The organism is Ruegeria sp. AM4, assembly GCF_056540665.1.
Window position 1 is genome coordinate 1 of the sequence record NZ_JBQFXD010000005.1, and the last position, 54,342, is coordinate 54,342.

General features: G+C 55.2%; 61 protein-coding genes and 2 pseudogenes (1 of these 63 only partly in view). 42 read left to right on the plus strand and 21 right to left on the minus strand.

The features are described from left to right. From ACR0JA_RS11200 to ACR0JA_RS11270, 15 genes and pseudogenes are all read left to right on the plus strand, one after another. A pseudogene (locus ACR0JA_RS11200) lies at positions 1-87 on the plus strand (IS5/IS1182 family transposase); the annotation flags it as partial. Positions 88-619: 532 nt separating this feature from the next. Beyond that, a pseudogene (locus ACR0JA_RS11205) lies at positions 620-904 on the plus strand (DDE-type integrase/transposase/recombinase); the annotation flags it as partial. A gap of 48 nt (positions 905-952) precedes the next feature. Further along, positions 953-1,879 carry a hypothetical protein gene (locus ACR0JA_RS11210; protein WP_480574230.1) on the plus strand — a complete coding sequence of 309 codons (927 nt, stop codon included), beginning with the start codon at positions 953-955 and terminating at the stop codon, positions 1,877-1,879. Between the two features lie 84 nt (positions 1,880-1,963). Next, positions 1,964-2,920, plus strand: coding sequence for an AAA family ATPase (locus ACR0JA_RS11215; protein ID WP_480574233.1), 957 nt, complete (start codon positions 1,964-1,966; stop codon positions 2,918-2,920). A gap of 23 nt (positions 2,921-2,943) precedes the next feature. After that, on the plus strand, positions 2,944-3,822 hold the full coding sequence (locus ACR0JA_RS11220; protein WP_480574236.1) for a DUF58 domain-containing protein: 879 nt from the start codon (positions 2,944-2,946) through the stop codon (positions 3,820-3,822). Continuing rightward, positions 3,819-4,190, plus strand: coding sequence for a hypothetical protein (locus ACR0JA_RS11225; protein WP_480574239.1), 372 nt, complete (start codon positions 3,819-3,821; stop codon positions 4,188-4,190). The genes ACR0JA_RS11220 and ACR0JA_RS11225 overlap by 4 nt, the downstream gene beginning before the upstream one ends. Further along, complete coding sequence (locus ACR0JA_RS11230) at positions 4,183-5,145, plus strand: VWA domain-containing protein (protein WP_480574242.1); 963 nt, start codon at positions 4,183-4,185, stop codon at positions 5,143-5,145. Before ACR0JA_RS11225 ends, ACR0JA_RS11230 begins: the two co-directional genes overlap by 8 nt. After that, positions 5,142-6,041, plus strand: coding sequence for a vWA domain-containing protein (locus tag ACR0JA_RS11235; RefSeq protein WP_480574245.1), 900 nt, complete (start codon positions 5,142-5,144; stop codon positions 6,039-6,041). The genes ACR0JA_RS11230 and ACR0JA_RS11235 overlap by 4 nt, the downstream gene beginning before the upstream one ends. Then, the gene (locus ACR0JA_RS11240; protein ID WP_480574248.1) at positions 6,038-6,712 is read left to right on the plus strand and encodes a hypothetical protein; all 675 of its coding nucleotides are present in this window, start codon (positions 6,038-6,040) and stop codon (positions 6,710-6,712) included. Before ACR0JA_RS11235 ends, ACR0JA_RS11240 begins: the two co-directional genes overlap by 4 nt. Beyond that, positions 6,709-7,890: a hypothetical protein gene (locus ACR0JA_RS11245; RefSeq protein WP_480574251.1), complete on the plus strand. Its 1,182-nt coding sequence runs from the start codon at positions 6,709-6,711 to the stop codon at positions 7,888-7,890. Before ACR0JA_RS11240 ends, ACR0JA_RS11245 begins: the two co-directional genes overlap by 4 nt. A 110-nt stretch (positions 7,891-8,000) precedes the next feature. Next, entirely contained in the window at positions 8,001-8,720 is a 720-nt protein-coding gene (locus tag ACR0JA_RS11250) for a response regulator (RefSeq protein ID WP_480574253.1), read from the plus strand. Positions 8,721-8,729: 9 nt separating this feature from the next. Next, positions 8,730-9,887, plus strand: a complete 1,158-nt coding sequence (locus ACR0JA_RS11255; RefSeq protein WP_480574256.1) for an FIST N-terminal domain-containing protein — start codon at positions 8,730-8,732, stop codon at positions 9,885-9,887. A 2-nt stretch (positions 9,888-9,889) separates the two neighbouring features. After that, a complete protein-coding gene (locus ACR0JA_RS11260) occupies positions 9,890-12,145 on the plus strand; it encodes a hybrid sensor histidine kinase/response regulator (protein ID WP_480574259.1) in 2,256 nt (751 codons plus the stop codon). Between the two features lie 45 nt (positions 12,146-12,190). Next, positions 12,191-12,865, plus strand: a complete 675-nt coding sequence (locus ACR0JA_RS11265) for a hypothetical protein (protein ID WP_480574262.1) — start codon at positions 12,191-12,193, stop codon at positions 12,863-12,865. A 32-nt stretch (positions 12,866-12,897) separates the two neighbouring features. Beyond that, entirely contained in the window at positions 12,898-13,248 is a 351-nt protein-coding gene (locus tag ACR0JA_RS11270; RefSeq protein WP_480575141.1) for a hypothetical protein, read from the plus strand. A gap of 20 nt (positions 13,249-13,268) precedes the next feature. On the opposite strand, the gene ACR0JA_RS11275 is transcribed toward ACR0JA_RS11270, so the two are convergent. Then, the gene (locus tag ACR0JA_RS11275; protein ID WP_480574265.1) at positions 13,269-14,081 is read right to left on the minus strand and encodes a quinoprotein dehydrogenase-associated SoxYZ-like carrier; all 813 of its coding nucleotides are present in this window, start codon (positions 14,079-14,081) and stop codon (positions 13,269-13,271) included. 122 nt (positions 14,082-14,203) lie between these two features. Here ACR0JA_RS11275 and ACR0JA_RS11280 point away from each other — a divergent pair, with 122 nt between their 5' ends. After that, on the plus strand, positions 14,204-15,235 hold the full coding sequence (locus ACR0JA_RS11280) for a quinoprotein relay system zinc metallohydrolase 2 (RefSeq protein ID WP_480574268.1): 1,032 nt from the start codon (positions 14,204-14,206) through the stop codon (positions 15,233-15,235). A gap of 4 nt (positions 15,236-15,239) precedes the next feature. On the opposite strand, the gene ACR0JA_RS11285 is transcribed toward ACR0JA_RS11280, so the two are convergent. Beyond that, positions 15,240-16,019, minus strand: coding sequence for a pentapeptide repeat-containing protein (locus ACR0JA_RS11285; protein WP_480574270.1), 780 nt, complete (start codon positions 16,017-16,019; stop codon positions 15,240-15,242). A 29-nt stretch (positions 16,020-16,048) separates the two neighbouring features. After that, positions 16,049-16,663, minus strand: coding sequence for a hypothetical protein (locus ACR0JA_RS11290; protein WP_480574273.1), 615 nt, complete (start codon positions 16,661-16,663; stop codon positions 16,049-16,051). Positions 16,664-16,827: 164 nt separating this feature from the next. Between ACR0JA_RS11290 and ACR0JA_RS11295 the strand changes: the two genes are divergently transcribed. The 7 genes from ACR0JA_RS11295 (at position 16,828) to ACR0JA_RS11325 (ending at position 23,072) form a co-directional block, all read left to right on the plus strand. Continuing rightward, positions 16,828-17,940, plus strand: a complete 1,113-nt coding sequence (locus tag ACR0JA_RS11295; protein WP_480574276.1) for an S-(hydroxymethyl)glutathione dehydrogenase/class III alcohol dehydrogenase — start codon at positions 16,828-16,830, stop codon at positions 17,938-17,940. A 1-nt stretch (position 17,941) separates the two neighbouring features. Further along, entirely contained in the window at positions 17,942-18,775 is an 834-nt protein-coding gene (fghA, locus tag ACR0JA_RS11300; protein WP_480574279.1) for an S-formylglutathione hydrolase, read from the plus strand. Between the two features lie 16 nt (positions 18,776-18,791). After that, positions 18,792-19,187: a c-type cytochrome gene (locus tag ACR0JA_RS11305; protein ID WP_480574282.1), complete on the plus strand. Its 396-nt coding sequence runs from the start codon at positions 18,792-18,794 to the stop codon at positions 19,185-19,187. A 132-nt stretch (positions 19,188-19,319) separates the two neighbouring features. Then, entirely contained in the window at positions 19,320-21,122 is a 1,803-nt protein-coding gene (gene xoxF5 / locus ACR0JA_RS11310; RefSeq protein WP_480574285.1) for a lanthanide-dependent methanol dehydrogenase XoxF5, read from the plus strand. A 69-nt stretch (positions 21,123-21,191) separates the two neighbouring features. Then, positions 21,192-21,695 (plus strand): c-type cytochrome, methanol metabolism-related, encoded by a 504-nt coding sequence (locus ACR0JA_RS11315; RefSeq protein WP_480574288.1) that lies wholly within the window; start codon positions 21,192-21,194, stop codon positions 21,693-21,695. Continuing rightward, a complete protein-coding gene (locus ACR0JA_RS11320; protein WP_480574290.1) occupies positions 21,679-22,521 on the plus strand; it encodes a substrate-binding domain-containing protein in 843 nt (280 codons plus the stop codon). The genes ACR0JA_RS11315 and ACR0JA_RS11320 overlap by 17 nt, the downstream gene beginning before the upstream one ends. Continuing rightward, complete coding sequence (locus tag ACR0JA_RS11325) at positions 22,518-23,072, plus strand: PQQ-dependent catabolism-associated CXXCW motif protein (RefSeq protein ID WP_480574293.1); 555 nt, start codon at positions 22,518-22,520, stop codon at positions 23,070-23,072. Before ACR0JA_RS11320 ends, ACR0JA_RS11325 begins: the two co-directional genes overlap by 4 nt. Before the next feature lies 1 nt (position 23,073). Here ACR0JA_RS11325 and ACR0JA_RS11330 read toward each other — a convergent pair whose 3' ends face one another. From ACR0JA_RS11330 to ACR0JA_RS11340, 3 genes are read right to left on the minus strand one after another with little or no spacing between them, the layout of a single operon-like run. After that, positions 23,074-23,892 carry a quinoprotein dehydrogenase-associated SoxYZ-like carrier gene (locus ACR0JA_RS11330; protein ID WP_480574296.1) on the minus strand — a complete coding sequence of 273 codons (819 nt, stop codon included), beginning with the start codon at positions 23,890-23,892 and terminating at the stop codon, positions 23,074-23,076. Continuing rightward, the gene (locus tag ACR0JA_RS11335; RefSeq protein WP_480574299.1) at positions 23,889-24,854 is read right to left on the minus strand and encodes a YncE family protein; all 966 of its coding nucleotides are present in this window, start codon (positions 24,852-24,854) and stop codon (positions 23,889-23,891) included. The genes ACR0JA_RS11330 and ACR0JA_RS11335 overlap by 4 nt, the downstream gene beginning before the upstream one ends. Beyond that, positions 24,820-25,359, minus strand: coding sequence for an SRPBCC family protein (locus ACR0JA_RS11340; protein WP_480574302.1), 540 nt, complete (start codon positions 25,357-25,359; stop codon positions 24,820-24,822). Before ACR0JA_RS11340 ends, ACR0JA_RS11335 begins: the two co-directional genes overlap by 35 nt. A gap of 312 nt (positions 25,360-25,671) precedes the next feature. Between ACR0JA_RS11340 and ACR0JA_RS11345 the strand changes: the two genes are divergently transcribed. Genes ACR0JA_RS11345 through ACR0JA_RS11375 form a run of 7 tightly spaced genes read left to right on the plus strand, consistent with a single transcriptional unit; the run spans position 25,672 to position 30,885 of the window. Then, the gene (locus tag ACR0JA_RS11345; RefSeq protein WP_480575144.1) at positions 25,672-26,853 is read left to right on the plus strand and encodes an ABC transporter substrate-binding protein; all 1,182 of its coding nucleotides are present in this window, start codon (positions 25,672-25,674) and stop codon (positions 26,851-26,853) included. Between the two features lie 12 nt (positions 26,854-26,865). Continuing rightward, positions 26,866-27,837, plus strand: a complete 972-nt coding sequence (locus ACR0JA_RS11350; RefSeq protein WP_480574305.1) for a YVTN family beta-propeller repeat protein — start codon at positions 26,866-26,868, stop codon at positions 27,835-27,837. Positions 27,838-27,856: 19 nt separating this feature from the next. Continuing rightward, complete coding sequence (locus ACR0JA_RS11355; protein WP_480574308.1) at positions 27,857-28,294, plus strand: cupredoxin domain-containing protein; 438 nt, start codon at positions 27,857-27,859, stop codon at positions 28,292-28,294. Between the two features lie 15 nt (positions 28,295-28,309). Beyond that, entirely contained in the window at positions 28,310-28,558 is a 249-nt protein-coding gene (locus tag ACR0JA_RS11360) for a PepSY domain-containing protein (protein ID WP_480574311.1), read from the plus strand. 15 nt (positions 28,559-28,573) lie between these two features. Next, positions 28,574-29,536, plus strand: a complete 963-nt coding sequence (locus ACR0JA_RS11365; protein ID WP_480574314.1) for an ABC transporter substrate-binding protein — start codon at positions 28,574-28,576, stop codon at positions 29,534-29,536. 6 nt (positions 29,537-29,542) lie between these two features. After that, positions 29,543-30,292 carry an ABC transporter permease gene (locus ACR0JA_RS11370; RefSeq protein WP_480574317.1) on the plus strand — a complete coding sequence of 250 codons (750 nt, stop codon included), beginning with the start codon at positions 29,543-29,545 and terminating at the stop codon, positions 30,290-30,292. Continuing rightward, positions 30,289-30,885: an ABC transporter ATP-binding protein gene (locus ACR0JA_RS11375; protein ID WP_480574320.1), complete on the plus strand. Its 597-nt coding sequence runs from the start codon at positions 30,289-30,291 to the stop codon at positions 30,883-30,885. The genes ACR0JA_RS11370 and ACR0JA_RS11375 overlap by 4 nt, the downstream gene beginning before the upstream one ends. Before the next feature lie 3 nt (positions 30,886-30,888). Here ACR0JA_RS11375 and pqqE read toward each other — a convergent pair whose 3' ends face one another. From pqqE to ACR0JA_RS11420, 9 genes are all read right to left on the minus strand, one after another. Continuing rightward, positions 30,889-32,001, minus strand: coding sequence for a pyrroloquinoline quinone biosynthesis protein PqqE (gene pqqE, locus ACR0JA_RS11380; protein WP_480574323.1), 1,113 nt, complete (start codon positions 31,999-32,001; stop codon positions 30,889-30,891). Continuing rightward, positions 32,001-32,273 carry a pyrroloquinoline quinone biosynthesis peptide chaperone PqqD gene (gene pqqD, locus ACR0JA_RS11385; protein ID WP_480574326.1) on the minus strand — a complete coding sequence of 91 codons (273 nt, stop codon included), beginning with the start codon at positions 32,271-32,273 and terminating at the stop codon, positions 32,001-32,003. The genes pqqE and pqqD overlap by 1 nt, the downstream gene beginning before the upstream one ends. Further along, the gene (pqqC, locus tag ACR0JA_RS11390; protein ID WP_480574329.1) at positions 32,273-33,022 is read right to left on the minus strand and encodes a pyrroloquinoline-quinone synthase PqqC; all 750 of its coding nucleotides are present in this window, start codon (positions 33,020-33,022) and stop codon (positions 32,273-32,275) included. Before pqqC ends, pqqD begins: the two co-directional genes overlap by 1 nt. Further along, the gene (pqqB, locus tag ACR0JA_RS11395; RefSeq protein WP_480574332.1) at positions 33,019-33,915 is read right to left on the minus strand and encodes a pyrroloquinoline quinone biosynthesis protein PqqB; all 897 of its coding nucleotides are present in this window, start codon (positions 33,913-33,915) and stop codon (positions 33,019-33,021) included. The genes pqqC and pqqB overlap by 4 nt, the downstream gene beginning before the upstream one ends. A 23-nt stretch (positions 33,916-33,938) precedes the next feature. Further along, the gene (gene pqqA / locus ACR0JA_RS11400; protein ID WP_085823998.1) at positions 33,939-34,040 is read right to left on the minus strand and encodes a pyrroloquinoline quinone precursor peptide PqqA; all 102 of its coding nucleotides are present in this window, start codon (positions 34,038-34,040) and stop codon (positions 33,939-33,941) included. Between the two features lie 102 nt (positions 34,041-34,142). Beyond that, positions 34,143-34,826 (minus strand): response regulator transcription factor, encoded by a 684-nt coding sequence (locus tag ACR0JA_RS11405; protein WP_480574335.1) that lies wholly within the window; start codon positions 34,824-34,826, stop codon positions 34,143-34,145. A gap of 9 nt (positions 34,827-34,835) precedes the next feature. Beyond that, on the minus strand, positions 34,836-36,437 hold the full coding sequence (locus ACR0JA_RS11410) for a sensor histidine kinase (RefSeq protein WP_480574338.1): 1,602 nt from the start codon (positions 36,435-36,437) through the stop codon (positions 34,836-34,838). Beyond that, a complete protein-coding gene (locus ACR0JA_RS11415) occupies positions 36,434-37,225 on the minus strand; it encodes an ABC transporter permease (protein WP_480574340.1) in 792 nt (263 codons plus the stop codon). The genes ACR0JA_RS11410 and ACR0JA_RS11415 overlap by 4 nt, the downstream gene beginning before the upstream one ends. Continuing rightward, positions 37,222-37,968, minus strand: coding sequence for an ABC transporter ATP-binding protein (locus ACR0JA_RS11420; protein ID WP_480574343.1), 747 nt, complete (start codon positions 37,966-37,968; stop codon positions 37,222-37,224). The genes ACR0JA_RS11415 and ACR0JA_RS11420 overlap by 4 nt, the downstream gene beginning before the upstream one ends. 178 nt (positions 37,969-38,146) lie before the next feature. On the opposite strand from ACR0JA_RS11420, the gene ACR0JA_RS11425 reads away from it, so the two are divergent. The 4 genes from ACR0JA_RS11425 (at position 38,147) to ACR0JA_RS11440 (ending at position 40,602) form a co-directional block, all read left to right on the plus strand. Continuing rightward, a complete protein-coding gene (locus ACR0JA_RS11425; RefSeq protein WP_480574346.1) occupies positions 38,147-38,584 on the plus strand; it encodes a thiosulfate oxidation carrier protein SoxY in 438 nt (145 codons plus the stop codon). Between the two features lie 15 nt (positions 38,585-38,599). Further along, positions 38,600-38,932: a thiosulfate oxidation carrier complex protein SoxZ gene (gene soxZ, locus ACR0JA_RS11430; RefSeq protein WP_480574349.1), complete on the plus strand. Its 333-nt coding sequence runs from the start codon at positions 38,600-38,602 to the stop codon at positions 38,930-38,932. Positions 38,933-39,006: 74 nt separating this feature from the next. Beyond that, entirely contained in the window at positions 39,007-39,318 is a 312-nt protein-coding gene (locus tag ACR0JA_RS11435; protein WP_480574352.1) for a c-type cytochrome, read from the plus strand. Positions 39,319-39,342: 24 nt separating this feature from the next. Beyond that, entirely contained in the window at positions 39,343-40,602 is a 1,260-nt protein-coding gene (locus ACR0JA_RS11440; protein ID WP_480574355.1) for an FCSD flavin-binding domain-containing protein, read from the plus strand. A gap of 156 nt (positions 40,603-40,758) precedes the next feature. On the opposite strand, the gene ACR0JA_RS11445 is transcribed toward ACR0JA_RS11440, so the two are convergent. Further along, entirely contained in the window at positions 40,759-41,031 is a 273-nt protein-coding gene (locus ACR0JA_RS11445; RefSeq protein ID WP_480574358.1) for a hypothetical protein, read from the minus strand. A gap of 565 nt (positions 41,032-41,596) precedes the next feature. Between ACR0JA_RS11445 and ACR0JA_RS11450 the strand changes: the two genes are divergently transcribed. After that, a complete protein-coding gene (locus ACR0JA_RS11450; protein ID WP_480574361.1) occupies positions 41,597-42,961 on the plus strand; it encodes an alpha/beta fold hydrolase in 1,365 nt (454 codons plus the stop codon). A 364-nt stretch (positions 42,962-43,325) separates the two neighbouring features. Here the strand turns inward: ACR0JA_RS11450 and ACR0JA_RS11455 are convergent, their stop codons facing one another. The 3 genes from ACR0JA_RS11455 to ACR0JA_RS11465 form a co-directional block, all read right to left on the minus strand. Continuing rightward, positions 43,326-43,727 carry a hypothetical protein gene (locus tag ACR0JA_RS11455; protein WP_480574364.1) on the minus strand — a complete coding sequence of 134 codons (402 nt, stop codon included), beginning with the start codon at positions 43,725-43,727 and terminating at the stop codon, positions 43,326-43,328. A gap of 413 nt (positions 43,728-44,140) precedes the next feature. Next, positions 44,141-45,157 (minus strand): PLP-dependent cysteine synthase family protein, encoded by a 1,017-nt coding sequence (locus ACR0JA_RS11460; RefSeq protein WP_480574367.1) that lies wholly within the window; start codon positions 45,155-45,157, stop codon positions 44,141-44,143. Between the two features lie 86 nt (positions 45,158-45,243). Next, a complete protein-coding gene (locus ACR0JA_RS11465; RefSeq protein WP_480574370.1) occupies positions 45,244-45,954 on the minus strand; it encodes a glutathione S-transferase family protein in 711 nt (236 codons plus the stop codon). Between the two features lie 125 nt (positions 45,955-46,079). Between ACR0JA_RS11465 and sigZ the strand changes: the two genes are divergently transcribed. From sigZ to ACR0JA_RS11500, 7 genes are all read left to right on the plus strand, one after another. Further along, positions 46,080-46,637 (plus strand): RNA polymerase sigma factor SigZ, encoded by a 558-nt coding sequence (sigZ, locus tag ACR0JA_RS11470; protein ID WP_480574373.1) that lies wholly within the window; start codon positions 46,080-46,082, stop codon positions 46,635-46,637. A gap of 13 nt (positions 46,638-46,650) precedes the next feature. Continuing rightward, complete coding sequence (locus tag ACR0JA_RS11475) at positions 46,651-47,721, plus strand: agmatine deiminase family protein (protein WP_480575147.1); 1,071 nt, start codon at positions 46,651-46,653, stop codon at positions 47,719-47,721. 571 nt (positions 47,722-48,292) lie between these two features. After that, positions 48,293-49,204, plus strand: coding sequence for a hypothetical protein (locus ACR0JA_RS11480; RefSeq protein WP_480574375.1), 912 nt, complete (start codon positions 48,293-48,295; stop codon positions 49,202-49,204). Further along, entirely contained in the window at positions 49,201-50,076 is an 876-nt protein-coding gene (locus tag ACR0JA_RS11485) for a ThiF family adenylyltransferase (protein WP_480574378.1), read from the plus strand. Before ACR0JA_RS11480 ends, ACR0JA_RS11485 begins: the two co-directional genes overlap by 4 nt. After that, the gene (locus tag ACR0JA_RS11490; RefSeq protein WP_480574380.1) at positions 50,073-51,257 is read left to right on the plus strand and encodes a hypothetical protein; all 1,185 of its coding nucleotides are present in this window, start codon (positions 50,073-50,075) and stop codon (positions 51,255-51,257) included. The genes ACR0JA_RS11485 and ACR0JA_RS11490 overlap by 4 nt, the downstream gene beginning before the upstream one ends. Continuing rightward, positions 51,254-52,360 (plus strand): hypothetical protein, encoded by a 1,107-nt coding sequence (locus ACR0JA_RS11495; RefSeq protein WP_480574383.1) that lies wholly within the window; start codon positions 51,254-51,256, stop codon positions 52,358-52,360. The genes ACR0JA_RS11490 and ACR0JA_RS11495 overlap by 4 nt, the downstream gene beginning before the upstream one ends. Continuing rightward, the gene (locus tag ACR0JA_RS11500) at positions 52,360-53,334 is read left to right on the plus strand and encodes a hypothetical protein (RefSeq protein WP_480574385.1); all 975 of its coding nucleotides are present in this window, start codon (positions 52,360-52,362) and stop codon (positions 53,332-53,334) included. Before ACR0JA_RS11495 ends, ACR0JA_RS11500 begins: the two co-directional genes overlap by 1 nt. Here the strand turns inward: ACR0JA_RS11500 and ACR0JA_RS11505 are convergent. Then, positions 53,331-53,621: a YiaA/YiaB family inner membrane protein gene (locus ACR0JA_RS11505; RefSeq protein ID WP_480574388.1), complete on the minus strand. Its 291-nt coding sequence runs from the start codon at positions 53,619-53,621 to the stop codon at positions 53,331-53,333. The genes ACR0JA_RS11500 and ACR0JA_RS11505 overlap by 4 nt on opposite strands. Positions 53,622-53,669: 48 nt before the next feature. Beyond that, positions 53,670-54,342, minus strand: the 3' portion of a protein-coding gene (locus ACR0JA_RS11510; RefSeq protein ID WP_480574391.1) for a PspA/IM30 family protein. The gene runs 29 nt beyond the window's last position; the window shows 673 of its 702 coding nt (coding positions 30-702); its start codon lies beyond the right edge, outside the window; its stop codon occupies positions 53,670-53,672.

Genomic DNA, 54,342 nt, shown 5'->3' on the forward strand with positions numbered 1-54,342 from the left:
ACACGTTACGACAAAACTGCTGAAAGCTTCCTCGGCTTCGTCGACATCACGTCAATCCGCATATGGCTCCGCTATTTGTCAACATGACCTAAGTCAGTCTGAACGCTATAGCCAGGAATTGTCAGCCGCCGGCCTGCGTAATGATCTGATTATCTTCCCCGGCATCAACCATTATACGATGACGCGCCTGTTAGCTCATCGACACAATCCTGTAATGAACTGGATCACCCGCAAGGATCTGATCTGAACGGTCAATCGCAGGTTCTGTTCTAGTTTGAATGTATACTACTGAGCCACTCGTCGTTGGCTGGCAGCTACTGCGAGCACTGATGTCACTGTGCCCTTAAATGCTGGACGCTGGCTTCAGAAATTTGAGCAAAATCAGTCCTAAATTGTGCCCTTAATTTCCGGACTGTGCCCTTAATTCCAAGACCACGTATTCTGGGGATAAGTTGTGTGTCAGACAGAGGTAAACAGGTATAGCGGCTCATTGGACCCTTGACCGAATGTATGTGAGGTCGCTGGTTGGTGACCTGTGGATATCCGAGAATTAAGGGCACAAAAACGAGGCAAAAACACCGCAATTTGTCAGCGTCCAGCAATTAAGGGCACAATGACAGCCGACGTCGCGCGCAGGCGAAAGGGACCGTGCGACCGATCCTGGAGAATGGACGAGACTTACATCAAGGTAAAAGGAGCGCGGGTTTATCTCTATCGCGCTGTCGACAAGTGCGGTAAGACGCTTGATTTCATGCTTTCGCAGCGTCGAAACAAGCCCGCCGACACCAAATTCTTCGCCCGGATGCTGGAAGTCAACGGCCTTCCACGAAAGATCGTCATCGATAAAAGCGGTGCGAACACATCCGGCATCAAAGTCATCAACAAGATGCTGAAAGGCTTTGGCTAGTGTGGGTATTCTGGATACGATGCGTTTTATCTCATGAGGGATTGAATGCGCTATATTCTGTTGCAAATAGTACTGCTTGTTGCTTTTGCGGGCGCGCTTCATGCGGATAAGCGCGATTATATCCAGCTTGCCCAGCAAGGATGGGGATATGAATTGCGCTCAGCCATGTTGGGGCGCGACTTGGCAATACCGGTTCATATAAACGGGCGCGATCTGGTCGGCGCAGCGCTATGCGTGGTTGGCGAAAAGCCGCATCCTCAGACTCTGGCGGTTTTGAATACCTTTCGAGAGTTGCTGAAACACAGTTTCGGGCACCCGACGCCCATGCGGTATGCTGGTCCTTCGGCACGGGACTGTGGAACTGGCAGAACCGTGGTCTTGCGGCTGTATTCCGGATACCCTCCCAACCGCGATCTGTCAGCGGATATCAACTGGCTCAGTGAAGTACATCAGCTTGGGCTGCCGGAGGGTCGCGCCTATTTGGTAACGTCTCCGGCGATGGCGCAGACATTCTTTGGTCGTCGGGGGCAGGGGACCCATATTGTGGTCAAGCAACCAGCCCATGATCGCCCTGGAAAGCTTGAGAAAGACTTTCACAAATCGATCCTGTTGGAAGAGCTGTTTCAGTCCTTCACATTTGGTATGGACATCTTGCTTATCGACAAGTCAGCAGGGTTCTTGTCCAAGCTGCAGGAAACACCGGTGAACCTGCAACGACTGCCGTGGAGCTCGCACGATTTTATGCGCGCTCTGTTGAATTCGAACCCGAGCGGCCTTTGCGCGTTTGATATCTTCATGATGCATGCTGTTGCGCAATCTCCTGTGGATCAAACCATTGATCCAGGCTTTATCGACTACATCGATCGCCAATATGATCGGCTTTGGGCCCAGACCGATGAAACATTGGCTGATCCACAATTTGCGGCCCTGATCGACGAAGGCTGCACAACATCAGTCAGCGTGCCCAGGTAATACCATCTGCTGTGTTTTGCTAGCTGGGTGACTCCGGGTAGCCTGATCGCAGGGATTGCGCCCTCGGGGTCTATGGGAGGACATATGGACACAAGGCCTAAAAATCCGCCGCGCGCGATTGCTGGATTGACGGGATATTTGTCGCAGGGGCTTGTTGGGCACGAGCATCTGGTGGAATCCCTTCTGATCGCATTGCTTGAGGGCGGTCATCTTCTTGTCGAAGGCCCGCCCGGGCTGGCAAAAACGCGCGCGGTCAAATGGCTGTCGAACGCTGTCGAGGGCAGTTTTGCCCGAATTCAGTGCACGCCCGATTTGATGCCTTCTGACGTGACAGGAACGCCGGTGTACCAGCCGCAGGAAGGGCGCTTTGAATTTGTTCCGGGGCCTGTGTTTCACACACTGGTGCTGGTTGATGAGATCAACCGTGCGCCACCGAAGGTGCAGTCTGCCCTGCTGGAATCCATGGCAGAGCATCAGGTAACGGTTGGCAACGAAACGCACGTTCTGCCTGATCCTTTTTTGGTAATTGCCACCCAGAATCCGATTGAACATGACGGAACGTTCCCTTTGCCCGAAGCACAGCTGGACAGGTTTTTGTTGCACGTCGTGCTGACCCTGCCGGATCTGGAAACCGAGCGTCAGATCCTTGATCTGGTCATTGCCGAAACGCAGGATGGGCCGCCAGAAGTTCAGCAGATGACGCTTGCGGAATTGCAGTCTGCGCGCGCCGAAGCGCAAGCTGTGCACGTAGCACCGGAATTACGGGACTACATCGTGCGTCTCGTGACCGCGACTCGCGAAGGTCCGTTTGCCGAGCAAATTGAACACGCGGTCTCACCCCGCGGATCGTTGGCCCTAGCCTCGGCATCGCGTGCGCGCGCCTATTTGCGCGGTCGCGATTTCGCCTTGCCCGAGGATGTGGCCGCTGTTGCGCCCGATGCGCTGGCTCATCGAATGGTGCTGACATGGAGGGCCATCGCAGACGGAAAAAAGCCACGCGAACTGGTGGCGGACATTCTGAATGCTGTCGAGCCGCTGTGACGGGTGTGTTGGATCATGCGGGTGTGAGGCTGACAACGGATGCCTTGATCGCCTTGCGACAAATCGCTTTGAGCGAACACAAGAACCCCGCAGTGGCGGCTTTGCCGGGTGGTTTCCTGACCCGAAAGCGTGGGCAGGGTATCGAGGTTGCGGATATGCGCGAATATGTGGCGGGGGATGACATTCGTCATCTGGATCGCGGAACAACCGCCCGCACCGGGTGCCTGCATATCCGTCAGTTTCAAGAGGAACGGGATCGTGTCGCCCTGTTGGTTGCCGATTTCCGCGCACCGATGTTTTGGGGGTTGCAGCGGGCGTTTCTCTCTGTTGCTGCCGCCGAGGCTCTGGCCTTGATCGGATGGCATATGGTTGAAAGCGGCGGGCGTGTGGGCTTGCTGGCGATTTCGATCGATACATCTGTGATAGTCCCGCCGCGGGGCAAGACACGCGGGATGCTGGATGTGATCGGCGGTTTGGTTCAGGCCCATTCGCGCAGTCTGAACGCCTTGCAGAACGGTGAGGATGAGGGGTGGACGCTGAAGCAGTCGCTTACTGGTATTGAAAAGCTGACGCCCACAGGGTCCGAGATCATTATCGCGTCTGGCTTTGATCATCAGGGTGATGGGTATTCTGATCTGCTGGATCGGCTTGATCATCGTCGAAACCCGCGCCTGGTCCTTGTGACTGAAAGCAAAACACATGAGATGCCAAGCGGCTGTTATCCGATCCGCCTGTCAGATGGGCAACAAAGGCGCGTTTATCTTGGTAAGACAGCGACTGATGATGCGCTGATTTATCAGAAGGTTGCTGCGCATACAGCGCTTGTTGTGAACGCCAGCGACCCGGTTGAGGCAACCTCTCGCCGCATTTCGTCGGCCTTTGCGGCAAGATACGTCCCATGAGTGAGAAGGCCCTCACTGAGGCCACAATGCTGGCGAGTCTGCGGGACATCCACTTACCCGCCGAGGCTGTGGGCGGGGTGTTTGCCGAATATGCAGTTGTCTTCGGGATCGCAGCGTTGGCGTCGGTAGGTTGCGTTGCCATCCTGCGGTTTCTGAGTATCAAGGTCACCGCAAACAAACCGTTGGAAACGCCCGAACAATTTTCAGATCAACCCGGTTGGTCTGCGGGTCGGCGCAAGGTGGCGCTTTTACATAGGCTGCGCGCTCAGAACCCGACGCGTTATGCTGAACTCAGGGGTGAGCTTTACAAACCTGGCGGAGGACCCGATCTGGAGACTCTTCAAGATGAGGTAGCAGGCGGTGTTTGAGCTTGCTGATCCCTGGGCTTTGCTTCTGTTGCTGTTGCCTCTGGTGATGGTTCGTCTGATCAAACCACGGCCAGTATTTGAACGCGGGTTTCCCGTTCCGGATCGCATTGGCGGGATGCTGTTAGCGGCAAGTCCTCAGGTTGACGCCGCGAACCATCGCTTGGCGGATCGCCTCATCTTGTGGGCCATTTGGGCGCTGACTGTCTTTGCCTTGTCCGGTCCGCGTGAGCTGCAGCCAGTCAGTGCGTTGAAAGTTTCCGGGCGGGATCTTGCGATTGTTTTGGATCTTTCTGGTTCGATGGTGCGGGATGATTTTCATCTCGATGGGCGCCAGATCACCCGGCTGGAGGCAGTGACAAGCGTTGGGTCCGAGTTCGCCCGACGCCGCGCTGGCGACCGGGTGGCTTTGATTGTGTTCGGCTCTGAAGCCTATTTCGCCACGCCTTTCACATTCGACACCGAGGCTGTTGCGCGACGGATCGAAGAGGCCACGATAGGCATATCGGGTCGTGCAACCAACATATCCGATGGCCTGGGCCTCGCGTTGAAGCGGCTCGCTGACAGTCAGGCAGCATCGCGCGTTGTGATCCTGTTATCGGACGGGGTGAACAACGCGGGGGCCACGAACCCCCGGGGCGTCGCAGAACTGGCTGCTGAAATGGGCGTGCGGGTTCACACAATTGCGCTTGGCCCGAAAGACCTGAAAAGCGCTGAGGTCGGTGAACGCGGAGTGGTTGATGCGGCGACTTTGCGCGCGATTGCCGAGGTATCGGGCGGTGAGCCTTTTCGCGTCAAAACCACCGATGATCTGATCGACGTGACGCAAGCGCTAGATCGGTTGGAAGCGACGGACAGCGCGGGCCTAACGGCTGAGGTCCACAAATCCTTTTGGATATGGCCCGCAGCAATGGCAGCGGCACTCGCCCTGATCGCGGCATGGAGGCAGGCGGAATGAGTGAATTTGACGTCACTCTGCTCAGGCCGTTTTGGGGGCTTTCCGTGTTCTTCCTATGCGCGATGGGCTGGTGGGTAATATCCCGCACCGGTGGGTTTGGTGCTTGGGACAGAGTTACCGACCCTCAGCTTATGAAAGCGATGGCGGCGATTGGCAGGATCGAAGGCGGTTCGTTCCCGCTCACGCCGTTCGCTTTATTGCTGACCAGCGGGATCGTTGCCATTGCGCTTACGGGCCCGGCGATCGAACGGCGCGACGCGCAAACCTATCGCAATCTGGATGGCGTGCTGTTCCTTGTAGATGCTTCAGACAGCGTTGTGGATGACAGCCGCTGGCCACAAATGCTGAGTATGGGGCGTTTTGGCATCAGCGCACTTGGATCCCGGCCCGGCGGTATCATTGTATTTGCAGGTGATGCCTATGTCGCAACGGACATGACGACGGATCACCGCCAATTGGGACAAACATTCTCTCTCATCGACAGAGAAACCGTTCCCGACAAAGGGTCTCGTCCTGAACGGGCACTCGCACTGGCGCTCCGACGGATTGAAGAAGCCGGGATTTTGGCCGGGGACGTGGTGATATTCACGGACGGAGCCGGATTGGGCTCACTCTCGCTGCAACAGGTCGCGTCTCTTGTGTCACGCGGTGCGCGCGTGTCTTTGGTGTCGCTACAGTCTCCGACGGCGCAAACGCAAACGCATGCCGGTGTCGGCGGTGGTGCCGTGTTTACGTTGGATCAGACGGATGATCTGGCCCTTTGGTTGGCCGATGATGCCGCAACTCGGTTGGAACGCGCAGACTATCCGGTGTTGTTCTGGCACGATCTGGGGCGGTATCTGTTGATATTCGCATTGCTCCCGCTCTTGTTGTTGTTTTGGAGGGAACGCGCATGAGATGGCTTGCGGTCGCGGGTGTTGCATGTATCGTTCTTGCCCTTGCTTTGGGCGGTGCCGCCCCCTTTGGGCGCGTTGCCTTGGCGATTGGCCTATATCCGTTGGCGGCAAACCTGTTATCTGACCCCAACTGGCAAGGTGTCGCCCTATACCGTTCCGGAGACTTCGACGAAGCCGCCGAAGCGTTCAAAAGCGCCGGAAACAACTACAATCTCGGCAATGCCGAGGCCCGGAACGGTAAATTGGCCGCAGCGTTAGAGGCTTACGATCAGGCCATTGCCAAAGGTAACCCGGATGCTCAGGCAAATTTCGATGTGCTGGCCGCCTATTATGCGGGGCAGCAGATCGAGCCAGAGGCGCTGGGCCTTTTCCCGAAACGCAAGTCTGGTCCCAAAGCTGAAAGCTTTGTGGCCCGTGGAAATGCGCGCGCGGCGGGAACGGGCAGTGAGGTCACGAATTCGAACACGATGCTGGGACTGGCGGAATTGGACAGCCGCGGGCGACTGGGCGTGCGGCGCATCTTTGATGACAAGTTTATGGTTGCTGACCAACGATGGCTCAAACAGCTTTCCGATGTTCCGGGTGAGTTCATGGCGGCCCGTATCGCGCAGGAACATAAGCGCAGGTTGAAGCTGGGTCTTTCCCCTCCTGAAGCGGAGAGCCCGGAATGAAGTGGTTGGTTTTACTACTCATCGCTCTCCCAGTTCCAGCGCTGGCGCAGTCAAAGACCGTGCTGCCATCTGAGGCGTCTTTAGAGGTTACCATTGAAGACAGCGGCTCTGTTCCCTTCACCCGGGAGATGGTGCTTTTGACGATCCGGGGTGTTTACCGCCGGCACATCACTCGTGAGGAACTTGTCCAACCCGATTTTGAAGGGTTTAGCTGGGCACAGCTTGGGCCGGACAGTTGGTCGGAAGAAAGGATCAATGGTCGGAAGTTCAAAGTGTTTACCCGGCGCATGGCAATCTATCCGGTCGAGGCGGGCGAGCTTGAGATTGGTCCATTCGTTCACCGGTTGACGCTGACTGACGAAAATGACGACTGGTTTGAACATGAGATTCAATCGGAACCGCTGTCCCTTCAGGTCGCTGAAGCCCCGGCCACGAAGGATTGGTGGTTTCCGGTGCGCAAGTTGCAAATCTCGGACCAGTGGTCGAATGCACCAGATCAACTTGCCCCGGGCGAGGGTGTCTTGCGTGTCATCCGGCTGGAGGCTTTGGGTGCAACCCCCGAGATGATCCCGCCGATGCCAGAGTTAACCTCACCTTCGGCTTTGATCTTCGCGCATCCTGAGAAACGTCTAGTCGAATTGACCCCGGAGGGGCCAGTAACCTATGCATTCTGGCGCTGGACCATTCGCCCGTCTAACGATACGTCTGGCATTGTTGAACCCCTGCAATTCAGCTATTTCGACACCTTCGCGCACGAAGCTCGCGAGGTCACGATTTCACCACAACGCATTGCATACGGCACAGTCACCGGAGCGGTGCCCACTGACGGCCCCGAGGAGGTAGCGCCACCTGTGACGTTGCTGAATTGGCCAACTTTCGCAATCGCCGCTGTCGTTTTTCTGGCTGGTCTGGTTTTAGGCATGTCTGGGCATAAAGTGGCCGCTTCAAAGGCATTGCAGCGTATTAGGGTTTTCGATCCTCTAGTTCGTGATATACGGGGTTGCGCCAAGGCCGGTCGCGCAAACGGGCTGCGACAAGCTGCTGTTGCGATCTTACGTCGGGACGGACCCTCATCCGGGCGCCTAGAACAAATTCGAGACTTTGACAGGCAGGTGTTCGATCCCAAGGTAGCGGCACCTGATTTGAATGAATTTGTCAGAAAATTCCTCAAAAATTAGACCCTCCGAGTTATCAAGCTTTTGTTATCTATGGAATCTTTTGGACGTATCAAAATGAAACAGTTGAACTGATCAAGAAATGATGTACTTTTCCCATTGGAGGAGAGGCCATGCAAACTGCGGGATGCCCTGAACCGTTGGACCGAGTGTCCAGCGTGCTTATTGTTGATGATCATCCGCTGTTTAGCGACGCACTAGCTGCGGCGTTGCAACTGAGTTTCGAGAATTGCCGGATTGAAAAAGCCAGCACGCTCGCACAATCATTTGAGATACTTGGCGAGGGCTTCAAACCTGACCTGATCATGTTTGACCTTAAATTGCCAGACGTCACAGGGATCTCGGGTTTTCAACAGTTCCGACAGCGTTGTCCGAAGGTGCCGGTTCTGGTTATCTCCTCTCTTGCATCCGCAGAGCTTGTGCGATCTTTGCTGGATCACGGTGCGATGGGGTTTCTTCCCAAAGATACGCCTGTGCAAACGCTCAAGATCGCGATTCAGGAAGTCGCTTCTGGCCGTAGGTATGTGCCGGTCGAATACAGCCGAGTTGAAGAGGCGAAGCCAGTAGAGAGCATTGTCTATCAATCCAGCCCTGAGCTTTCATCACTGACGCCGCAACAGGTCAAAATCCTGAAACTTATTTGCGTGGGCCAATCCAACAAACAGATCGCATATGAGTTGTCGCTGGCTGAGGCGACGGTCAAAGCGCATATCACCGCTTTGTTGCGCCGTCTTGGAGTGCGCAACCGGACCCAAGCGGCTGTTCTGGTCGATTCGGTTGTCGCCCGTCAGTCGCGACATGAGCCGGAGGTTAAATCCTTTCTTCAACACTAGGGGGCGCAAATGCGGGATCTGGAGCACGGACCGAATTTCATTGCTATTGGCCGTTCCGCAAACTCGGACCCAAAAACCGCTGTTGAAGAAGCCTGTGCGGAATTGGATTGTCACTTATCTTGCTTCGTCCTGGCCTTTATTCCCAGCAATCTTGATCCGGCGGAAGTGTCGCGATGCCTAAACTGGAGACTCGCGGGTGTTCCAGTTTTCGGCTGCACCACCGCGGGGCAAATAACGCGATCAGGTTATGAATCGGATGCGTTATTGCTGCTGGCCTTCCCGAAGTCCAACTTTCGATGCTCGTCCATTTTGTTCGAAGAACTCAGACCGCTGGATTCGACTGAAATCGCAGCTACCGCACAGCGTCAGGCCGAAAGATTCCGTCATACGGCAGGATGGAACAGGCTGGCTCTGGTGTTCACCGATGGATTGTCCAAGCAAGAAGATTTGCTAGTCTCCACTCTGGAAACCGTTCTGGATGGATTGCCGATTTTTGGTGGCTCAGCCGGGGATGGCCTTCAATATGAAGAGACGTTTGTTTTTCACTGCGGCAGGGCACATAGCAATGCGGCCGTCCTGTTGTTGATCGAAACCAACCTTGGCTTTCAAGGCATCGGGTTTGATCATTTCCTACCTATCGGGTCAGAGGTCATCATCACCGACGCCAATCCGGAAGAGCGTGTAGTCTATGAGATAAATGGAGCCCCGGCAGCGCAGGAATACGCGAGGTTGGTCGGTTGTGCGGCCGAGGAACTTTCACCGCTGGTGTTTGCAGAAAACCCCCTGCTTCTGAGGCAAAATTTGAATTACTACGTACGCGCCATTCGCGAACCGATGGAGGGCGGATCCTTATCCTTTCTCGCGGCGATCGATGACGGCCTTATCATGACTTTAGGACGCGGGAAGGAGATCATCGAAACGCTCAAGGCCGGGCTGGATGTGCGCGACAACACCGGAACGGCACCTGATTTTATCCTCGGGTTCGATTGTATTCTGCGCAAGCTGGAAATCGAACAGAAGCAGTTGAGCAAACAAGTCTCAGACGTTTTGCAATCCCATCGGGTGGTTGGTTTCAACACATACGGAGAGCAGCAATCCGGTGTACACATGAATCAGACCTTTGTGGGGGTCGCCTTCTTTGAACCAGAGAAGCGAGACCTGAGCTGACTATGCTTAATCCAGACGATCCGCTCGAGATTCAGGTCTCGAAACAAGCCAAGATCATTGATGCGCTGATGCGGCGCGCCAATCGCCAAAAGGATGTTGGGCCGTCAGCCTTTCAGGCATTCCAGTCGGCCATCGAGTTGCAGCAGCAGGTGATGGAGCAGAGCCGTGATCTGGAACGCGCAACCACCGAGCTTGAAAGCGCCAGATACGAACGCGAACAAACACGAAAGAGCCTCGTCAAAGCACTATCGTCCATGGAAGAAGGGTTCGCGCTGTTTACTGATGGTGAGTTGAATCTGTGTAACGAGCTTTTTCAGGCGATCTTCCCGGATATGTCGGACATCGTCGGGCCGGGTCTCAGTCTGGGCCGGTTCTTTCTATTGGTACAGAGCAGCCGCGAATTCGTGTCGTCTGATCACGGTATCTCGAACATGTTGGATACACTGGAACGCAATTGCCATACGGGTATGGTGTCAAGCGACGTGATCGAATTGCGCGACGACCGTTGGTACCAACTCAGCGCTCAGTACACGTCGGTACAGAATGTGGTCATACTTCTCACTGATATCACGTCGGTTGTTCGTCGGAACCGCGATGAGAAAGAGACTCTGATCGACCGGCAGGAAGACTACCTTCAGGCGGTTTTTCAAAACATGAGCTCTGGCGTCTGCACTTTCTCGTCAGAGTCCCAGATCATGATGCACAATGCGCGGTTTCGGGAGATTCTGAACCTGCCGCTCTCCTTTTTGCAGGGAAATGTACCTGTGAAAACGCTTCTGGATCTGATGCGGCAGCGCGGGCTGATCAAGGCCGAAGATGAACGCAGGATCGGTAAATGGCAGCACGAGTTGAAAAATCGGGGTTGGCTGCGCAAACGAGTGCGCGATGGATCGGACCGCGTTCTGGACATACAAGTCAACCAGCTGCCGGATGGTGGTTTTCTCGTCGAACTCAAAGACGTGACACTTGAAGCCCGTGCAACCGAAACTCTGGAAAACCGGGTCATGGAACGCACGGCCGAGTTAACCCATGCAAACGCCAAGCTGGTTAAGGAATACGACGAAAAAGCGCGGGTGGAAGAGGCGTTGCGCGTCGCCAAGGAACGGGCCGAAGCTGCGGTATCCTCCAAAACACGATTCCTTGCCGCAGCGAGCCACGACTTGCTGCAACCGATCAATGCGGCAAAGCTGATGATTTCCACTTTGTTGGAAATCACGCGTGAGTCCGATCTTCACGAGATGATGGAACGGCTGGACGGTGCATTCGGCTCTGCCGAACAATTATTGCATTCATTGCTGGATATCTCAAAGCTCGAAACGGCTGATCCACGCACGGTCTCACCTACTGATGTCAGTCTTGCGTCGATGATTGCGGGGATACAGGGCGATCAAACGTTGGTTGCCGAAAACAAGAACGTGAGACTTGACGTTGTTCCGTGCTCGGAAATCGTCAACTCTGACCCGGTCTATCTTTTACGCTCGATCCAGAACCTCGTAGTGAATGCCATCCAATATACCGAATCCGGAGGCCGGGTTCTGGTGGGCTGTCGCAGACGTGGTGACAAGGTCATCTTACAAGTCTGGGACACTGGCATTGGAATTGCGCTCAAAGATCAGGAACGTGTTTTCGAAGAATTTACACGGGCGGAAAACGTGCCATTGGGTTCCGGCATGGGATTGGGATTGTCAGTGGTGGACCGCGCCTGCCGACTTCTGGGTCATAAGCTGTCGCTGCGATCAAAACCTGGGATTGGATCGGTGTTTAGCATCGAAATGGACAGGGTTGAAGCAGGGCAAACTGTCGTTGAACCCCTGGATCTTATTGCAAACACGAGCGATGTACCGCTCGATTTCATTGTTTTAGTGATCGAAAACGACCGTGATGTATTGTTCGGCACTACGCAGTGGCTGGAACAAAACGGAGCAAGCGTTCTACCGGCTCAGTCACCGCAGGAAGCCATGCAATTCATAAGAGATTTCGGAATGCCGCCTGATATCATTCTGGCCGACTATCAACTGGATGATGGTGAAACCGGAGTGAATGCAGTTCGTCAGATACGCGAGATGACGCAGACCCAGATTCCGGCGATCTTGATCACTGCGGATCGCAGTGAAACCTTGCGCAAAGACGGGCTGCGTCTTGAGATTACTGTCATGACAAAACCGGTCAAACTACCTCGGCTCCGGTCTTTGATCATATGGAAGATTCAGCGCGCCGTCTTTACCAAGACGCTCGACACCGACAAAAGTCGGCGGTGACATGAGCCGACAAGCCCATACTCTCATCTATGGGAGGACAAGATCATGAGAATGTTTCTTTGCGGGCTGGCACTTTCGTTGTGGAGTTTGAATCCAGCCTCCGCGGCCTCGATTGACTCAGAACAGGCTTATGATTTGCTGTTCCAGGATGGCGTTCTGGACAGTATCGCAAGGGACAAGGAGCTGCTATACCAGCGCACCGTCACAAACCTGCTTCGGGCCGATACAGCCGAGCGGGACACCGGCGATATCGCGCTCAGCTTCGCGTACGATGGAACTGAAATGGCGCATCTGGAGTTTCGCCAAAATGACAAACACCGCGCCATGGGAGTCTTTCCGGCCAGTGTCGGGAATCCGATGATCATGGTATTTTATGAAAGTGCCATCCGGGACATGGCTGAGTCCGCCGGAGGCAGCCCGTTCTACATCCGAAACCGCGTCAAAGACGCGCTGGTTCAACCTGCCGAGATTATCAAGGGTGAGGCGTTGCTCGATGGCAAAACCATCCCTGTACAGACCATCCTCATGCGGCCCTTTGCCGAGGATCCGAACCGGGACCGCATGCAAGGGTTCGGAGATCTTACCCTCAGCGTCACGGTGTCAGAGGAGGTTCCGGGATGGTATCTGCGCCTGGTTGCTGAAGCTGGGCCCCAAGGCGAGGGCGCGGCAGTTTATCGATCGGAGATACAGTTTGAAGGCGTGCAGGAGGGACGAGAATGAATGCCTCGGACCATAAATGGAGACGTAACCGGATGATCTATATCATCTTAGTTGCGGCTTTCCTGGTTGTACCGATCACAGTGTCAGCACAAAGCGTCGCCGACCGGCTCAACGATTACCCGACCGCAGCGCGCGCGGATTACGTGTTCGCATGTATGGTGACCAACGGCCAGACCCGCGAGATGCTGGACCGGTGTTCGTGCTCGATTGATCTGATCGCTTCGATATTGCCCTATGAACGATACGAACAGGCGGAAACCGTACTGTCGATGCGCCGGGTCGGGGGTGAGAGAATGGCGTTTTTCAAAAGCGCGGTTCTGGCTGATAACATGGTAGCTGATCTGCGCCGCGCACAGGCCGAAGCTGAAATTGTCTGTTTCTGAGCTGAACGCGAACCCGCCCGTTAGCTGGCAGCAGCCTTGGGCAGGTCTTTCTCAAACGTATTGCCCTCGGTATCTGTGGCCTTGACCGTCAACATGGTCGTGCCGTTGTCGTTATAGGCAAACCGGAAAGCAGGGTTTTCCGAGATCGAGATGCCGCCGTCCATGGTGAATAACAACTCTTCGCCCTGCCAAACTTCGATATGGTCGATGAAGTGCGCCGGAATGAACAGTTGCGTGACCTGATCGCGCTGCAGACCGGAATAGTTCGGGTGCCGGATCATGATTTGAGCTTCGCGGCGCGGTGTCGATACCTGTGCTTCTTGCCCAAAACTGCGCAGTTTCATCTTGCCCATCGACGCCAAAGCGACCTCTGGATCTTTGCTGGCCGGAGCAGAGCAGCCGCCAGAGGCTTTGACAAACCGGCCAGTCATGTGAAGCCCATCGGGCGTTTCGGCAATCACGCGGATATTCGAGTATTGGTTCACGCGGACCCGCATTTCGAAATCCAATTCACCCATGGCCGGTGAAAAGGTAAAGACACCAGCGATTGGGGCCGGGTTTTCGTCTATCACCACAGTAGCAGTGGATATCTTCGCATTGGGATCAAGTTGTTTCAAAACGATGGGCACCGTTGCTGCATCATGCGCCCGGTAGGGTGCGTCCAGCGAAAGCAATGTGTCCGCGTTCCCGATCTGGGCGTCTCCCACCACGTCATATTGCAGGTCCTGCCATGTTTCGCTGTCGACAAGCGGATTCTTGACCGGCTGATCCGCCCATGCGGGCAAGGATAGCGCAAATGAAAGGATCGCTGCGGGTGCAAGTGCTCTGGCCATGTTGTCTCCTCCGGCAACCGGTGCAGCAGAATATGCCATAAAACCCCAGCAAAATATATGCCGACGAAAGGCGGTGTGGTTCCGGCAGCAATCTGTGCCAAGGTTCACAGCGGAGGTTTCCCATGTTCGAAGCTGTGATTTTAGTGTGCGCACAGACCGCGACCGAGCTCTGCAGAGAGCAGCTTTTGCCGGGCTACGAAGCTGAATATCAGGTCGATTGCGAACAGGGACTAAAGGTCTCACCCCCGCTGCTTACCGATGGGCACAGCGGAGAACCCTTTTGCCAACCTGCTGGCCAGAAACTGAACTTTGACGAAGTTGCGCCGGGCCTTTTCGTGCATCTCGGTTTGATAGAAGAGCCCCAAGCGGGCAATCTGGGGGACATATCGAATATCGGATTTGTCATCGGCCAAGACAGTGTTGCGGTGATCGACACGGGAACTGCTCCCTGGATGGGAGAGGCCATCTGGCGCGCCGTTCGGGCGGTAACAGACAAACCTGTCAGTCACGTAATTTTGACACACATGCATCCCGATCACACGCTCGGGACCGCACCTTTGACCCTTACGGGGGCAAAGGTTGTTGGTCATGCGGGATTAGAAAGAGCGCTGCTGGACCGTCTGGGCAACTACGTCGAAAGCCTGAGCGCTGTTCTTGGTCCCGAGGCCTATCTGGGTGTTAGGCCAATTGTCGTCGATATCGAGGTCGAAACCGAGGAAGTGATTGATCTGGGTGGGCGTAAACTGATCCTGCGGGCCTGGCCCAGAGCGCACACAGGGAATGACCTGACAGTGATGGATGTTAACTCCGGTGTCATGTTCACGGGCGATCTGGTGTTTCATCGGCATACCCCGGCCTTGGATGGCGAGTTGATCGGTTGGCAGCGTGTTCTCAAAAAACTGACCGGGTTGGAGGTTACTCAAATCGTACCCGGCCATGGTGGTCCCCTCCTGGCCTGGCCGGAAGGTGCAGAGGATATGCTGCGCTATCTGGAAGTGCTGGAAACAGATACGCGCACAGCAATCGACAGCGGTCAGCGTCTGGGCGATGCAGTCGAAACGATCGCGCAAGAGGAAGCGGGACATTGGGAGTTGTTTGAAATCTACAATCCCCGCAATGCAACGGTCGCGTTTACCGAACTTGAATGGGAATAGTACATCAGCGAATGGCGCGATTCAGGTTTTTTGCAGCGTCCAGATTGGTCTGATCTGCACCTTTAATATCCGTTAACCGCGTTGCAGTTAGATCAGCATCCGTAAAATCAGCGCCTGACAATATAGCCCCGGTCAAATCCGCCCCGCCCAACGTGGCCATCGACATGTCCGCACCGGTGAAGTTCGCATTGGGCAGCTTGGCAAATTCCAGATCGGCGCGGGACATTTGCGCGTCGGTGAAATCTACGTCCGATCCACGAGCCGAAGTTAAGACGCCGCGCATTAGCCCCATGGACTGATTGCGCATATCAGCCGAGAAATCTGCCCCTCTGAACACTGCGCGGGTCAGGTTCGCCTTGGTGAAGTCAGCAGCCGTTCTGGCATTTGTGAAATCAGTGTCGCTCAGGTCTGCCTTGCTGAGCTGGGTTTGGAACAACTCGGCCCCAACAAGTGACGCGCCGGAAAGGTTTGCCCCGATCATCCAGGCCTGGCTCAGAATCGCACCGTCGAGAGTTGATCCGGACAAATCCGTGCCGTTCATTGACGCCGCCCTTAGTATCGCATTGCTGAGATCCAGTTCGGACAAGTCCAGATTGTTGAGCCAGACCCGGGTGAAATCGGCGGGTTGGTCGGCCATGGCGGTGTCCAACCGGGCGACAACATCGGCGCGGGTCATCTGCGTTTCGGTCATTTTAGGCAATGTCATGTCAACGCCACTGAGCGGTGACTGGCCAAGAGCGGATAGTGGCGCGAGAGCTAAGAAGATGATCATTAAGGGTCTCATGTATCCCTCCTGTGTTTTTGGCTGGCGCTTTACCCCTGATCTGACATCAACTGCTGCAGCATTTGCGAGATCGCAAACAAACGGCGCTCAATTATTTGAGGTGTTTCACAGAGATAGGTGATCGAGCGCTGACGGTCTGTATAGATCAACTGGTCCCAGTCCAGCTGCTCTTCAAGGGCATCGACGCGGTCATAATCCGGCGGGTCAGCAGACAGAGCTTGCTCCATTTCCACTCGGGCCAGATCAATTTTTTCGGCCATGTCGATCTGATTCAGTGAAAACTCTCCGATCCCGGTGATGATGCGCTTGCGTCGTTTCGACAAGGTGTCGAAGACACGCTGGAACACCAATCCTAATACTTCTGGATCCCCGTTGTAGCGCGCTGCAAACTCCGCGACTTGGGGTTTCAGGTCTTCCAGTTCGATCCGTCTCAGGGCCAGCAGTCCGACGATTTCGTCAATGTCGGCGCTGTTTTGTGTGGATTCACTCTCACTGATCTGGTGCGGCCACATAAGACCCAGCGACAGATCTTCGACTTTGCGTTGAATACACGGCCAGGTTGGGTCGGAAAAATCCGCTGCAATGCTTGGACCAGCCGTGCCGAGCCAAGCCAGTGCCATAACCATCAGCTTGCCGTTCGACATCATAGCTCTCCTCCACGCGGATATTATGCATGAAATCTGCGCCCTAAGTCCATTCAACCCAATACACACCATTGTCTTAATTGTTTGAACAAGGGGCTGGCCTTCATACTCGACCCAAGCTGCCGGTTTGAAAATGATTCCGGTGCAAGGGAGGACAGACAGAAATGAGAACACGCGCGGCGGTTGCTGTGGCGGCAGGCCAACCTTTGAAAATCATGGAGGTTGAACTGGATGGCCCGAAAGCAGGCGAAGTCCTGATCGAGGTGAAGGCGACCGGTCTATGTCATACGGACGAGTTTACCCGTTCGGGCGATGATCCCGAAGGGATATTTCCTGCAATCCTGGGCCATGAAGGCGCAGGAGTTGTTCTGGTGGTCGGGGAAGGTGTTACCAGCCTTGAGGTTGGGGACCATGTGATCCCGCTTTACACCCCCGAATGCCGCGAATGCGAATATTGCCTGAACCCCAAGACGAACCTGTGTCAAAAGGTGCGCGCGACGCAGGGCGCGGGTCTGTTGCCGGACGGTACGACCCGGTTCAGCATGTTGGATGGCACGCCGATCCATCATTACATGGGCTGTTCGACCTTCGCCAATCACACGGTGGTGCCAGAAATCGCGCTGGCCAAAGTGCGCAAGGACGCGCCGTTCGACAAAATTTGTTATATCGGCTGCGGTGTCACAACCGGGATCGGAGCCGTCATCAACACCGCCAAGGTCGAGATCGGATCGCGCGGCGTTGTGTTCGGTCTCGGCGGTATCGGCTTGAACGTAATCCAAGGTCTGCGCATGGCTGGTGCGGATCAAATCGTTGGCGTCGATCTGAACGTTGGCAAAGCCGAGATGGCAACGCATTTCGGTATGACCGATTTCGTTAACCCCTCGAAAGTCAACGGTGATCTGGTGGCACATCTGGTCGAACTGACCAGTGGTGGCGCGGATTACACCTTTGACGCCACGGGCAATGTTGGTGTGATGCGTACTGCTTTGGAATGCGCGCATAAAGGGTGGGGTGAAAGCATCATCATCGGCGTTGCACCCGCTGGTGCCGAAATATCGACTCGTCCCTTCCAGCTGGTCACCGGACGGTCGTGGCGCGGAACGGCGTTTGGCGGTGCCAAGGGGCGGACGGACGTACCGAAAATCGTCGATTGGTACATGGACGGCAAGATTGAGATCGATCCCATGATCACGCACAAGCTGACGCTTGATGAAATCAACCACGGTTTTGACCTGATGCACGAAGGCAAGTCGATTCGCGCGGTGGTGGAGTACTGACATGGATCTAAAGGTCATCTCACAAAATCGCAGTTTCGGAGGAGAGCAGACGGTCTATTCTCACCCCTCCGAGACATGCGATTGCGAGATGACGTTTGCCATCTACCTGCCGCCTCAGGCCAGATCCGGGCCGGTGCCAGTGCTGTGGTACTTGTCCGGTCTGACCTGTACCCACGAGAATGCGATGACCAAGGGCGGGTTTCAGGAGGCCGCAGCGGATTACGGCGTCGCTGTGGTGTTTCCTGACACCTCTCCGCGCGGCGACAACGTTGCGGATGACGACGCCTATGATCTGGGGCAGGGGGCAGGGTTCTATGTGAACGCTACTCGGGACCCGTGGCGGTCGCATTTCAGGATGTATGACTACATCGTCGACGAGTTGCGCGATATCGTATTGAAGAATTTCCCGATTCAGGATCGCCATGGAATCACAGGTCATTCCATGGGCGGTCACGGCGCGATTACGATCGCGATACGCAACGCTGACAAATTCGGCTCTCTCTCAGCATTCGCGCCGATTGCGCATCCGACACGCTCGGATTGGGGCCGAAAACAGCTAAGTAGCTATCTCGGGGATGACGAAAACACCTGGGTCGAGCATGACGCCACTCTGCTGCTTGAAGAACACGGATGGAAAGGTGACCTGCTGATCGATCAGGGTGCGGATGATCAGTTCCTTGATCTACTCAAACCCGAAGCTTTGGCCAACATGATGGCCAAGCGCCGACAGCCCGGTCAGATCAGAATTCAGGAAGGGTATGACCATTCATATTTCTTCGTGAACAGTTTTGCGCGCGACCATGTCGAATGGCACGCCGAACGTCTCAGCCAATGAAAAACGCAAGGAAAGAATGATAGTGTTCAGAACGGTAATCACGGCAACTTGCCTCATACTTGCACCCGCCTTCGTCAGTGCCGAAGGCGATCCCGAGGCGGGTGAAAAAGTCTTCCGCAAGTGCAAAGCCTGTCACGCTGTGGGCGAGGGGGCGGAAAACAAAGTGGGGCCCATGCTGAACGGTATCGTTGGGCGTCAGGCCGCAATGGTTGAGGGGTTTGGCTATTCCCCAACTCTTATCGAACTGTCCGAAGAGGGGCTGGTCTGGACACCGGAAGAACTGGACGCGTTTCTAACAAAACCGCGCGACTACGCGAAGGGGATCAAGATGACCTTTGCCGGTCTGCGAAAAGAAGACGATCGCGTCAATATTATCGCATATCTTGCGACCTTTGAGGACCCAGGGTCGTAAGAGAGCGCATTGCTCGCACGTCGAATTGGCCGGAATAGGGCTGGTCCGGACGAGCATTAACAGACACCGCAATCCGACCTGGGTGAGGTGTTGCTATGCAGCGAGAACGCTGCACGAAAGGGAGGAGATTGAATGAAAAATTTATCGCTTTGGACCTCCGGGATTGCCATTGCACTGGCCACTGCGGCCTATGCCAATGACGACCTGGTTGCCCAGATGGAGAACTCGAAACAATGGGCGATCCAGACGGGCGACTATAAAAATCAGCGCTATTCGGCTCTGGATCAGATCAACGCAGACAACGTTGGCGATCTGCAGGTGGCGTGGACTTTCTCGACCGGCGTTCTGCGCGGGCACGAAGGTTCGCCGCTGGTGATTGGCGACATGATGTATGTCCACACGCCGTTCCCGAACATTGTCTATGCTCTGGATCTGGCCAATGACGGCAAGATCGCCTGGAAGTATGAGCCCAAGCAGGATCCGGATGTTATTCCGGTGATGTGCTGTGACACTGTAAACCGTGGTGTGGCCTATGCGGACGGCAAGATCTTCCTGCATCAGGCGGACACCAAGATTGTGGCGCTGGATGCCAAGTCCGGTGACGTTGTTTGGGAAGTGCAGAATGGCGACCCGGCGATTGGTGAAACCAACACAGCCACGGTCCTGCCCATCAAGGACAAGGTCATTGTAGGCATCTCGGGTGGCGAGTTCGGTGTACGCGGGTCGGTTACGGCCTATGACATGAACTCGGGCGAGCAGGTCTGGCGTGCCTATTCCATGGGACCGGATTCGGACATCCTCGTCGATCCTGAAAAGACCACGCATCTTGGCAAACCGGTTGGCGCAGACTCGGGTACAAATACCTGGGAAGGTGATCAGTGGAAGATTGGCGGCGGCACCACCTGGGGCTGGTATTCGGCGGATCTGGACGAGAACCTGATGTACTATGGCACGGGTAACCCGTCGACTTGGAATCCGGCGCAACGCCCGGGCGACAACCGCTGGTCCATGACCATCATGGCGCGCGATATCGACACCGGTGTCGCCAAATGGTTCTACCAGATGACGCCGCATGACGAATGGGACTATGACGGCATCAATGAAATGATCCTCACGGAACAGGAAATTGATGGCACCGAGCGTAAGTTGCTGACCCATTTCGACCGCAACGGTCTGGGGTACACGATGGACCGCGTCACAGGTGAACTGCTGGTGGCCGAAAAATTCGACCCGGTTGTGAACTGGACAACCGGCGTCGACATGGATCCCAGCAGCGACACCTATGGTCGTCCGGCTGTGGTTGCGCAGTATTCGACGGAACAGAACGGCGAAGACGTAAACTCGACCGGTATCTGCCCGGCGGCTCTGGGGACCAAAGACCAACAGCCTGCAGCCTATTCGCCGAAGACTCAGCTGATGTACGTGCCGACCAACCATGTCTGCATGGATTATGAGCCGTTCCGCGTGTCCTACACCGCTGGTCAGCCCTATGTAGGTGCGACGCTGGCGATGTATCCAGCACCTGACAGCCATGGTGGTATGGGTAATTTCATTGCTTGGGACAACACTGATGGAAGCATCAAGTGGTCGCTGCCCGAGCAATTCTCGGTCTGGTCCGGTGCACTGGCAACAGCAGGTGACGTTGTCTTCTACGGAACTCTCGAAGGGTATCTGAAGGCCGTTCATGCTGAAACCGGTGAAGAACTGTACAAGTTCAAAACACCTTCTGGCATCATCGGAAACGTCATGACGTATGAGCAAGGTGGCAAGCAGTATATCGGCATCTTGTCGGGTGTTGGTGGCTGGGCCGGAATTGGTCTGGCGGCTGGTCTGACCAACCCGAATGACGGTCTTGGCGCCGTGGGTGGCTATGCCGCTCTCAGCGACTACACCGCGCTTGGCGGTCAGTTGACTGTGTTCGCGCTGCCGAACTGAGCCAAAGAACCGACCGGCGCGGCCCAAACGGACCGCGCCGGTTTTCACCTGTAAAGAAACGAGCTTTCAATGAACCACTCTGTACGTCTTCTTGCATCTGTTCTTGTGTCTTGCCTTCCTGTTGCTGCGGTCGCAGATAATCTGGCAGTCTCGTATTCCGAGGATGGGCGGTACTACACCGAAGACGATATTCCGACATTCAACGTGGCCGAGGATGGAACGGTGGACTGGATGACGTTTTCCGGCTTCCGGCGCTATCACGCGGAATGCCATGTTTGTCACGGACCAGATGGTGAAGGTTCGACCTATGCGCCTGCTTTGAAAGAGTCGGCGTTAGATATGGATTACTACGACTTTGTCGACATCGCTACGAACGGTCGCCAAGTGGTGAACGCCGCTGAAAACTCGGTGATGCCGGGATTTGGCGACAACCCGAATGTGATGTGCTTTCTGGATGACATCTACGTATACTTGAAGGCTCATGGATCGGGCGCGATTCCGCGCGGTCGCCCACCCAAAAAAGAGGCGAAATCTGACGTGATCCGCGAGGATGAAGATGCGTGCATGGGTTAAGGCTTGTATTGCTCTGACTGCACTTGGCATGTGGCTCAGTCAGGCGCTGCCTGCGCAGGCCCAAACTTCTGACCTGGTATCAAAGACAGCCTTTCGCGTTTGCGCGGACCCCGCCAACTACCCTGTGTCGACCGAGGACGGATCGGGGTACGAAAACCAACTGGCCGAGCTAATTGCTGCTAAGTTGGAATTGCCTGTTCAGTATGTCTGGTTTCCCCAAGCGACGGGGTTCATTCGAAACACCTTGACCGCTAAACGGTGCGATGTGGTGATCGGCTACGCGCAAGGTCATGAGTTGGTTCAGAACACCAATCACTACTATACGTCCGCCTATGCGCTCATCGTGCCGATGGACAGCGATCTGGCCCAGGTGGATCGATTGAATGACCCGGCGCTCAAGGGGCGAAAGATCGGGATCGTGGCGGGTACTCCTCCGGCGGCGCATATGGCGCGCAACGGACTGATCGGTCAGGCCAAGCCCTACAACCTGTTTGTCGATCGCCGCGTGGAAAGCCCGGCTATCGATATGCTGGATGATCTGCAATCGGGAGAGATTGATGCGGCCATCCTTTGGGGTCCGCTGGGCGGACCTTTGGTCAAGGCTGACTACCCCGATTTCAGGGTTATCCCATTGGTCAGTGAAGAGCTGCCTCCACGCCTGTTCTATCGCATCACCATGGGCGTGCGGCAGGGTGAAAAGGTTTGGCAGCGGCAACTGAATTCGTTGATCCGCCGCAATCAGGATGAAATCAATGCTGTGTTGGCCGAAGCGGGTGTTCCACTGGTGAATGATCTGGGTACCGAGGTTCTGGACCTGTCGCAATGATGCGTGCGTTTCTTGCATTTGCGCTATTCTCAACCTCCGCAATGGCGCAAACCGTCCCGGAACCCAATGACTACCGCATGGATAACTACCGCGCGCCGGTGCCGGACCAGATAACCGGCGGCACAGCCATCGGCCCGGAAGACGCGCACGGCCTTTGGCAAGATCAGAGCGCTGCGTTCATCGACGTTTTACCTCAGCCCCCGAAACCAGCCAATCTCCCCGAGGGTACGATTTGGCGGGACAAGCCGCGCGACAGCATCCCCGGTACGATCTGGTTGCCCAATGTTGGCTACGGAGCAATCGCAGACGTCACAGCGGACTATTTTCGATCCGGGCTAGAGACCAGAACCAATGGCGACGTCAACCGTAGAGTTGTGTTCTTCTGCCTCGAAGATTGCTGGATGAGTTGGAACGCGGCCCGACGCGCAATCGATTGGGGCTATACCAATGTCTACTGGTTCCCCGAAGGCACCGATGGCTGGGCCTTGTGGGGGTACCCATTAGAACGGGTCGAGCCATTTCCGGGTCAGCCCGCAACCGGAGGCGGTTGATCTAAAAGCCCGCCAGTTTCTTGTGCAAGTGACTGACCGTGCCGTCCGTATCAATCATCGTTACGTCAACCGCTTGCGCACGGCTTGGGACGGATATGCCGACCCTCGGGTTTTCAGACAATGAAATTGATCCGGTCATCTGAACATAACCAGTGCCATCAAGATCAATATCCACGGTTTCGACATAGCGCATAGGGATGAACAGAAGAGAAATCTGGTCCATCTGCATTCCAGAATGCGACGGATGATCAATGTTAAGATCCATTTTGTTGGCGCGATCCGCGCCCAAATTGGATAAGCGTGACAGAGTGTCCAGCGCAGGGACACGACCGACCAGTTCGGCCTCCATCGTTCCCAAGTTTTTCAATGCCAATTTCGGATCGGTTCCTGGTGGTGCGGCGCAAGCCCCAACGCCGGATGTTTTGACGAATGTTTCCGAGACCCAAAGGCGGCCATCCGTGGTTTCGGCGATGACATGCATCGGGGTTGGGCCGTTCACGCGCATGGTCACGTCGAAGTAGAAACTCGGCAGCGGTTCTTCCAGCTCGAATACCGCAGAAACCGGCATTGGATTTTCGTCCAGTACCAAAGTCACTTTTGCTACGTTCGTTCCTCGGGGGGCGATGACCTGCGCCGCCAGCTCTGCCCGCGCATCATCGGGCGTGCGATAGGGTGCATCAATTGCGATCAAGGCGTCGCCATTCTGCATGGGCCGGTCGCCGTAAAGCAGCGCGCGGACATTTTCCCATGCTTCATTCGATGCAATGGCCGGGGCAGCCAGCATGCAGAACAGGGCTGCAATCAGGTGAGAAGCCTTCATTGTCTTCCTCCTTGCAGAAAGCTGCCAAAGGCACGCGGCCCGTCGCAGGTTTCTATCGTTTCTATCACAGAGAGCGCCTTTGGGTCCACGATGCTGACAGTGTTGTCGAACCAGTTTGCGACGACCACCAGATCCTCGCTGGCGGTTGCATCAATGCCCTCCGGATACTCTCCGACCTCGATCAGAGTTTCATGCTCCAACGTCTTTAGAGAGATAACGTTGAGCGTATTTGCATATTGGTTTGTGACGAATGCATGACCCTGGGCGAAAGCGATCCCATAAGGGCGTTCGCCGACCGGAACCGTGGCGGTGACCGTGCCAGTTTCGACATCGATAACGCTGACATCATTGCTGCCGACATTGCCGGCGAACAGCAGCCCATCCGGGGCAAAGCGCAATCCAAAGGGTCGGGTACCAACCGGGATGTGGTGCAAAAGTTGAAGGGTGTCGGCATCAAATACGGACACCTGATCCGCGTCCTTATCAGCCGACGCCAGAAAACGACCATCGGCTGAAATCGCGATCCCGGCCGGCGCGGTGCCTGTTGGCAACTCTGTCAGAACCTCCAGGTTTTCACCGTCCAGCACCCAAAGACGGGCGTTGTACCAATCCGACACAAATACCCGTCCACCTGTCGAGTCCAGCACGATCCCGATGGGACCACCATCCAGTACAACCTGCGCTATCGTCTCACCGGTCTCAGAAGACAAGCGCCGCACCGTTTTGCTGTCCGGGGACACGGTGAACAGCGTTCCGTCCAACCCAGCGGCCACGCCCGCAGGCTTGCCGGGCAGGGGCCAACGGGCGGTTTCCTGCATTTCGGAAAGATCAATCCGGCTGAGTTCCTCGCCGTTTTGACAAGTGATGAACGCCGTCTCTGCCAGCGCCATGCTAGAAGAGATCGCCGCAAGCAACGTGAACAATCGGCTAGCTTGCCGCACCAAAACGCTCGACCAGCGCATCCAGTCCGGCCTGATACACTCCGGTCACGGCGGCGATGGCGGCCTCATCATTCAATTCGGCTGGCGGGTCATTGTTTGGATAGCCACGATAAAAGGCCCCGCGCCATTCGATGATCGAACCGCCCCCGTCACGCGGTTTGACTGTCAAATGCGACGAGTAATTGGTTACTGGCAGTACCTCAACCGCGACATCGGTGATCCGGTAGGAATAGCTCATCTTATCGTCGCTGAATTTGTAAAGGACTTCGTCAATCGTCGGCCCATCTTCTTGACCCAGCGTCAGCAACCGCGTCGCGTCAATCTCATTGCCGCCTTTGCCTTCGGTCGAGAACACCGCGGGATGCCAAGACATGTCATCGAAGTTCCCGACGACAGTCCAGACCTCTTCGGGTGAGGCCGCGACTTCGGCGGTCAACGTGACCTTTTGCCGAGTTGGTCCGTGCGCCCAAACCATGCCCGGAACCAATAGCGCCGCGGTCGTCACAAGAAGCACTCGTCGATTCATTCTGTATCCTCCCTGAATGCGCTTGGCGGTCGTTGGCCCGTCTCCCGATCGTGCGTTCCCTGTCAATTCCAACAATCAAACACACTGAAACGGCCACCCTATACGACCCCCCTGCAAAAACGCAGTCGGTCGCGGGAAACCATAGCAAGATCAACCGCATACGCGCATTCTTATAAAATAAGAATCGAGCTTAATCATGAAGCTGATAGGCTTTGTTTTACAACACGGCCAAAAGTATCGGTTCCGTTCTTGGGGCGTTTCGACCTTGATGAGCCAGCCTGATCTTTCGGTCAACGGGAGGGCATCTTGACTATGCGCGTGCTGCCGCTGTTTGCGGCGCTTTTCTGGTGTATGTCCGCAGTGACAGCGGCGGCGATCGATGTGAAAGCTGCGGTGCTGCGGATCGACTATCCGTCGCTTCTGCCGATCTCACGCTATGATCTGAAGCCGGACGATCTGGGCTTTGCCGGTGCCGCGCTTGGGGATGAGGATAACGGCACCACCGGCGGATTTCTGGGGCATACCTATGAAACTGCAACCGTTGCAGTTTCGCCGGAAGAGGCCGACGCCGCGATGGATCAGATCATCGCCGACGGGGTACGCCTGATCGTTCTGATGGCCGAAGCCCCCGACATTTTACGCCTGACGGATAAGGCGGCTGAGGCCGGGGTGCTGGTGTTCAATGTATCGGCACCGGATATCGATTTGCGGGACGTAAACTGTCGCGGCAACCTGCTGCATATTGCGCCGTCCCGTGCCATGACAGCCGATGCAGTGGCGCAGTTTGCGGTCTGGAAAAAATGGGGGGATTGGTTCCTGCTGGCCGGTTCAAACCCCGAAGACGTGAAACTGGCAGATGCCTATCGCCGCGCGGCTACCAAGTTTGGCGCAAAGATTGCCGAGGATCGAATCTTTGCGGATACCGGAGGCTCTCGGCGGACGGATTCCGGTCATGTTCTGGTTCAGCGTCAATTGCCACTGGATACGCAGGACGTGCGAGATCATGATGTGGTGATTGCTGCAGACGAAACCGATTACTTCGGGCGTTACCTGTCTTACCACCTGTGGACTCCGCGCCCGGTGATGGGATCAGGCGGGTTGCGCCCGACGACGTTTCACGGTGCCCATGAGGCATGGGGGGCAACCCAGTTCCAGACCCGTTTCGAGGAACTGACCGGCCGATATGTTCAGCCCGAGGACTACAACACTTGGCTTGCGCTGCGTGTGATTGGCGAGGCCGTGACCCGTGCCAGCACAGCTGACCCCGATGGAGTGCGTGACTATGCCTTGTCGGACGAATTCGAATTGGCCGCCTTCAAAGGGCAAAAGGTAACGTTCCGCGACTGGAATGGGCAGTTGCGCCAACCGATCCTTCTGTATGACGGATCGATCACCGTCAGTGTCAGCCCGCAAGAGGGGTTTCTGCACCAGGTCTCACCGCTCGATACGATGGGATTGGATCGGACGGAATCCAGCTGTCAGGCATTTGAATAACCGGAGGTTTTGATGAAACGACTATTGCTGACCGTTGCTTGTGCGGCGTTGACTTCTGGTCCTGCGATGGCGGGCAAGGCCTTTGTCTCAAACGAACGGGGTAACACCATTACCGTGGTGGATACCGAAACCTGGGAGGTGATCACCGAATTTCCCGGCGGCAACCGCCCGCGTGGCATTACCGTCAGCCCGGACGGCAAGACGCTCTATGTCTGTGCCTCGGACGACAATATCATCCGGGTGTTTGATACCGAGACCTACGAGGAACTGCCCAGCCTGCCCTCTGGTCCGGACCCCGAGCTTTTCATCCTCGAACCATCAGGCAAGCGGCTCTACATCGCCAATGAGGACGACAATCTGGTGACGGTCACAGACACCGAAACCCGCACCATTCTGGCTGAAGTGCCGGTTGGCGTCGAACCCGAAGGCATGGGGATGAGCCCGGACGCAAAATTTGTGGTCAACACCTCTGAAACCACCAACATGGCGCATTTCATCTCCACCGAGGATTACACAATCAAGCATAACATTCTGGTCGACCAGCGTCCACGTTATGCCCAGTACAGCGCCGATGGCAAACGGCTGTTTGTAACGTCGGAAATTGGCGGAACCGTCTCGGTCATGGATATTGCCGAGGACGGAGCGCCCACGGTGGTTGGCAAGATCGGCTTTGAGGTGCCCGGCGTGCAACCGGAATGGCTGCAGCCCGTCGGGGCCAAGGTAACTTCGGACGGCAAGCGTCTGTTTGTTGCTCTGGGACCTGCAAACCGAGTTGCCGTCGTCGACGCGCAAAGCCTTGAGGTTCTGGACTACATCCTTGTGGGGCAGCGGGTCTGGCAGCTCGATTTCACGCCGGATGAGAAATTCCTGCTAACCACAAATGGCAACTCAAACGACATCACAATTATCGATGTGGCGGCAGAGAATGCCATCAAATCGGTACAGGTCGGTCAACAGCCCTGGGGCGTGGTGACCATTGACTGAAGTTCTGGGAGGGACGGGAATGAAGAAACTTATGATCGCAGCGATGGTCGCGGCGTTCGGTGGGCCGGTCTCGGCGGCTCCGCTCTGTGACGATATGGGATTTGCCGGACTTCTGGCGAAATGCAATCGCGGTGAGACCATCAAGCTGACGCTCGCCTCGGGGCAGCCACTGGGCGAGGACGTAGTTCTGCAATCCGGCGCGTATTACAAACTTGAAATCACTGCCGATGGCTCGGCGGAACTGGCGATCGAGGGGCCTTCGTTCTTTCGTGCGATCTGGATGAATGAGATCGTGATCAACAAGATCGAAATCCGCCCGATGGCGGTGGATAGCATCGAGTTTGACAAGGCCGGTGTGGCGGAACTGTCGTTTATCGCAATCAAACCTGGCAGCCATGAAATTCGCATCCCCGGTTCCACCGGAGAAACGCAACGCATCACGGTCAGCATTCATTAGAGAAAGGATAGTATGATGAAAAAGCTTGGGGTTTTGTTGATCGCTGGACTTATAGCGGCACCGGCTTTCGCCGACGAAATTGACGCGGCAACTGTCGAAAAGATCGAGGCCTATCTTGCATCCATCGAATGCCAGATGGACCCGGATGATATCGAGGTTGAAGATGATGGTTACGATCTGGACGACGTCATCTGTAAGGGTGGCAACCAGTTCGACATTAAGTTGGACAAGGACCTGAACGAAGTGAGCCGCAAGGCGGAATAGCGGGTTGAAGCCATGATGAAACTGCTTGCAGCATGTCTTTCGCTGACCTTCACGGCGGGCGCTCTGGCCGCCGATACTTTGCCGACCATTCGCGCAGCGGTGCTCAAGATCGGGACGGTGAATTGGGAGTTGGAGACTATTCGCCAAAACGGTCTGGACAAGAAACATGGCTTCATTCTTGATGTTCAACCCTTTGCCGACAATGGCGCGACCCGCATCGCTGTTGAAGGTGACGAAGCTGATCTGGCCGTCGCTGACTGGATCTGGGTTGCCCGCCAAAGGGCTGCTGGCAAGGATTATGTCTTCATCCCTTATTCCAAAGCTGTCGGTGGGGTTGTTGTACCTGCTGACAGCCCTGCGACCAGTTTGAAGGATTTGGCAGGTGGCAAGATCGGCATTGCCGGCGGACCGTTGGACAAATCCTGGCTTATCCTGCGCGCCTATGCAGCACAGAAATATGGGTTGGATCTGAAAACCGAGACCGAGCAGGTTTTCGGTGCACCGCCACTGATCTTTAAGTCCGCTCTTGGGGGAGATTACGCCGGGGCAATCAATTTCTGGCACTTTCTGGCCAAGATGAAAGCCTCAGGTATGAAAGAGCTGATCTCGGCGGAAGACGCCGGGCAGGCGCTTGGCCTTGATACAAATACGCCGCTGCTGGGCTATTACCTGAAAGAGAGTTTTCTGACTGAAAATCCAGATATTGCGCAAAGCCTGTTCGCCGCCAGCCGAGAAGCCAAGGATCTGTTGGCCAATTCTCCTGAGGCGTGGGAGGCGATCCGCCCTCGTATGAACGCCAAGTCCGACGCGCAATTTGAACAGCTCAAATCCGATTGGATCGCCGGGATTCCTGATCGCAGCCCAGTCGATGCGGAAGCCGCAAACAAGATGCTGGAACTGATGGCCGAGTTGGGTGGGGCCGAGCTGGTGGGCGAAGCAACAACAGTGCCACAAGGTCTGTTTGCAGACGTGGAATAGGAAGTGATGCAAGACACGCGCCTCACGCCGCTTTTGTCCATTGCGGGCCTTGTGGTGTTGTGGATAGTTGCGGCCACTCTTACGGCAGATCCGCAAGTTCTGCCACAGCCCTGGGACCTGATCCCACGTTTTAAACAGGAACTGGTATCGGGCGAATTGCAGCGCAGCCTTGGTGTGACTTTGGTGCGCGTGATCTGGGCTTTCGCGTTGGCGATGACCTTGGGAACTATCATTGGGCTGTCCATGGGGCGTTCGGATGCGCTGAACCGCTGGCTCGACCCGTGGTTGGTCATTTTCCTGAACCTGCCCGCGTTGGTACTGATCGTGCTGTGCTATCTCTGGATCGGATTGACCGAGGTAGCGGCAATCACAGCCGTGACATTGAATAAAATTCCCAATGTCGCGACGATCCTGCGCGAAGGCGGCAGAGCGCTGAGCCCGGATTTGGACGCGATGGCCCAAGTCTACCAGCTGCCGAGGCAAACGCGACTGCGACATGTGATCCTGCCGCAGCTGGCCCCATTTATCGCCGCTGCTGCAAGGTCGGGGCTTTCCCTGATCTGGAAGATCGTGCTTGTGGTCGAATTTCTGGGGCGGTCATCTGGCGTTGGATTTCAAATCCACTTGTATTTTCAGCTATTTGATGTGGCGATGGTGCTTGTCTATGCGTTTTCCTTCATTGCGGTCATGCTGATCGTCGAATGGCTGGTTTTGCAACCGTGGGAGCGTAAGGCACGGCGGTGGAGAGCTGCATGATCCGCATTGACATCCGACAGAAACGCTTTGGCAACGATGTCGTCTTGGGACCCGTCTCCCTTGATATTGCTGCGGGAGAAACGATCGCGCTGACCGGACCATCGGGTATCGGCAAGACCACTCTGCTCCGGTTGGTGGCCGGTATTGATCCTGATTTTGATGGCCAAATCGTACGGCCGGAGCGGCTGGCGTTTGTGTTTCAAGAACCCACCTTGCTGCCCTGGCGTTCGGCTTTTGATAATCTGATCCTGGTCCACCCGAGCTTGTCTCGCGCTGATGTTGAAGCCGCTCTGTCAGACGTCGGTTTGGACGGAAAGGGGAATCTGTTTCCCAGTCAATTGTCCCTGGGTCAGCAGCGTCGCTTGTCGCTGGCGCGCGCCTTTGCCGGGCAGCCCGAGTTTTTGATTATGGACGAGCCCTTTGTGTCTCTGGACGCCGAAACAGCCGAAACGATGCTGACCCTGACCGAGGATCTGATCGCGCAGCATGGCCCGGCCACCCTGTTCGTGACCCACTCACAACCCGAAGCACAACGTCTTTCTAACCGGATACTCAACCTGATATCCGGGTCGGACGGGGCCGTTTTGGGTTAGGGTTTACTCCGCAGGTTCGGTTGCTGCTCCGGGTGAAAGGCGATAGACGAAAGGCGCGTCCGCTTTGGCGGCATGTTCGTTCGCCTGATCCTGTAATGCCTGATGATGGGGCGACTTGATGCAAACAGGATCGGTGGCGCTTGCGTCTCCGACAATGGCCATGGCCTGACAGCGGCAGCCACCGAAATCTATGGTTTTTCGCTCGCAGGACTTGCAGGGATCTGCCATCCAGTCCGTCCCGCGATATGCATTGAACGCGGAGCTATAGTACCAGATATCCGCTAGCGCTTTGTCCTGTACCCGATCAAATGTCAGTTGCGGAATGGATTGCGCCGCATGGCAGGGCAGAACCTGACCATCCGGTGCCACGTTCAGCCCGGTGGTGCCCCAACCGCCCATACATCGCTTGGGATAGTCATCATGATAGTCCGCCGGGACATAGTCGATAACCAACTGTCCTTTCAGGCCTTTTCGCGCCTCGGTTACCAGCTTGGTCACTTGCTGCGCCTGTTCCCACGTGGGCATCAAAGCATCCCGGTTCTTCAAAGCCCAGCCGTGGAACTGCACCGTTGCAACCTCAATCCGTCGCGCGCCCATCTCTTGTGCCAGTTCCAGTGCGCGTGGCAGTTGGTGCGCATTGTGGCGGTGCAGGACAAAGTTCAGGGTGAGTGGGAACCCGATCTGTTTGATCCATTCGACCGTCTTCATCTTTCGGTCAAACCCGCCCCGGTAACCGCCCACCTTATCCGCCATCACCGCGTCAGTGCCTTGAAGAGACAGCTGGATATGGTCCAGGCCGGCCTCATCCAACTCATTCAGGCGACGTTCGGACAGGCCGATCGCTGAAGTGATCAGGTTGGTATACAGCCCGGCCTCACGCGCGGATTTGACCAACGCAACCAGATCGCGGCGAGACGCGGGTTCGCCACCAGAAAGGTGCAATTGCAACACACCAAGAGCAGCGGCTTCTTGGAAAACACGTGCCCAAGTCTCGGTATCCAACTCGCTGTCGAGCTTCGCCATTTCAACTGGATTGGAGCAATAGGGGCAGGATAGCGGGCAACGATGTGTCAACTCGGCCAGCATTGCGATTGGGGGTGGGGCTTTCGCTTGCATCAAATCACATCCAGAAATCGCCGCGCCCGCAGGGCATCCAGAAAACCAGAACTGTCTTCGGCGATCTGATCTTTCGGGGCGTTGTATTTTTCCGACAATATCGCTGTGATTTGGCCAAAACTGCGCTGGCCGTCGACTTCAGTCAAAATCGCATGCCCAACCTGATCCAACGTCACGGCCCTTTCTGGTGCCAATAAAACCCATTTATCCCGTACGGAATCGAAATGGATGCGCACACCACGCGGGAGCAATGGGACCTCCTGCGCCAGCATCACGATGCCCGCCGCATCAGAAGACCTGTGTCCGGTTTCCAGGCTCCCGGTGGAGTGCGGGCGGGCTCGACATAGGCACCCCACAGGGCATCCAGTTGTGACCACAGAACATCTGTCTTGAAAATTAGAGCCTTGGCCGCAGCATCCTGCTTTTCAGCAGAATCCGAATGATCCAATACCCACGCCAGACCAAAAGCCACGTCTTTCGGGGCTTCTTTTAGGCGATTGCGGAAATAGGACAAGGATCTGTCATCCGCAAAATCGTAGTGTTGAAGCAGACCCTCAATCCTGCTGGCGTGAATTTTCGGCGCAAAAAGTTCCGTAAGCGAAGCCGCAACGGCCTCAAGCAGCGTCTTTTCGCGGACAAATCGCACATAGGCATCCACCGCAAATTTGGTGGCAGGCAAGACACCCTCGCACGAGGCGACGTAGTCCGGATTAAGCCCGACCGCCTCGGCCAGCCGCAACCAGCGCCGGATTCCCCCCTCGTTCTCATCGGTGCCGTCATGATCTTCAATCCGTGACCGCCAGGCGCGGCGTAGGGCCGGATCTTCGACCCGAGACATGAAGGCGGCGTCTTTCATCGGGATGGAATGCTGGTAATAATACCGGTTGATCACCCAGGCGCGGACTTCATCGGGGGTACATTGACCGCCGTGCAGGCGATGATGAAAGGGGTGCAGGTCGTGATAGCGCTCGGCCCCGATCTGGCGCAGCCGGGCTTCAAATTCGTCGCGGCTTTGGGTCATAGCGTGATCTCCATTCCATCCTGACCTATCGTCCAGCCTTTGGCGCGCGCCTGCGTATTCTCGGCACTGTTCGGGCGCAGAACCGGGTTGGTGTTGTTCATGTGGACGAACACCTTGCGTCCGATCTGCATATCAGCAAAGCCAGCAATCGAGCCCTCGGGACCGTCCATCGACATATGCCCCATACGTTTGCCTGTTTTCTGGCCCAGGCCGGCCCGCACCATCTCATCATCCTGCCAAAGCGTGCCATCAAAAAACAAAAGGTCGGCCCCTTCAAGCTGCGCGCGTAGTTCTGGCGTCAATGCAGCGCAGCCCGGGATGTAATAAGCCGACTTTCCTTGCGTGTGCAGCGCTACCCCAACGGTCTGTTCGCCGACCAGATCCGTTTGGACATGCTCCCCCTCCAGATACAGAGGCACTTTTCCAGGCACAGGAAACAGGGTCGCAGTGAGATTTGTAACCAGTTCAAAGGGCTCATTCAGCAAGATCGGCCTGCGTTTCACGACTGAGGCGTTCAGGGCATCGAAAATCGGGTTTTCTGCAATCACGTCATGAATGCTGTTGGTGGCAAACAACGTGAAGGGCTGCATTTCACGCAACGTGAGCAGGCCGGCCACATGGTCGATATCCCCGTTTGTCACCAGCACCGATTGAACCGGCATCTCTCGCAACCCTGTAGGAAACAGGAGGGGCGTATTGCCCAGCTGTAAGCGAATATCCGGAGAAGCGTTAAGAATGGCCCAATTCTGGCCATCGGGGGACACGGCGAGCGACGATTGCGTTTGCGCGGGAATTTCTCCGCGTCGTGCAAGATTGCAGTTTTCGCAACCGCAGTTCCATTGCGGAAGGCCGCCGCCAGCAGCGGCCCCAAGTATTATTGCGCGCAACGTCATCTAGTGTTGGCGCTTGCGGCTGATCAGATCAGGCCGCCACCGCGCTCATCATCATGATCGGGGCCGTACATATTGATTTCCATGCCGCACTCGATTTCGCGGATAACAGGTTTGCTCCAAGCCATATCGGGGTCCTCCTCCTAAGATGTGCTTGCAATCAATGTGGCAGGTCTCATGCGCCCGTGCGACTCTTAATTCATAAGAAGGAATTAGACTTTGGTCGGTACTCAGGTGTCATCCAACAACGGAGCAACCCCTTGAAGGCAAAAGCCTTGATTGCGTATCGTTATGATTTCAAAACCAAAATCATCGGATGCTAACTTTTTGCGCAGATAGCCTATGTAGACATCGACCACATTTTCATTACTGGATCCCTCCTGCGACCAAAGCGTGTCAAACAACTCACCGCGTGAGATCGGTGATCCGGCTTTGCTGTTGAGCAGCATGAGCAGATCGAACTCGCGTTCAGTCAGCGCGATGCTAGTCTCGCCGATAGCCAGGGTTCGATCTTGCGCCGATATCCGGGCAGGATCCGGGCGTTGCGAGAGCACCCGTTGTTCCTGCACCTGTAGCCGGGCGACAAGTTCGTCAAAGCTGAAGGGCTTCACGACATAGTCGTCAGCTCCGGCCTCAAGCCCGGCGGCGCGATGATCGACGTCAGAGAGGGCCGACAACATCAGGATAGGAATCGCGACACCAGCTGTGCGCGCAGCCCGAACCAGTTCGATACCACTGTCTGCGCCCAGCATGACATCAACAATAGCACCCGAGAATTTACCGCTCTTCAATCGCTCCAGCCCTTGATCAGCGCGGTTCTCCGCTTCGGCTGAGTAGCCGTGCAGCGACAGGCCCCGGACAAGTGCTGAAGCAATTTTTGGGTCGTCATCAATGATCAGCAATCTCGAAGCCATGGGATCACACTAAGTCTCTGCCAACGGCAATCGAATGCCGACATTTGTACCGGCATTTATGCCCAAGGCGCGTTCACGCGGGACTGGGCTTTCTATCGAGATCGATCCTTCATGCGCCTCGACGACCCATTTGGCCAAGGCCAGCCCGACGCCAAATCCCTGACTGTTTGTTGCTCCGCTCTGAACAAAACGTTCAAATATCTGATCTTGGGCACTCTCAGGAATACCTGGTCCGTTGTCGGTTATCTGTATCTGAACATTCCCGTCCGCTGATTGACCAGAAATCGACATTGCTTTGCCATCGCGTGCGTGCCGGATCGCATTGCGCAAAAGGCTGAGTAGAACCTGACGCATCCAGCTTGGATCGCAATGTAATGTACATTCCGAGAATTCGCCCGCTTCTAACCGCATGCTGGCGCTGTCGATTTCAGGCTGAATGTCACTCACAACGGTTTGCATTAACGCGCGCAGAGCAATATCGCGCAGTTCCAAAGCCAGTTCCCCGCTTTCAGACCGCGCAACACGCAGCAAATCGTCGATGCGCTGGTTCAGTTTTGCAGCACTGGTTTCGATCGTTGCCAAAGCCTCTGGCGCGGTCTGGTTGTCCCGTTGCCCAATCTGGGACTCCATCATGATTACCGTCAGCGGTGTGCGTAATTCGTGGCTGATATCAGCAAAAAAGCGGCGGCGGTTTTCATCAATCCTGGTCAAAGTATCGTTCGCCGCGCTGAGTTCCCGGGTCCGCTGAGCAATCGTCTCATTCAACTGGGCCCATTCTGCCTCAACCTCATCCTGACGCTGCTTCAACGCGGCTGCCATGCGGTTGGTCTCGCCATACAATTGGCCGATCTCGTCGTTGCGGGTTTCTGGCAGCGAAATAGCAAAGTCGGATTTGCCGACCTGAACGGCCGCGTTTCGCAACCGGTCTAGACGAGAGAATTGTGGTCGCACCAACCCAAAGTAAAACCATGCTGTGCTGAGCAAAGCAAATAGCGCAAGCGCCATTGCGACCCAGGTCAGCGTCAGGCGGGTCCGTTCGATCCCGGCCAATATCGCGTTTCGAAACAACACCTCTGTATTCACGGCCTGGCTGAGCAAGGGATCGAAGGCGGATGCAAACGAGTCGATTTGAGCGCGCAACCGTGCCTGATCAGCCTCTGTATCAGCAAGCCCGTCCAGCGTATTGGCCAGCAGCGCCTCCATCCTAGCCAGACCCAGGGATTGGGTTCCGTACCGGGATTGTTCGTCCAGCCCAAGCGACTGAACGGCGGTTACGGCCTCCTCCACATCGGATCGAAGTTGCAGAAAAGTTGTCCCGATCTGATCCCGGATCGGGGACAGGCGATCCAGTCGGGTTTCGGTGGATTGACCGATCTGGATTGACTCGGTGGCGATCACAAGAAATGTGGCGGTCTGGGTCGACAAAGTGGCATAGCGCGCCATCCGGGTTTCTGAGGCCAACGCGGTCTCCAGACGGTTGGCGATGGTTTGCATCCCGAAATAGAGGATGGCTGCCGTCAATAAAGTGCCTGACCCAAGCACAACCGCCCCAAGACCTAATCGGGTTTTGAGAAGCAGGCTGCGTTTCGTGGTTTCGGGCTGGGTCGTCATGATTTCCGCTTCATCAGACCACGTGCCGGATCATATCCCCATACGGCAATCGTGCACAAAACGACCGTGGACCCAAGAACCCAGATTAAGGCCCCCCAATTGATCTGCAGGTAAAGCAGGAACCTGATCAACTCGACCACATGCGTGAAGGGATTGAAGGCACAGATATCTCGCAGCAAAGGAGAGCTTTCGGCCATTTTCCACAAGGGGTAGAGGGCCGAGGACAGAAAGAACATCGGGAAGATGACAAAGTTCATCACTCCGGCGAAATTCTCCAGTTGTTTGATGAAACTGGACAGCACTAGACCCAGCGCACCCAACATTAAACCACCCAGAAGCAAACCCGGCAGCACTGCAACATAGCCGGGCAGGGGCAGGACAATACCAAAGAGCGCTGCCAGTGTCAGAAATGTATAGACTTGCAAGATGGAGATCGCAGTTGATCCCAGCAGGCGGCAGAACAACAGCCACCAGCGCGGGAACGAGCTAGTCAGCAACAGGCGCATCGAACCCATCTCGCGGTCATAGACAAGGCTGAGCGAGCTTTGCATCCCGTTGAACAACAACACCATCGCACATAGGCCGGGTACGATATAGGTCTCATAGGTGATGTAGGTCTGATAGGGTGGGATGATCGACAGGCCGAGGGCCGCGCGAAACCCTGCTGCGAAGATCAATAGCCACACCATTGGCCGGACCAGAGCCGCAAGAAACCGTTCGCGTTGATGGATGAACCGTAGAAACTCGCGCCCGATAATGGCACGTGCGACACCCCAGAACCCGCTCATGCCGGGACCTCGGTTTGGGACAGGAACCAATCGGACAGCGTTTGATCACCTCGTAGGTCGCGTGTCTGTCCACGGGCCAGAATCTGACCGCGATGCAGCACGAGCAACTGGTCATCGTCGCGCACTTCATCAGTGAGGTGCGTGGCCCAAAGAACACAAAGTCCTTGCGTGGCCAGGTCGTGCACATGGTCGGTGATCGCCTGCCGCGCTGCGGCATCAAGCCCTACGGTTGGCTCGTCCAATAGCAGCACTGACGGGTCATGCAGCAGGGCGCGCGCCAACTCCATGCGGCGGCGATGGCCTCCATTCAAATCACGCACCCGTTCCCCGGCGCGTTCCCGCATGTTCAACCGGTCCAGCGCCGCGTCGATCCGTGCAGGAACCTCTGAGCGCGGTAATCCGTGCAGGGCGGCGAAATAGGTCATGTTCTGATATACGGTCAGACCCAGATCCAGAGTTGGTTGCTGAAAGACCACGCCAAGTTTGCCCAGGGCCTTGCGGGGGGCTTGGCGCAGGTTGCAACCCGCAACACTAATTTCGCCGTCTGGTGCCACAAGCAATCGTGTCAGCAGTGATACCAGCGTCGATTTTCCAGCCCCGTTCGGGCCGAGCAGTCCGCAGAAAGTTCCTGCTGATATCTCGAAAGAAACGGCATCCAAAGCTGCTTTGGTGCCATAATGAAAGCTTAACTCGAGTACGGCGAGACCGGGATTGGCTTCTGCCGAGTGCCGCGTGTTTGACATTCTTCCTCCGTCCCGAGCCGTAGGGCTTGACCGCAGCTTGCAATGTCGGCTCACGTTTCTCAACCTTCCTGTCTGGGGTGTGACCGCGACTTAAGTATGTGAAGGGTCACGGATATGTTATGTACCCGTACAGTGGTGACGCAGTAACATCGGCGTCAGATTAATGAGAAAGGGCCGCATGTCCTTAAATCGGCGCGATGCACTGCAGGTGAGCCTTGGGGCATTGTTATGCCTTGCCTTGCCCGTACGCGCGCAGGATTTGGTGGCTTTGCCGAACGTCGCGACGCTCGAAGAACTGATCGCCAGTTTTGCCGGTAACGCGCCGGCTGCGGACAGCGGTGTCTCCATTGATATGGAAGCTATTGCAGAGGATGGCTATCGCGTACCGGTAACCATTGACGCTCCCTCGGCAGAGGAAGTCATGTTAATCGCGCCCGGCAATCCGGTTCTGCCGGTTCTCAGGGTTCGGTTTGGGGCTCTGGCTGGTGCGCACTCTATTTCAACTCGCATGCGACTGGGACAATCCCAAGAGATATTAGCTCTAGCGCGTATGCCAGACCGCAGTATTCACCGTGGTACACGGGCGGCTTTGGTCGTCGTAGGCGGTTGCGCATGACAGAGGAGTTGTGACATGGCTACAGGCGTCAGAACCCGCGTCAAGCTCCCCAAACAGGTCCGCGCTGGCGAGGTGGTCACGATCAAGACCCTGATCACCCATCGTATGGAATCCGGCAATCGTCTTAATTCCAATGGCCTGCCTATCCCCCGGTCGATCATTCATCGTTTTCGGTGTGAATTCGAAGGTGTACTGGTCATCGAACTCGACATCGGCCCCGGCATTTCGACAAATCCGTTTTTCGAGTTTCAGGCGATTGTTCCAGGGCCCGGCGTTTTTACTTTCAGTTGGTTTGACGATGACGGTGCGATCTACACCGACAGCCGCGCGATCTCGGTCGTTTCATGATGCCGACGGGAGTGGTGGTTTTGATTGTAGGTGTAATTTACAAGCGTTGTACGTTGAATGATCGTGGAACAAAGATGAGGAAGGCCATCCTCAGCACCTGCATCTGTTTTGGCACATTGCCGATCGCCGAGGCAAAGGCAGACGCAGAAGTCGGAGATGTCGAACTCGGTGCGTATCTGTCTGCGGAATGTGTGACCTGCCATCAGGCAAATGCCGAGACGGACGGTATCCCACAGATTGTCGGACTTGATCCCTACACCTTTGTGGATGCGATGCTGGCGTATAAGACCAAACAGCGCGAACATCCGATCATGCAGATGATGGCTGGGCGTCTGAACGTTGAAGAAATAGCAGCGTTGGCGGCATACTTTAACGCGCTGGAGTGAAAACAGCCGCAGAGAGGGGTTCAGATGACGTGGAATAGACGCAAATTTCTGGGTGCTGCGACAGGCGCTTTGTCAGCGCCGGCAGTTCTGGCGGAAGGTAGCGGAAAGCCCCGGGTCGTCGTTATTGGCGGCGGCGCTGGAGGGGCCACTGCAGCGCGTTATATTGCCAAGGACAGCGATGGTGCAATCGATGTAACCCTTGTCGAGCCGTCACAGGTATATTTCAGCTGCTTTTTTTCAAATCTCTACATCGGGGGACTGAAATCGATCGATGAGATCGGACATACTTACGGTGCGCTTGCTGCAAACTATGGGATCAACGTCATCCATGATTGGGCCGTTGCGGTCGATCGGGTCGGTAAAAATGTGACTTTGGCAGGTGGCCAAGTGCTGCCCTATGATAAGCTGATCCTGTCACCGGGTATCGATTTCGTCGAAGGGTCCGTCCAAGGCTGGGATCTATCAGCGCAAAACAAAATGCCCCACGCCTATGAGGCCGGTTCTCAGTCTCAGCTTCTACGTGCCCAGATAGAGAACATGCCCCAGGGTGGGGTGTTTGCAATGGTCGCGCCCCCAAACCCCTATCGCTGTCCACCCGGTCCATACGAGCGTATTTCGATGGTGGCGCATGTTCTGAAAACCACCAACCCGACCGCTAAAATTATCATTGCCGATCCGAAACCGAAATTCTCTAAAATGGCGCTATTCGAGGATGGCTGGGCTACGCACTATCCGGGCATGATCGACTGGATTGGTGAAGATTTTGGCGGCAGAGACGTATCGGTCGACCCGGATCAGATGACGCTGGTGATTGACGGTGAAGAATTGGCCGTTGATATCTGTAACGTTATTCCTGCGATGAAAGCCGGGCGTATTGCCGAGATCGCGGGTGTTACGGATGGCCGATGGGCTCCGGTGAACTCAGCTGACATGTCCTCAAAAACAGACCCGGATGTTTATGTTCTGGGCGATGCCAGTCAGCAGGGCGATATGCCAAAATCCGGGTTCTCGGCCAATTCGCAAGCCAAGGTCTGCGCCAATGCCGTCCGCGGTGCGCTGACCGGTTCACGTATGTTTCCGCCAAGATACGCAAACACATGCTGGTCATTGATTGCCGTAAATGACGGCGTCAAAGTCGGCGCGACATATGAAGCAACTGAAGAAAAGATATCGCGTGTTGACGGCTTTATCAGTCAGGTTGGTGAAGATGTTACTCTGCGCAAGACAACCTACGAAGAATCCGAGAATTGGTACGCCGCCATCACAGGGGATATGTTCCGCTAGTGGTTTTGTTTTGGAATTTGTTGACAGTTACTGAGTGCGGCAGTTCTGATTACTGATCGACACGGATTGGACAATTCAGAATCGCGTAAGTGAAATTATGTAATCTCGCGCCTCGGCGCATATTTCAGAAACGAAGCAGCACGCATTCAACCGGATTCAGAGATACCTGGCCCACACGCATTGATCTCGGTTGCATCCGAGCTCTTCCAGGAATCTGTTGGCATCCAGATTGAAGTCTTTGGCGAGGTCTTCGATTTGAACCGCGCGAAAGCTCTCGAGATTCCGTACCGTTCGACCGTCTTCAAAGGCAATCAACTCGTGAGACCTGCCTGACCAACGCACGATCCCGCCGCAGAGCGTGCGTCGTTCGACATCGACCAATTCAGCGACAGGGTCCGCAAAAAAATCCGTCCATTTGAGAATATACACCGACCACACCAGAAGAGTTGGATGTCGTCATCGATCTGGTTGAAAGTTCGTACACTTTCATCACCGGAAACACCTTGGGTTAAGCCTGTTTGCCCGAAAGTCTGCGGTGACGCCTGCTTCCTTTAAGAGTGTTGTTTCAACCGCCTTGGTTTTAGCAGTCAAACTCTTTCTTACATTGTCGCCGTGGCGGAGCGCTCAATACGTTCAAGCCATTCGCATCAATGGTAGCTCCCGTCCCGTGCAGTTGAATTAGTAAAGCTCAGCGTCGAAGGTCCGTTTCGGGCTGCCATCGGTCACAGATGAAGAGAGCAACGGGCTGACACTTTCAGAATGGATATTGCAAAGTGGACCTTTGTGAGTATCGCGAAACGCGTTAACCAATTCACCTTAATTCTAAGTTTCGCCAACCGATAACGTAGTTTGTTCGGTCAATATCTCTCGACTCTAGTTTTCGAATTTGAAGGCTTAGCAAAATGCCCAGGTACAAGTTTTGGTCACAAAAATCTATTCTTCTGTTAATTTTGGTTCAGAGGAATTGGTTTAGCTAAAAGGATCACATCGACTGATGAAGCGGAAAATTGCTGCGATCCTAAGCCTCGATGTCGTCGAATATACCAAGCGCATGTCAGAGGATGCTGAGACCACGCTGAACACTCTACAACGCATTTTGGACGATGTGATCAGACCGTTCGTCCATGAAAACAAAGGACGAATATTCAAGCTGATGGGAGATGGTGCTTTGGTTGAGTTTGTTGCAGCCACTGACGCAATTAATGCTGCCAGCCAGATTTTCAATCAGATGAGAGATGAAGACGTAACACTTCGAGGAGGTCTCCACGTTGGCGACGTAATGCCAAATGGCACAGACTTGTTCGGAGAGGCCGTGAATGTTGCGTCGCGCCTTCAGTCCAGCGCGCATATTGGAAGTTGTCTCGTCAGCAAGACAGCTGCTGAAGTTGCGGGAACTTCGCTGGCGGTTGCTTTGCGACCAGAAAGCTCGATACGGTTGAAGGGAATTCCAAATCCAGTTGAAGCCTACTCTATTGATTTAGATGGTGACAAAAGACGCGCAAAGAACAAGCTGCTGGCTAGCTCTCAAGACGTCCGCTTTGCAAAATCAAAAGACGGTACAACGCTTGCCTGGACATCCACTGGAAGTGGTAGAAAGTTACTGGTCACACCAAACTGGCTTAGGCATCTGGAATACGATTGGACGATGAACACCATCGCCGGGTGGTTGCCGCTGCTTTCTGAAAATCACTGCCTTTATCGGTTTGATGGTAGAAACAATGGCTTGTCCCAGCGCGGCGTGCAGGATGTGTCTTTGAATCGAATCGTCGAAGATGTTGAGGCCGTGCTAGACGCAGCCGGGATCGAAAAAGTTCCATTGTTTGGTATATCTTTTGGGGCAACCATTGCGGCGGCTTTTGCCGCACATAATCCTGACCGTGTTTCGGGGTTGGTTCTACTCGGTGGATTTGCACAAGGACTCGCGGTGCGTTCACAGCCTGGAATTGCCGCTCTTGGGCAAGCAATGATGGATATGAGTCTTGAAGGCTGGAACGATGAATATCCTTCTGCAAGAGACTTGATGGCCCAGTCTTTTGCTCCAACCGCAAGTCCGCATGACCAGCGCACTTATGCAGAGTTTATGAAAGTGGCAATGGACCATCAGGATTGGCTCAAGATTGGACCACTGGTCGCAGGGGTCGACGTAACCGATCTACTTCCGCGGATCACCTGTCCGGCTCTTGTCATGCACGCTAATCGAGACAGGATGCACAGTGTTGAACAAGGTAGGATATTCGCCTCCGGCATCCAGAATGCGCGCTTTGTTGGCCTTGAGACAGCAAACAATACGATGCCAGAGTATGATCCTGCCTGGCCTAAAGCCCTAGTGGAAATAGAGCGTTTTTTGAATTCAATTTGAGCAGTGTACGTTGTTCATCGCCAAAACTTTATTGTTCGAAGGTAAGAAGATGCCGTACGCCCTTTGATTTTCGATACTTGAATTTGAAAACTCTAAGCTTCTCGTCATCGACCGCTTTGTCCTGATCTCGGAAACTGCAAAGTCTTGTTACGAATGTCCGGTTTGGGCTGGTTGCGGTCAACCATGCTCATCGCAGAGACTGATAGTACATGGTTCCGCAGAGCAGTGTTGAGGAAATGCTTATCCGGGGCGCTTTGGTTCCTAGCAGAAGAGGCGCTTAGAAGAAGCGCGCACTACTACAACGACAGTCGCCATATAGGATATCTTATATTAAGTATTGGGTAATGGCGCCAGGTAAGCTGTTCTAGCGTACTGGGTCTGTATCGAGTTTGCCCCTGAGATCATCAACCATATCTGAGAAGCCATCATTCGAGGCCTCCTCGGGCATTAGACCAGCTCTTCGCCGGCGTTCGACCTCGGCCATTAGTTCTTCCTTTGTGGCTGTCTCAACCACATCACATCGAAGAGCTTCGATCTCGTCCGCTGTCCACGACTCAAATTTGTCAGCGTAGAAGCCCATCGAATACGGCTGGTCATCAGAAATCTGTTTAACCACCGCATTCCAATCATCACTCTGGTTCGGTTCCTTTTCTACCCTCTCATTTAGTTCGCGGATAGGCTTGCGGATCATCGGCAGCAGCTCGGCCTGAACGCTTTCTTCACCTACACCAGTCCCTGCAAGCCAAGACGCGTCAATATCCCTCAACACCCGAATGTCTCATTTTGAGTTGTGCTGCGTACTTTCTCGCACGCGCCAGCACCAAATCGATACCTCTCAGAACTCGTCGATTGTTAACGGGCTGTTTTCGCCGCTTGGCGGGGAGAAGACAAATGTTCGGCAAGAAGATGATCGAACTTATCGCTCGCGTTTGCCCGTAAACTGAATCCCTCTGATAGGGCTTGAAATTCGCGCATCTAAATGCACTTTTGATTCAGATTTGACGCTTGTAGTTGGCTGATTTGCACGACGACCACCGACGATTTTGTGAGTTCTCTATGTCGTGCAAAAGTATGGGCATATCGTGCAAAACTATGCGCAAAAAGAACGCAAGACTTTGGGAGAGGACTCCGTAATTTCTACATGAAGTTAATGTAAGGAATGCAGTGCTATGCGCGTCCCTACATTTTCTGGATATCCCCGATATGCGTTTTGACCCATTCGGCATCGTAGTAGGTGTCCAGGTACCGGTCCCCGCTGTCACATAGCAAGGTAACGATTGACCCCTTCCGGTTGGCTCGCGTCATCTCGTTTGCAATTTGCAGCGCGCCCCACAGGTTGGTACCTGTCGAAGCGCCTGCGCGTCGTCCAATCTGCTTTTCAAGCCACAGCATCGTGGCTACGCTTGCTGCATCAGGTACTTTGATCATCCGGTCGATGACATCCGGTTGAAACGAATGTTCAACCTTGGGCCGACCGATACCCTCGATCCGGCTGGATGTATCTGAGGTCAGGCTACGGTCTCCGCTCAGGTAGCTGTCATAAAATACTGAGTTCTCCGGATCGACGACCGTAAGTTCGGTATCGTAGCCCTTGTAACGAATGAAACGACCGAGCGTTGCAGATGTTCCTCCGGTGCCTGCGCTCATAACCAGCATCGTGGGAACCGGATGTGGTTCCAATTCCATCTGGCGATAGATGCTTTCCGCAATGTTGTTGTTTCCGCGCCAATCGGTGGCACGTTCAGCATAGGTGAACTGATCCATGAAGTAGCCGCCAATAGATTTGGCCAATTCGACGGATGTTCCGTGCATTTCGGGCGCTGACTCCACGAAATGCGTTTGTCCGCCATAGAACTCGATCATCCTGATCTTGCTGTGTGCGGTACTTTTCGGGATCACCGCGATGAAGGGAACGCCGATCATGCGCGCGAAATAGGCCTCGGACACCGCCGTACTGCCGGATGAGGCCTCGATGATGGTTGTGCCCTCTTTGATCTTGCCGTTGCACAGGGCGTATAGGAACAGGGACCGGGCCAACCGATGTTTCAGGCTGCCCGTAGGGTGTGTGCTTTCGTCTTTTAGATAGATGTCCACCCCAGTCAGGTGCGGAACCGGCAGTTTGAACAGATGTGTATCCGCCGACCTGTGCGCATCCGCATTGATCTTGGCTATGGCACCTGCGACCCAATTGTCCATTTGACCCTCATTTCATAGCTTGGCCCAGTTCAATTATGCGTCCGCCCACTTACAGATGGCAAATGGGCGGGACCCGTTGCGCGATGTCAACCGCAACACGCACCCGAATTGGGTTGCTTGGGTTCACTGGGGACCTCGTTCAGATTGGCTCCGCGACCCAGCCACGTTCGCTCTGCCAGATAGAAGTCCGAGAATTTCCTGAGAAAATCATCCGGAACCGATTTTTCGGGGATTCCACTGCCCAGTAGCGTCTGCTGCCAGGCTTTTACTTTCGGGTAGTCGGCGAGCATATCGTAGCCTCTGTGATCCTCTACAATGGCTGCGCGATGCAGAAGGGGTAGCCAAGCAATATCCACGTTTCCAAGGGTCGCACCCGCGAAATACGGCCCTTGCCCTAACTGCCGTTCGACCTTTTCAAAGGATTTCCTGAGCTTCGCGATACGTTCGTCCAGCACGCCTTTGTCTGCGCTCTGCATTGTGCTGCATTGAACCAAATAGTGTTTGGTCGCCTGATAACTCCAGGCCCGGTTGATCGCGCGTTTCTCGGGCGTCAGATTACCCTGAAGCGGGGCGGTGATTTCGTCGATGTATTCAACGATTGCATCGGATTCGAATAACGGCTGGCCGCTTTCAGTTACCAAAAGCGGCACCTGACCGGTTGGCGAGATGTCCAGAAACCATGCAGGATTGTTCTTCAGGTCGATGTACTCAATAACATAAGGAACGTGCTTGGCTTCGAGCAGCGCAGTGACGCGCTGAACGAAGGGGCAGATTTTGAAACTGACGATCTTGATCATTGGTATAGTCCTTCTTACTTGATCCGACCTGTAAGACGAATGGCGGAGCAAAAAGACGAGCGTTTTTGGGAAGAATCTTTCACCGCATTGTTATAGAATGTTTTTTTTAAAAATGGTGCACAGTGATGGCGCAAACAGAACCTGATATTCAAAGTGTTTGGTCGGAATACCGGGCCAGCCTGTTGGCCTTCCTTCGTTCAAAAGTTTCGAACCAGGAAGACGCTGACGACTTGTTGCAGGAAATCCTGTTGAAAGCCCACCAGAGCATGAGCGATCTCGGTCAGGTTGAAAGTCTCAAGGCGTGGCTGTTTCAGATAGCAAGCAATACGATCGCTGACTTCTATCGGCGCAAAGGACGGCGTAGGCCCGTTCACCCGGATGACCTGTGGTACAATGAACTGGATAAAGATGATCGGCATATTCTGGAAAACTGTGTAGCGCCATTCCTAGATGCTTTACCGCCCGAAATGGGTGACCTTCTGCGCAGGATTGACCTGCAAGGGGTGTCACAGAAGAACCACGCCGCCGAACTCGGGGTCAGCTACTCGACGCTCAAATCCCAAGTGCAGGCCAGCCGCCGACAACTGCGAAAACTCTTTGAGGATTGCTGCAGTTTCTCTTTAGATGCGAAGGGCAACATTGTAGGCTATGAACGTAAAAGGGATAGCTGTGGACCGTGCTGAAATGAGCGCAAAAATGGATCGGCGCTCGGTGATGCTGGGCGGTGGGTTTTTGGGCATGGCAGGCTTGTTCACACCAAAGATGGCGGATGCCTCGCCTGGCTTTTTTGTCCCACCGGAAGAAGCGCCGCATCAGCGGACGTTCATGCAATGGCCGGTGAACCGTTATGTACATCCAGATCGCGCGTTCCTCGACATGACCCAGCAAACGATTGCAGATATCGCCAATACTATTTCTGCCTTCGAGCCTGTGACCATGCTCGCAGCAGCCGAAGATCACGCGGGGGCTCGGTCCAAGCTCTCTGCAAGCGTTGAGCTTTGGGATATCCCGACTGAGGATCTTTGGTGCCGGGATGCTGGTCCTATTTTTGTCGTTGACGGCGCAGGTGGCCTTGCCGTCAGCCACATCCAGTTTAACGGTTGGGGTGAAAAGCAGGTGAACGCGCGAGACAGCCAGATTGCGCAGCGTGTCGTCGAACGGCTGGGGCTTAAGTTATTACCCACCGGCCTTCGAGGCGAGGCAGGCGGGGTTGAGCAGGACGGTCACGGTCTACTATTGGCTCATGAAAGTTCTTGGGTGAACAAGAACCGCAATCCCGGACTTTCCCGCGACGAAATCGAGAGGCGCTTGCTGACGGCATATGGCGCGGACCGCATGATATGGTCTCGTGGGGTGTGGGATGAGGATATCACCGACTACCATATCGATAGTCTGGCACGCTTCACCGGCGCGGGTCGTGTCCTGATCAACCTGCCCGACGAACCGGATCCACACGATCCGTTCCATTCTGCTGCCTTGGAAACCTACGATGCGCTGGTTGGGCATGGTTTGGACGTCGAAGTCATTCCTGAACCGCATTTCCGTCGTGTTGAGAGTTACGATTTCGTAGCGTCCTACGCGAACTTCTACGTCTGCAACGGTGCCGTGATCGCAGCAGAGTTCGGTGATCGAGAAACGGATCAGATCGCGCGAAACGCTCTCGCACGACTGTACCCTGGCCGCGAGATTGTCATGATGAATGTAGATCCTTTGGGTGAGCTGGGCGGCGGCATCCATTGCGCGACTCAACAGATGCCTGAAATATGATGAAGCAGCTTGGTTTTCGACGGCTCCGGCGACAAGCGCTCCGGTCGGCGTACAGATCAAAAACCCATCTTCATGTTCATTCTCTGTCACAAGAAGAATGCCAGCCTTGATATCCATGACGCATTGGACGCCACGAAAGTTCAGGATAGAAATTGTTTTCGAAACTTTCTGACCAAAAAATCGCAGAAACACTCAGGCAGGTTGGCCACAAGGTCTGAGCGAGCCGATATCAGACGCAGCAGGGCTTCCTGATTAACACGGTGTCACTTGGATGGTGGTTTTCCTCAAACAAATGGCGTCAGAGGAATGGGCAATGAGCACTAGCTAGTTGTTGCGGGATGGAAAGAAAGATGTCGCGCTGCGGTTTTGTCGAGTACTGGTGGAATTCAGGACTTGCGTCGAAAACAATAAAACCTGTTGATGGCAAAGCCGTGCGATTGAATGAAGAGTTGTTCTGAATATTGGTTTGCAGACGGTTCGTTCGGACCCTTAGGTGTGAATATTATAACAGGAACAGGATTTGTTTAGCGCAATTCTCAACGCGGCTTCACAACGTTATATGGATGTTCGTTTGAGTATCCCCGGCGGATACCAAGTGCGCATCGTTGAACGTCCTGGTCTTTGGATGCCGAGCGATGAGTTGGAAAAGCTTGTCGCGGATCTTCGGCATGTGGCGTCGAAAACGCTGCTCGCAGGGGATTTGATGTATGGTGTCTTTGCCGGAGATCGAGAACGGTTTGAACATTCGGTAATCACTTTGATTTCGCGCGGGGATGACGGCACCCCCGTCGCATTCAATGCCCTGGCGTTTATGGATGTCGATTTGGGGCATCGGTCCGAAGAGGTATTGCATCTGGGACTGGTGATGGTCGATCCAGAACTTCGCAGTCAGGGATTTAGCTGGGTTCTTTATGGCCTGACCTGTGTGTTGATCCTGTTTCGAAACGGTATGCGTCCGCTCTGGGTTTCGAATGTGACGCAAGTCCCGGCAGTGGTGGGGTTGGTCGGGCAAGGTTTCGCGCGGGTTTTCCCGACGTCACCACCCGGACCTCAGAACCGGCGCAGCCTTATGCATCTGCATTTGGCGCGGAGCATTATGCGTGATCACCGCCAGGTATTTGGGGTTGGTCCTAATGCGGGGTTTGATGAAGATCACTTTGTGATCACCAATGCCTATACCGGTGGTTCGGATTATCTGAAGAAAACCTTTGAGGATGCTCCCAAACATCGGGATCAGGTTGTGAATGAGTTCTGTCAGGACCAACTCGATTACGACCGAGGCGATGATTTCTTGCAGTTGGGTCAGATGGATATGCCAACCGCTCTGTCCTATGTCGGGCGCGAGGTTCCACGCGGTTCTTTCGCGGCCCTTGCCCTTGCCGTGGGCGCAGCGGTTCTACAGCGACTGGCGATGCCGGTGTGGCAATGGGCGGATACGCGGTACGAATTCGGCATCCTCAGACCAAGAGAGCAGGAAGAATGACGGCTTTTACCTATCGGGAGTTCACCACCCGCAATCTCGGCTTTGTCTCGGAGGAGGAACAAACGCGTTTGCGAAACGCATGTGTGTTTGTCTGCGGTACCGGAGGAATGGGCGGCAGTGCCATCATGACGCTGATCCGCGCAGGAGTCGGGCGGCTGATCCTGGCTGATCTGGACGCGTTTGAAGTTTCCAATCTGAACCGACAGCTTTTTGCAACGCTGAAAACCGTCGGTCAGGACAAGGCGCAGGCCACCCGTGATCAGTGTCTGCAAATCAACCCTGAAGCCGAGATAGAAGTGCTTGGGGCGGATTGGCCTGTTCAGGCGGACCGATTGGTTCAAAGCGCGGATGTCGTGGTAAATGGCACGGACGATCTTGGCGCCAGCTTGCTGCTGTATCGAACTGCGCGGGCCAAGGCGCGCGCGGTTATTGATGCCTATGCGTCTCCATTGCCATCGGTTTATGTCACAGCGCCCGGCGATCCGATGCCTGAAGAGCGTTTGGACTACGCCACATGTGATGCCAACTGGAATGAACTTACCCCAGAGATGCGTGAAACGGCGGCCGTCGCCGAGGCCGAATACGTACTGACCCACTCTTCGTCCCGGCATCATGTCGATCTGTCGTTGGCGGGTGAGGTAATCGCCGGAACCCGCAGCCGAATGTCCTTTGCACCAATGGTTATTATGGCAGGGACGCTGATGGGAGGAGAGGCGCTTCGGGCTGTTCTGGGCCAACCGCATGGTGCAGATTACCGGGGTTGGTTTTTGAATACGCACACAGGCAGGATCGAACGGCCTGCGCCGGATTTTCTTGCCGCATTGATGCGCCCTCTGGTTCGCCGACAAATGAAAAAGCTGCTTCAGTCATGACGGGTTCATCCGCTTTCCTGGCCGACGTTTGGGTTTCACTCTGTGCCGTGCTGGGCGCAGCGACTGTGTTAGTGCGTCTTCAGGACCTTGTGCAGAGATGGGAAATCGCAAGGCGGTTTCGCTTCTGCCTCTGGTTACTGGTCGTCCTGATGCTGGCCAGGATTGGCCACTGGGACGGCAGAGGGTGGGTGTTCTCGGCGGTCACAAGCATCTGCGCGGCATTGATACCTTTGGCTGCCTTGGTTCTGTCCGAGGGGCTGTTGCGCCGCCATGCGCATCGGGCGTTGAAACTGTTCTGTGCCTGGGGGGGATTAGGTTTTGGGCTTCTGGGTCTTTTCCAGTACGGCAGCATCGAGGTTTTCCGACTGGCTGGCCTGTTGTTGTTTCAATTGTTCGGGTTGTGTGGAGTCGCCTTGTTCGTGTTGCTGCGTGACAAAGACAGTCTGTCTCCGGCGGAAAATAGAACTATCGATTGGATAAGCCTGTCTTTCCTGCTGATCCTGCCGTTGCTGGCAACCGATTTCATGCCTGGAACCAAGCTGGACATTCCTGTCAGGCTAGGCGGCGTCGCCGTTCTGGGTCTGTGCTGGTTGTCAATTGGTATGAACCGTTCCGGATTGCGCCCACGCGACACTTTGCGTGGTTTCGGCATCGTTATTGTCATGGCCGTTCTGCTATCGCTGACCTTCTCGGGGATCGTGACGGTGAATGCAGAGTCCGGTGTGCAGATGATGGTCGTTCTGCTGGCCTCGCTTATGCTGTTGGCGATCTGGCAGGCGGCAATTGCCCTGCGGATCGAGGATCGCCAATTAATCGCGTTGCGCGAAATGGCCGACGCGGAGGGGCAGGGCCCGCAGGCGAGCCTGACGTTGCTGCGCCGGGCTGCCGGGTCTTCTGACGCGATTTTGCTCGGCGAGGCTGATTTAGCTGATATGAACCTGGATGATCTGCGCGTCAGCTTCACGGAAACTCCTGTTCAAGCTTTAGGGGCAACAGATGACGAGCAGGTCAATTGGATGTTTTCGCGTTTTGACGCGACGCACGCGGTTTTCTTATCCGCTTCACCACTGCGACTGGTCATGCTCAATACCCCCGAAATTGCGGAGCTGGACAGCACCGGTGCTGCCTTGCGCGCAGTGCAAAGGATGGCGCGGATTCTGGCGAAAGAGGAGCAATCATGATTGAACTTCTCGAGCGGGACTTTTCAAGCTTCTTTGCTACCCCGTTTCACGCCTACGGGGCGGAGACCCCATATGTTTCGCCGATGAAAGCAGATCTGAAACGCTTTTTGTCGGTCGAGAATCCATTGTTTTCCGATACATCGGATTTCACCTATTTTTCAGTGAAACGCCGTGGCAAACCGATCGGTCGGATCACGGCACATATTCATCGGGCCTCCAACGACTTGCATCAAGAGGCGCGGGGATGCTTTGGCTTCTTTGATTGCGCAAATGATCCCGAGGCGGCGGCGGCATTGCTACAGGCGGCGGAAAACTGGGCGCGTACCAAGGGCATGACCCGTCTGGTCGGGAACTTCAACCTGACCGCCATGCAGCAAGCGGGGATCATGACAGGCGGCTTCGACAAGCCCCCATTTACCGATCAGATTTGGGGGCCTGCGCATCTGCCGGAGCTGCTTGAGGCGAACGGGTTTCAGGCGCAATTCCCAATGACTACATTCGAGCGTCGCCTGGACACCAATCCACGCCCTGAGGTTTTATCGGACGCGCAACGTGTGCGGTTGTTGGATCAAGGGTTCTCTTTCGCGCCCGTTACCCGCAGGACTATTGCCGAACGTCTGGAGGATGCCCGCGCGATCCTGAACCACAGTTTCAAAGACAATCCTATGTTCGTTCCGGTCTCAGCCGAGGAGTTCCACTTTCAGGCCAAAGATATGAAGTGGATCATGGACCCGCGGATTTCAAAAGTTGTGCATTTTCGAGGCTCTCCGGCGGGTGCGGTGATTGCCATTCCTGATCTCAACCCGTTGCTTAGGCGGATTGGATCGAGAATGCGTCTGTCCTTGCCGTATCACTATCTCCGCTACAAAGCCCGCCGCGATCGCGCAGTGGTCATTTTTCAGGGTGTTATGCCAGAATTTCAGGGCCGTTCAGTCAATCCATTGATGCTGAGCGAGATGACACGAGACATGATTGCGGCCGGATACAAAACGGTTGGTGGCACCTGGATTGCCGACGAAAATGAAGCCAGTTTGCGCCAGACCGAAAAGGTCGGGGCCGTGCCGTTGCACCGGTTGCACCTGTTTTCCAAGGAGTTGAGGTAGTGAACGGCGCGGAGTTCGAAGCAATCGTTGCCAAAGCAATGTTGGCCCCGTCGGCCCACAACACGCAGCCTGCGCGATGGCGACTGGATGGAGAATGTATTGAGGTTTATGCTGATCTATCGCGGCGTCTCCCTGTTGGCGATCCGAAAGATCGTGATCTGGAAGTTTCATGTGGCGCGGCAGTGGAAGGCACGGTGTTGGCTTTGGTTGCGCGCGGGACTGGCGCTGATGTGACTATGTCGAATGCGCCTGCGGAGGCTGGATTGCGCCCGATTGCCCGCATCTCTCCAAAGGTCACATTTGACGCTGCGGATGCCGAATTGGCTGCAGAAGTCACGAAACGTGTGACACATCGCGCGGGTTTTTCACCTTCACCGAACGGTGCCTTTGAAGATTGGAACGCGCCTCATTTAACCTTGGTCGAGGATACCGCCCAGATCGCTTCGCTCGCCAAGCAAATCGACATCGCCTCGGTCCGCGTCATGCGATCCAAAGCCTTTCGTTCGGAGTTGCTGCATTGGATGCGTTTGCGTGACGACGATCCTAATTATCACACCGACGGGTTGAACCGAGAGGTGCTTGCAATGGATGCAATCACCGCGAAGTTTGCGCCAGCAATTCTGCGTGGCTGGATTTATGATCTGTTGTCAGCGCTGGGTCTTGGCCCCCACCTGTCAGGCGAGGCTGCGCGCAGCCGCAGTGCGGGGGCGATCGCGCTGTTTCACTGGCCTGCGAACGGGTCGATGGTTGAGGCAGGCCGTGCATTCTACCGATCCTGGTTGCAAGCCACTGCGCGTGGGTTGGTGGGATGGCCTGCCGCCGCGCTGGCAGATGATCACGACACTCGCGCGACCATTTCCGATCGCTTTGCGATACCGTCCGACAGGGTCTTGTTCAACGCGTTGAGACTGGGTGCAGCAAACGGTGCCACACCCAGCCGAACGCGCTTGTCTGTCCGCGACGTTATCGTTTAGGCGGCGATATTCTCACCCACCTCTTTCAGCAGTTTTTCGGTTTTTGCTTCTTCGATGCGGTTATGTAGGCGCTGGGATTCTTCTCGGTCGCGCAGGGTTTTTGTGATCGAAACAGTGGTATGTACCAACATCAGCGCGGACATCGAATAAAACCCTTTCGCTGCAAAGCTGGCTTCGAGGAAATAAATGCCACCGGCCATCATCGCTGCTGCGACAATGAATGAGACTATGGTGAACAAATTCCAGGCGTTGGACTGCGGCAGGTTCAGGTTTTCTTCGGTGTTCATTGGTTCAATCCTTTCAGGTTTTCGGTGGGGTTAAGTCGATTTCAGGATTCAGTTTGATTTGGATTTGTCCGATTTCCTGGCCTTCTTCCTCAGTCGATCAAGCACTTCATCTGCGCTTGATCGTAAAGGTTTACCGCATCCGGCTTCAGCCAACCGGTCGCGCATATTCTCAGCTGAACCAGTCGCTTCCAATTCGGTCATTGCACGCGCTGTTGCAACCATTTCGCATTGTCGCTCTTGCAAGCGCTGCAAGGTATCCTCGGCCTCGCGCAACGTCGACAATCCGCTGTCGGGTGCCACTTGCTGAAGGCGCTGCGTTTTGTCCGTGGCTGTTGCAAGCCGCTGACCGCGCTGCAATTGCCGCAGCCGTGTTTCAGCTTCGCGCAGGACTGTGCGCAGGCGGGTGATCTCGGTATCGAACCGGTCTTGCGCTTGAGTTGACACATCACGCTCTGCTTCAAGATGTGCGATTGTCTCTGCCGCATCCCTCGCAAGATCTTCTCGGTTTTGCCGCAGCGCATCCAGTGTACGGGCTTCGAGGTCTGCGATCTGCTGCGTCAATCGTTCGTGTTGCTTAGCCTCCTGTTCGTTCTGTGTCATCGCGACGGCGACGGCATTTCGGGACATCTGAACAGCGTGGGCACACTCCCTGATCTGCTGGCGCAGAATGGGCAGGGCATTGCGGTCTGTTACGACGGTCGCCGCCTCAAGGGTCCGGCCT

Bases quoted from the DNA above. Each gene is read 5' to 3' on its own strand.
- ACR0JA_RS11210 (WP_480574230.1), top strand. From the start codon at position 953: ATGCGCTATATTCTGTTGCAAATAGTACTGCTTGTTGCTTTTGCGGGC.
- ACR0JA_RS11215 (WP_480574233.1), top strand. From the start codon at position 1,964: ATGGACACAAGGCCTAAAAATCCGCCGCGCGCGATTGCTGGATTGACG.
- ACR0JA_RS11225 (WP_480574239.1), top strand. From the start codon at position 3,819: ATGAGTGAGAAGGCCCTCACTGAGGCCACAATGCTGGCGAGTCTGCGG.
- ACR0JA_RS11235 (WP_480574245.1), top strand. From the start codon at position 5,142: ATGAGTGAATTTGACGTCACTCTGCTCAGGCCGTTTTGGGGGCTTTCC.
- ACR0JA_RS11240 (WP_480574248.1), top strand. From the start codon at position 6,038: ATGAGATGGCTTGCGGTCGCGGGTGTTGCATGTATCGTTCTTGCCCTT.
- ACR0JA_RS11245 (WP_480574251.1), top strand. From the start codon at position 6,709: ATGAAGTGGTTGGTTTTACTACTCATCGCTCTCCCAGTTCCAGCGCTG.
- ACR0JA_RS11250 (WP_480574253.1), top strand. From the start codon at position 8,001: ATGCAAACTGCGGGATGCCCTGAACCGTTGGACCGAGTGTCCAGCGTG.
- ACR0JA_RS11255 (WP_480574256.1), top strand. From the start codon at position 8,730: ATGCGGGATCTGGAGCACGGACCGAATTTCATTGCTATTGGCCGTTCC.
- ACR0JA_RS11260 (WP_480574259.1), top strand. From the start codon at position 9,890: ATGCTTAATCCAGACGATCCGCTCGAGATTCAGGTCTCGAAACAAGCC.
- ACR0JA_RS11265 (WP_480574262.1), top strand. From the start codon at position 12,191: ATGAGAATGTTTCTTTGCGGGCTGGCACTTTCGTTGTGGAGTTTGAAT.
- ACR0JA_RS11270 (WP_480575141.1), top strand. From the start codon at position 12,898: ATGATCTATATCATCTTAGTTGCGGCTTTCCTGGTTGTACCGATCACA.
- ACR0JA_RS11275 (WP_480574265.1), bottom strand. From the start codon at position 14,081: ATGGCCAGAGCACTTGCACCCGCAGCGATCCTTTCATTTGCGCTATCC.
- ACR0JA_RS11280 (WP_480574268.1), top strand. From the start codon at position 14,204: ATGTTCGAAGCTGTGATTTTAGTGTGCGCACAGACCGCGACCGAGCTC.
- ACR0JA_RS11285 (WP_480574270.1), bottom strand. From the start codon at position 16,019: ATGAGACCCTTAATGATCATCTTCTTAGCTCTCGCGCCACTATCCGCT.
- ACR0JA_RS11290 (WP_480574273.1), bottom strand. From the start codon at position 16,663: ATGTCGAACGGCAAGCTGATGGTTATGGCACTGGCTTGGCTCGGCACG.
- ACR0JA_RS11295 (WP_480574276.1), top strand. From the start codon at position 16,828: ATGAGAACACGCGCGGCGGTTGCTGTGGCGGCAGGCCAACCTTTGAAA.
- fghA (WP_480574279.1), top strand. From the start codon at position 17,942: ATGGATCTAAAGGTCATCTCACAAAATCGCAGTTTCGGAGGAGAGCAG.
- ACR0JA_RS11305 (WP_480574282.1), top strand. From the start codon at position 18,792: ATGATAGTGTTCAGAACGGTAATCACGGCAACTTGCCTCATACTTGCA.
- xoxF5 (WP_480574285.1), top strand. From the start codon at position 19,320: ATGAAAAATTTATCGCTTTGGACCTCCGGGATTGCCATTGCACTGGCC.
- ACR0JA_RS11315 (WP_480574288.1), top strand. From the start codon at position 21,192: ATGAACCACTCTGTACGTCTTCTTGCATCTGTTCTTGTGTCTTGCCTT.
- ACR0JA_RS11320 (WP_480574290.1), top strand. From the start codon at position 21,679: ATGCGTGCATGGGTTAAGGCTTGTATTGCTCTGACTGCACTTGGCATG.
- ACR0JA_RS11325 (WP_480574293.1), top strand. From the start codon at position 22,518: ATGATGCGTGCGTTTCTTGCATTTGCGCTATTCTCAACCTCCGCAATG.
- ACR0JA_RS11330 (WP_480574296.1), bottom strand. From the start codon at position 23,892: ATGAAGGCTTCTCACCTGATTGCAGCCCTGTTCTGCATGCTGGCTGCC.
- ACR0JA_RS11335 (WP_480574299.1), bottom strand. From the start codon at position 24,854: ATGCGCTGGTCGAGCGTTTTGGTGCGGCAAGCTAGCCGATTGTTCACG.
- ACR0JA_RS11340 (WP_480574302.1), bottom strand. From the start codon at position 25,359: ATGAATCGACGAGTGCTTCTTGTGACGACCGCGGCGCTATTGGTTCCG.
- ACR0JA_RS11345 (WP_480575144.1), top strand. From the start codon at position 25,672: ATGCGCGTGCTGCCGCTGTTTGCGGCGCTTTTCTGGTGTATGTCCGCA.
- ACR0JA_RS11350 (WP_480574305.1), top strand. From the start codon at position 26,866: ATGAAACGACTATTGCTGACCGTTGCTTGTGCGGCGTTGACTTCTGGT.
- ACR0JA_RS11355 (WP_480574308.1), top strand. From the start codon at position 27,857: ATGAAGAAACTTATGATCGCAGCGATGGTCGCGGCGTTCGGTGGGCCG.
- ACR0JA_RS11360 (WP_480574311.1), top strand. From the start codon at position 28,310: ATGAAAAAGCTTGGGGTTTTGTTGATCGCTGGACTTATAGCGGCACCG.
- ACR0JA_RS11365 (WP_480574314.1), top strand. From the start codon at position 28,574: ATGAAACTGCTTGCAGCATGTCTTTCGCTGACCTTCACGGCGGGCGCT.
- ACR0JA_RS11370 (WP_480574317.1), top strand. From the start codon at position 29,543: ATGCAAGACACGCGCCTCACGCCGCTTTTGTCCATTGCGGGCCTTGTG.
- ACR0JA_RS11375 (WP_480574320.1), top strand. From the start codon at position 30,289: ATGATCCGCATTGACATCCGACAGAAACGCTTTGGCAACGATGTCGTC.
- pqqE (WP_480574323.1), bottom strand. From the start codon at position 32,001: ATGCAAGCGAAAGCCCCACCCCCAATCGCAATGCTGGCCGAGTTGACA.
- pqqD (WP_480574326.1), bottom strand. From the start codon at position 32,273: ATGCTGGCGCAGGAGGTCCCATTGCTCCCGCGTGGTGTGCGCATCCAT.
- pqqC (WP_480574329.1), bottom strand. From the start codon at position 33,022: ATGACCCAAAGCCGCGACGAATTTGAAGCCCGGCTGCGCCAGATCGGG.
- pqqB (WP_480574332.1), bottom strand. From the start codon at position 33,915: ATGACGTTGCGCGCAATAATACTTGGGGCCGCTGCTGGCGGCGGCCTT.
- pqqA (WP_085823998.1), bottom strand. From the start codon at position 34,040: ATGGCTTGGAGCAAACCTGTTATCCGCGAAATCGAGTGCGGCATGGAA.
- ACR0JA_RS11405 (WP_480574335.1), bottom strand. From the start codon at position 34,826: ATGGCTTCGAGATTGCTGATCATTGATGACGACCCAAAAATTGCTTCA.
- ACR0JA_RS11410 (WP_480574338.1), bottom strand. From the start codon at position 36,437: ATGACGACCCAGCCCGAAACCACGAAACGCAGCCTGCTTCTCAAAACC.
- ACR0JA_RS11415 (WP_480574340.1), bottom strand. From the start codon at position 37,225: ATGAGCGGGTTCTGGGGTGTCGCACGTGCCATTATCGGGCGCGAGTTT.
- ACR0JA_RS11420 (WP_480574343.1), bottom strand. From the start codon at position 37,968: ATGTCAAACACGCGGCACTCGGCAGAAGCCAATCCCGGTCTCGCCGTA.
- ACR0JA_RS11425 (WP_480574346.1), top strand. From the start codon at position 38,147: ATGTCCTTAAATCGGCGCGATGCACTGCAGGTGAGCCTTGGGGCATTG.
- soxZ (WP_480574349.1), top strand. From the start codon at position 38,600: ATGGCTACAGGCGTCAGAACCCGCGTCAAGCTCCCCAAACAGGTCCGC.
- ACR0JA_RS11435 (WP_480574352.1), top strand. From the start codon at position 39,007: ATGAGGAAGGCCATCCTCAGCACCTGCATCTGTTTTGGCACATTGCCG.
- ACR0JA_RS11440 (WP_480574355.1), top strand. From the start codon at position 39,343: ATGACGTGGAATAGACGCAAATTTCTGGGTGCTGCGACAGGCGCTTTG.
- ACR0JA_RS11450 (WP_480574361.1), top strand. From the start codon at position 41,597: ATGAAGCGGAAAATTGCTGCGATCCTAAGCCTCGATGTCGTCGAATAT.
- ACR0JA_RS11460 (WP_480574367.1), bottom strand. From the start codon at position 45,157: ATGGACAATTGGGTCGCAGGTGCCATAGCCAAGATCAATGCGGATGCG.
- ACR0JA_RS11465 (WP_480574370.1), bottom strand. From the start codon at position 45,954: ATGATCAAGATCGTCAGTTTCAAAATCTGCCCCTTCGTTCAGCGCGTC.
- sigZ (WP_480574373.1), top strand. From the start codon at position 46,080: ATGGCGCAAACAGAACCTGATATTCAAAGTGTTTGGTCGGAATACCGG.
- ACR0JA_RS11475 (WP_480575147.1), top strand. From the start codon at position 46,651: ATGGATCGGCGCTCGGTGATGCTGGGCGGTGGGTTTTTGGGCATGGCA.
- ACR0JA_RS11485 (WP_480574378.1), top strand. From the start codon at position 49,201: ATGACGGCTTTTACCTATCGGGAGTTCACCACCCGCAATCTCGGCTTT.
- ACR0JA_RS11490 (WP_480574380.1), top strand. From the start codon at position 50,073: ATGACGGGTTCATCCGCTTTCCTGGCCGACGTTTGGGTTTCACTCTGT.
- ACR0JA_RS11495 (WP_480574383.1), top strand. From the start codon at position 51,254: ATGATTGAACTTCTCGAGCGGGACTTTTCAAGCTTCTTTGCTACCCCG.
- ACR0JA_RS11505 (WP_480574388.1), bottom strand. From the start codon at position 53,621: ATGAACACCGAAGAAAACCTGAACCTGCCGCAGTCCAACGCCTGGAAT.